The organism is Achromobacter arsenitoxydans SY8 (assembly GCF_000236785.1).
Classification (GTDB): Bacteria; Pseudomonadota; Gammaproteobacteria; order Burkholderiales; family Burkholderiaceae_B; genus Achromobacter; species Achromobacter arsenitoxydans.
Map to the genome: position 1 here is coordinate 1 of NZ_AGUF01000090.1, position 57,671 is coordinate 57,671.

Sequence of the window (57,671 nt, forward strand, 5' to 3'; positions counted from 1 at the left end):
GGATGGGCTGCTTGCCGGGGACGCGCCGGTGGGCGCGGGGGTGGCGGTTGCGCTGGCGCCCGCATCGGCGCTTGCCGTGGCGCCCGCGTTTGTGCTTGCGGTTGCGCTTGCGGTTGCGGTTGCGCTTGCGCTTGCGTTTGGCCCCGTTGCGGCGGACGCGCCAGCTCCGGCGCTGGCGTCAGCTCCCGCGGCTGCATCCACGCGGGTGTCAGCGCTTGCGCCGGCATTCGCATTTTGTCCGGCAGGCGCGGATGCGCTGACTCCTGCGGTCGCTCCTGTCGCTGCGCCTGAACCTGCGTCGGCGCTTGTGGTTGCCACACCGGCGGAGCTTGCCGCCGGGTCCGAGACAACACGGGCGTCAGCGCCCGGCGCCGTCGCGGCGCCCGGCCCGGAGGCCACGGCTGGCGCGCTAGCCGCCGCCGCGCCGCTGTTTGATGTTGAGGCGCCGACGGCGGCGTCCGTGCCAACGCCCGCGCCCGCGATGCCGGCGCCAGCCCCGGACTGCATGCTGGGCAGGCCGGCGCCTTGCGCCACGCCAGCCGACCCGGAGCCCGGCACGAAGCCGGGCGTTTGCGCGGACACCTGCCCCAGGGATGGCGTGGTGTTGAGCGCGGCATCGGATGCCGGCAGCGTCGGCGCACCGTTCGGCAAAGTGCCGGATCCGGTGAGCGGCGGCGCGCCGTTCAAGACTGCGTCCGATCCCGAGATCGCTGGCGCAGCGCTCAATACGGGGTCTGATGCGGAGATCGCGGGACCGCCCTGCAGCGCGGCGTCCGGTCCCGGCACTGATGCTGTAGCGGGCATCGCGTCAGACGTTGCCAATGCGGAAGACGTGCCGCCCGGCATGATGGCCGACGCGGAAGCGGGCGGGGCGCTCTGCGCATACGCACCGGATGCGGAGAACGCGGCGTCGGTCCCCCCGTGCGCCGGGGCGGCGGCGACTGCCGAAAAGTCGCCGCTCGCGACGCCGGGCGCGGTCGCGACGGAAGGCGAGGCGATAGATGGCATCTCGGCCAGGAAGGGCGAGCCGCCGTCCGCTGGGGTTGCGGCGGAAACCAGCCGTCCGGCATCGCTGGCCGCCGATGCCGTGGCGCTGAGCAGGCTGCCCGCGCCCGCGGCAATCGTTGCGAGCAATGCCGCATTCGGCAGCGCGGCCGGGGCGGACGTGGCGGTATCGCTGCCCGATCCGTGTTGCGCGTTGCCGCCTGTCGAAGCCGGGGGAGGAAGCGTGGAGCGGCTGAGGCCGTCGAAGGCCGGTTTGCCGGAGGAAGGCAAGGAGGTCGCGGTCGAATGGTCAGAGCGGCCGGCGGCGAACAGCCCCGCCGCGGCTTGCGCGGTCTGCTCGGCCTCAGCCGCTGCGGGTCGCGAATTGTCCATGGCAGGCGCGGCATCGGCGTGCATCGTTGTGCCGGCTGCCGCGGGGCTCGCATAGAGGGTAGAGGCGCTGGGCATAGCGTCGCGCGGCGCGTCAGCGCCCGGCGCATCGGCGCCCGGCGCACCGGCGCTCGACGCATCGGCGCCCGAAGCATCAGCGCGGCGGCCGTCGTCGTCGACATGGGATCGCGCGGACTCGGCCGCCGTCATCGCGCCGGCAACGGCCGCCAGCATGCCTGTCGTCACGGCCGATCCGCCTGTACGTCCCGCATCCAGCCACGAGGCGTCTGCGGCGCGGCTTTCGAGGGACGGCGAGGCTTGTAGGGGAGAGGCGGAGACCGCTGGCGCAGCGGAGCGTTCCATGGCTGTAGAGGCGGCGGTGAGCGTGGCGCTCGCCGGATCCATGGCGGCCTTCGCGGCGTCGGGCGAAACCGCTTGCGAATCCCGAGCGTGCGCCGAAGCCGGGTTACGGGCTGACTCCGAACTTTGGCCGCGCGCGGTCTGGGGCGCATCGCCAGGGGCAGCGGTGCGTGCTGCATCCTGCGCGGTATTCAAGATGGCGGCGGACGGCAAGGCGCCGGCGCGGCTTTGCGCCAAGGCTCCCGTGGCGGCGATGCCTGCGCCCATATGGGCGCCCGCGGAGCTGGCAGCCAGGCCTGCGCCCACGATGGCGTCCGGGGCGCTTGCTGCCAGTCCCGTCGCATTGCTGGCGTCTGTTGCCGTTGCGGTCAGGTCCGAACCGCGGCTGGCGCCCGTTGCGTCAGCGAGCAGGCCCGTTTCCGTGTTGACTCCCGCTTCTGCTGCGGTCAGGCCGGCGCCGGCCGTTGCGTTCATCGCTCCAGGTGCAAGCGCTGCGGCGGCGCTGGCCCCGGCTGCGTCGGCGGCAAGGCCTGCGCCAGCGGACGCGCTGGAAGTTCCAGCGGAGAGACTTGCGGCGGCGCTCGCGCCTGTCGCGTCCGCGGCGAAGCCCGGGCCCGCCGTCACGCCCATGGCGCCGGAGGCGACGCCTGCCGCTGCGCCTGCGTCCATGGCCTGCGCGGAGAGACTCGGGGCAGCGCCCGCGACGTCACCTGCTGAGGTAAAGCCTGCGACCGCGCCTGCACCTGCCGCGCTGGCCGCCACCCCCGCGCCGGCGGTTGCCGGCATGGCGCTGGCGGCGACACCGGCCGCCGCTCCCGAGGACGCGAGCGAAGATGCGCCAGTGGTCGCGGCGGCGCCGCTGAAGGCGCTGCCCGCCACTGCTTCCGAGGCCGGGGAGGCTGCAGCCGACGTTGTGGCGGCTTGCATTGGCGCTGCGCCGGCGGACGGCGCGGACGCCACGGAAGTTTCGGACGTCGCGGACGTCGCCGCGCTGGCCGAAGGCGTTGCGGATGCCGTTGGCGCCGCAGTTCCGGGCGCAGATGCCGACGCGGGGGCGGAGACCGAACCCGGCGCCGCAGCGGCGTCCGCCGTCATGGTCGTGTTCGCAGCGGCGTCCGCCGTCATGGTCGTGTTCGTGGCGGCTGGCGGTGTCGCTGCGGACTGCGTTGCGGGTTGCGTTGCGTGTGCGGCCGTCGCGGCGCCTTGCGCGCCGTCCGTTCCGGTTCCGGTTCCGGCGCCGGCCGCGTGCATCGCCGGCGCGGCCGATGCAGGGCTGGCAGCGTCCGGGGCCGGGGCTGCCTGCGCGGCCGCTCCCGACGCGGCCGGTCCCGAGGCCGCTGCGCCACCGGCTGCGGCCGTTGCGCCTGCGCCGCCGGCAACGCCTGCGGCCGCCGTTGCGCCATCGGCTTCGCCGGCAGCCGCGGTCGCGTTGGCGCCGACCGCCGCGCCATCTGTCGCGCTGGCGGCTGCGGCAGAGCTGGCTCCCAAGTTCGCGCCCGCGTCGGCGCCGGCTCCCAAGCCCGCGCCGGCGTCGGCGGTCCCTGCTCCGATCCCCGCCAGTCCCGCCGCGCTGCTGATCATCCCGGACGCGCCTTCGGGCGCGACCGATGCCAGCATGTCTGTGGCGGCGGGCAGGGCGGACATCGGGTTCTTGATGAGGTCGGCCGCCTTGGAGACCGCGCCCGCAGCGGACGCGGCGCCGTCCAGCATGCCGCCTGCGCCAGGCGCCACCGCGCCCAGCAGGCCCTTGGCGGCCGGCAGCGCCGACATGGGGTTCGCAACCATCGCCTGCGCTTGCGACACCAGGCCCATGGTGTTCTTGGCCGTGTTCAGCAGGCCGCCCACGGCGGGGCTCGCGCTGCCCAGCAGGCCCGGGGCGGCGGACAGCGCGCTCATCGGATTCTTCGCCATGCTGGCCAGCGAACTCGCCTGGCCGGCAAGCTGCGACAGTTTCCCGGCCGCGCCGGCGGCGGTCTTGCCCAGCTCGCTCAAGCCGCCAGGCATGATGTCGCCCATTGCGCCCAGGCCCGCGCCCGCGCCGCTGGCGCCCGTCGCGCCGCCAAAGCCCGCCATCAGGCTGGCCCCGGCCTTCTTCGCGGCCGTGGCGAAGGCGCCGTCCTTGTGCACCAGCTCCGCGCTCACGATCAGCGGATCATCGACGGTCGTGCTGGGCAAGGCGGGCAGGCTGGCGGCGTCGCTGCCGGGCCCGACGAAGTTGTGCGTGGCGCCCTTCACCGAAAACAGGCCAGGACCCTTGAACACGATGTCCGCGCCATCGAGGGTGACGCTGCCGCCCGCCGCTTGCAGGGTGACGCGCTGGTTGCCCAGGATTTCGATGCCTTCGGCCGACGAGGTCACGGTGATGTCCTGCCCCGCCAGCGCTTCCAGGATGTCGGTGTGGGCATGCAGGGATACGGGCGCCTGCGCAGAGATCGCGCGGATCGGACCTTGCTGCGCGAACACGCTCGCGGACCGGGCCGAGACGGCGGCGTACGTCTGCGTGGCGGCCACATGCGCATCGGATTGCGCGGTGGCATGCAGATGTTCGCCCGCGTGCAGCACGGCGCTGGCCGGCGTGGCGAGGTTCAGCGTATTGGGCGCATCGACCAGCAGGTGCGGGCCATTGATGCGTTCGATATGGGCGTCGGCCGTGCGTAGTCCGTTGACGGCCTTGCCTGCGGACTGCCCATTGACCTGAGTTGGGTAGCGGCCGTCCTGCTCCGGGTCCAGCGCCTTGATCAGTTCGTCATAGCCTTCGGCCGCCGCCAGGGGGCGCGCCTGATGCTGGCTGGCGCTGTCGTTGAGCCGGCGCGAGGCGTCCTGCGCGCCGCGCAGCAGCAGCAGCGCCTCCTGGGCGTCAGCCTGCGTCGACTTGCCTTGTTCGCGCGCCGTGGCCGACACCAGCATGCCCTGGCCCGAGCGCACCACGGCCCAGGCGTCCGAGCGCAGCTCGAAACCCGTGCCGCGCCATTGACCCCGGCTGGCGTCGTCCAGGCCTTGTTCCACGAGATGACCCAGGCCCAGCTGTGTGGCCGCGGTGGAACTGGCCAGCCGCGTGCGCAGCTTGCCCTTGGTGTCGTCAAAGAGCCACTGGTTGCGGCCCGCGCCGTCCAGCCCCTGGCTATGCCAGCCGCTCAGCACGCCCGCGTGATTGGCGTCGCCGTTCTCTCCCGCGGACCACGGCGGCAGGTCTGCGTCGTTGTAGAGCTGGCCCGCCACGACAGGCTGGTCGATATCGCCATCAATAAATTCGACGATGACTTCGGTGCCGCCGCGCGGCAGATGATGGGCGCCCCAGTTCGGCCCCGCCTGGGCGCTGGCCACGCGCAGCCAGGTGCCGGACCGGTCGTCGCCGGGCGCGTTGCCGCTGGCGTCGCCATGGGTGCGATGCGGCAGGCCGCCCGTCAGCGGCTTCTCGCCGCGTTGCCACGGAAACTGCACCTTGACGCGCAGGTCGCGGTCGGACGTGACGGGCGCATCGTTGGCGCTGACCACCACGGCGGCCAGGCCTTCGGGCGCCGTGGGCCGGGCGCGCCAGGCAGGCATCAGCGCCGCCGCCTCGGGCTGCGCGCTGAACCGGTTGCGATAGGTGCCGCGCTCCATGTCCGGCGTGTTCAGGACCTGCGCGGCCTGGCCGCCCAGATTGTTGGTGGCTTCGTGGGTGACGTCCACCAGTACGTATCGGTTGCCGGCAAGCTCGTCGATGGCCTGCCCGCCGCCGCCCTGGGCGTAGCGGTCGTGCTGGCTCAACGCGAAGATCCGGCCCGGGGCCAACGAGCGGGCCGTGCCGGCGCCGTCGAACCGGACCAGCCGCGACTCGTGCGCGCGCAGCGAACGCGCTACGCCCTGTTCGGCGGCGTCGTCATCGGCATAGCGGCCATGGCCCGCGTAGTCGTAGTCCTCCAGCACGGGCAATGCTTCGACCCGGGCCTGCGATTGCGATTGGGCGGCATGCGCCGTCAACGAGCGTTCGTTCCAGGCCGCGCGGGCCACGCTGCTCGGGCGCACGGACTGCGCGGCGGCAAAGCGCGTAATGCTGTCGCTGGTTTCCGTGGCGTCGCTGCGATGAAAGCGCAGCGGCGACGACGGGTCTTCCGGGCGCGCCGCGTCGGCGTCGAAGATCACCACGCGATGCCGCGCGCCGCCTCCGGCGCTCTGGCCATCATCCTGCTGGTGCTCGAAGCGGTAGCACAGGCCGGCTTCCGCCAGGATGCGCTGCACGAATTCCAGGTCCGATTCCCGGTACTGCGTGCACAGGGGACGAGGCTTGGGCGCATCGGTAAGCTCGAAGGCGAACGCCGCCTGGGGATAATCCGAAAACACCTCGCTGACGATGTCTTGCACCGACAGGTCCTGGTAAACGAAGCTGTCGCGGCGCAGGGCCAGCGCAGCCATCCACGGTGCTGCATGCAGACGATAGCGGGCCAGGCCGCCATCGGCCCCCAGCGCATCCACGCCTTCCACCACGGCGTGCCAGCGCCGCATCGAGCCGTCGGCCTGAAGCAGGCTGACGCTGATCTCCTTGCCCAGCAAGGCCGCCACGTCCAGTTCGGCGCTGGCCGCCAGGCAATCCAGCGTCAGCGAGAACAGGCGAGAGACGCCTTCGCGCAGGCTCATGTGCTCGACCACCAGTTCGGCGTCCAGCTCCGTGGTCAGGCGCAGCAGGCGCGCCTGTTGCGACAGGGTGGCGATGTTCAGCGTAGAGTAGGCCGGGGCGTTGGAAGGCAAGGCGTTCATAGGGCTGGGCGGTGTTCGATCGGCGGGGCCGAAGGCGCGCGCGGGGCGCCGGAAGGGACGGGGGCTTGCGTGCGCGGCCCGCGCAAAATGCTGCTTTTCACGTGTCGCGCGGGTGGCGCGACGGGCGTGCGTGGGCCGTGCGGGTTCTGCCTGCTGCCGCTAGGGCAGCGAAATCGTCAAATGCGCCGCGCGCGGGCCCAGTTTGACGATGTCGTGATAGGGCGCCATTGCGGTCTGCATTTCGGTGTTCAGGAAGTGGCCCATGCCCAGGAAAGCAAGCAGGCCCAGCAACGCGAACAGCGCCATGACCGACCACAGCGGCACGTCGCGCTTGAGTGTGTGCGCCACCTTGTCGGGCAGCGGCCAGTGCGGCGCGAAGCCGGTGCGCTTGCCGCGCAACAGCGCGATTTCGTCGCCCAGCCGCGCCGTCAGATAGCCCAGCTTTTCCTGGCCTTCTATCAGGTACTTGCCCTGGAAACCCAGCAGCAGGCACATGTAGTAGATCTCCAGCGATTGCAGGCGCGGCGCGCCCTGCGCGCGCAGGTCTTCGAGCCGGGCGAAGAAGTTCTCGCCCGCCAGTTGTTCGCCGAACAGCGTGAGCTGCAAAGGCTGGAGCATCCAGGCATCGCGAATCGCGAAGCGGGAATTCAGCACGGTCTCGTCCACGGCGGCGCAGAACGCGTACTTGGTGGCGTATACGTCCTCGGCGGCAATGTCCATCTTCTTGGCGGCGCGCTCGTAGTCCGCCAGGAATTGCTGCACGCGCGCGGAGAAGGCGGCCGCGTCGGTGGGCTCCTGTCCGCTCTTGAGCAGGAACAGCATCAGGAAGCCGTCATACAGCAGATCCAGCAATGACTTGGCGGGGCGGCTTGCGTGAAATTCAGCCGCGCGCGGCGGCAGCGTTGCGCCAGGCATCAGGGAAGGGGCGTCAGCGGTCATGGCGGTGTGGTTCCTGTCAGCGGGTCACTGCGATCAAATCCAGCTTGAGTTCGGGAATGCCGGCGGGGGCGTAGATGGCGATGCTGCGCGCCTGCAGCATGCGGTCATACAGCGAGCCGCGCGTCTGCAAGGCGAAATAGACGGCGCCCGGCTTGACGGGCACGGCGGGGGGCACCTGAGGCGTGTAGGCGAGCGGCACGCCCGGCATGGCTGACAGCACCAGCTTGTCCACGTCTTCGGGCGCGCCCACCTTGAAGCGCATGGGCACGCTTTCCGACAGCTCGGCGGCTGGCATCGCCGCCTGCACCGCGAGGTACAGCGAGGTGGTGTCGTCCAGTTTTTCCGAGTCGAGCCGGCCCATGTGGAACGAGGGGCGCAGCTCTTCGAGCACGATGGAGAAGTAACGCGTCGAGATCACGGTTTCCAGCAGGTCGCGCAGGATCTCGTCCATGCGGGCGAACGCCGGTCCGGGCGCGTCGTGGCGATACACGGGCAGGTCCGCCAGCGTGTGCACCTTGGAAAACGTCATCAGCGCGCCCGCCAGCCGCGCCAGTTCCTGGAACAGGCGCTCGGGATGCAGCTGGGGGTGATGGAACAGGTGAGACAGCGTGGCATAGGCTTCGTTGGCGGTGTGCAGCAGCCAGAACGAGGCGACGTCGCCCGAGCGGAACTCGATGATGTTCTTGCTGGGTTCGCGATGAAAGCCGTAGAGCGCGTTGACCTTGGCCTGCAGGGCGTCCAGCAGCCGGCGCAACTGCTCGTGCAGCGCGCCCGAGGCCGTCAGCGACAGGCTGGGCGCGATGAATGTGGCGTCCAGTTCGTAGCCCGCGCTGGCGGTGCGCCGTACGCGCGCGACGGGAATCGCCAGCAGTTCGTCGCGCGGCTCGAACTCGGAAATCAGCCGCACGTCCTTGCGCAGGAATGCAAGCTCCGCGGTGGTGGCGCCGGTATAGAGATCGGGCGCGGGCGTGTTGTTGTGCGTGTAGCGCGTGTCGAAGCCGCCCGTCGCCTGCGCGTCGCGGTAGTTGCCGCCTATCGCCTTCAGGGGATGGATCGCCAGGTAGAACACGGCTTCACTCACGCCATCCAGCGCCGTCAGGGCAACGGGCGGCGGCAGCTCGTCGCCATGCGGCGCGCTATAGAGTTCGCCATCCGGAAACACCGCGCTCATTTCGGTGGCGCGCAGCATGCCGTTGGCGAGCGCCGAAGCATCGAAGCGCGCGGAACGCAGGCCCCATGCATAGGGGTGCAGCGCCCGGGCCATCTCGGCCAGCCGGTCTTCGTGATATGCGTCCTGCCGCTGGAAATGCTGCGGGCGCAGGAACAAACCTTCGCCCCAGAGGACTTTGGCTGAGTAACTCAAAATTGGCGCTCCCTCTTTCGTCTTTCTTGGTGTCTATATCGCTATATAGATAGAAGGTTGGATGGACGGCGGGCGGCGATGCGCGTCAACCTGGACACTGCACGCCGGACAGGCGTGACGGATCGTAGGTGGGTATGCCCGCCGGCAACGTGGGTTTGCCCGTGGCCACCGTCAGCGCGCATGCATGCGCGCCCAGGACGATGCCGGTGTCTTCCGCGTCTTCGACCTTGAATACGTACTTCCAACGCATCGGCGCAGGGGCATAAAACAGCCCGGCGACGGCGATGTAATCCGCCAGCTTGGGGACTTTTTCGACGGTTTCGTAACGCTGTCCCGGCGTAAGCGTGAGCTCGCGCGAACCCAGCAACGATTCCCCCAGCGCCGCTTTCTCCCCGGCAGTGTCTATCAATTGCGTGAGCGGCGCACGCTGGAATTGCTCAGGATTCTTCAGGTAGTATATTTTTGTAACTACAGCCATCGACTGGCCGCTGCCGGCATTCAAATTTTCTCCGGCATGAATCGCCAAATTCACCTCCACGGGCGCGTTTTCGGGCTTTTTCAGGCCCGCCATTTCCATCGCGTTACCCGTCAAACCTGCAACCGCGCCAATGGCCGAAACGGCCGCACATCCAGTAACGGCGGTGCTTGCGAGCGCGCACGTCAAGACTGCGAACAAACGTGATAAATGGATAAGTTTGGACATGGCCCTTTATACCGGAACTGTGTGAAGCAATACAGATCGCAGCATGATGCGTGCAGATTCGACGCAAGTAACATGAAGACACTCGCTGTAGCGCTGCGCTAACAAAAGGTTGTTGAAATACGGCCCCTAGTTACAACCTTGCTAGGTGCTTAAAAATGGCCTTCCCCCGCCTCGTTGTTATTGCAGGTGTCGTTGCATTAATGGCCGGCTGCGCGTCCGTCAAACCGCAGTCGGAAGCTGAATACAAACAATCCATGGCTGCAGCGGAAAAGACGCTGGAGCAGAAGGACGCCGACCAGGCCGCCGCGCAGTTTGAAGAGATCGCGCAGCGCAATCCGTCCAAGGGCGCGCCGTGGTCCTACATCGCGAAGATCCGGTTTGACCAACAGAAGTACGGCCAGGCGATCGTGGCCGCCGATGAAACCCTGAACCGCGATCCGGACGACTTCGTGGCGAAGTCGGTGCGCGCTGTCGGCGGCCTGCGAGTGGCCATGCAGTCGCTGGCCGATCTGCGCGCGGACGCGCTGCTGGCCGGCAACGCCCGGGCGGACGCCGTCGCGCTGGCCGCGTCGATGCGCGAAACGCTGGGCCAGGACGTGCTGTTCCCCGAGGGCCGCCGTCCGCCGCCGCGTCCGCGCCCGCCGCGCAAGGCTGATCCGGCCACGCCTTCCGCCTCCGTGCCGGCCGCCGGTTCGGCTGCCGCCGCGCAGTCGGCGACGGCGCCCGCTACCCCGCCGGCCGCCTCGACCGCACGTACGCCCGCGGCTTCGCCGTCCACGCAGCAACCCGCCAACCCGCCTGCCCAGCAGCCCAACCGCGCGCCGAATCCGTTCGGCGACCTGCTTACCAAGTGATTCGCCGGGGAGCGCGCCGCCCCTTGCGGCGCGCCCCTGACCGACCGACAAGATCCTTTGCACGGAGCCTTCCATGGCCAAGAAAGAAAGCGTTCAGAAACGATTGCAGAAAGTCCGTCCGCCGCGCGTTCAGCTCACGTATGACGTGGAGAAGGGCGACGCCATCGAACAGAAGGAGCTTCCCTTCGTGGTCGGCGTGGTGGGCGACTTTTCGGCGCAGTCCGAAGCCGAGCTGCCCCGCCTGAAGGACCGCAAGTTCGTCAACATTGATGTCGATAATTTCGACGATGTGATGCGCGGGCTGGAGCCGCGCGCGGCGTACCGGGTAAAGAACCGCCTGACCGACGAGGGCGGCACGTTCGGCGTCGACATGAAGTTCCGTTCCATCGAGGACTTCCGTCCGGAGGCCGTGGTGCAGCAGGTGGACCCGCTGCGCGAGCTGCTGGACATCCGCACCAAGCTGGCCGATCTGCGCAACAAGCTGGCCGGCAACGACAAGCTTGAAGACCTGCTGGGCGAAGTCCTGACCAGTACCGAAAAGCTGCAACAGCTGACCAGCGAGACCGACAAGGGAGGCCGCAATGAGTAATTCCGCCGCCGCGCAAAACACCGCCGCCGCCGCCGCCGAAGCGCAGGGCGGGCTGCTGGACCAGATCGTCGAGCAAAGCCGCGTCGCCAAGTCCACCGCCGAACACGATCGCGCCAAGGACATCATTGGCGAGCTGGTGCGTGAAGTCATGAAGGGCACCGTGGTGGTGTCCGACAACCTGTCGGCGATGCTGGACGCGCGCGTCGCCGAGCTGGACCGCCTGATCTCGGCCCAGCTCAGCGAAGTGATGCACGCGCCCGAGTTCCAGAACCTGGAAAGCACCTGGCGCGGCCTGCACTACCTGTGCCAGGAGACCGACACCAGCCCGATGCTGAAGATCAAGGTGCTGAACGCCACCAAGCGCGACCTGGTCCGCGACTTCCAGACCGCGATCGACTTTGATCAGAGCCTGATGTTCAAGAAAGTGTACGAAGAGGAATTCGGCACATTCGGCGGGGCTCCGTTCGGCGCGCTGCTGGGCAATTTCGAGATCACGCGCCAGCCCGAGGACATGTACTTCATCGAGCAGATGTCGCACGTGGCCGCCGCTTCGCACGCGCCGTTCATCGCCTCGGCTTCGCCCGAGCTGCTGGGGCTGGACAGCTTCGCCGACCTGGGCCGCCCGCGCGACCTGGCCAAGGTGTTCGACACCGTGGAATACACCAAGTGGCGCAGCTTCCGCGACTCGGAAGACTCGCGCTATGTCGGTCTGACCATGCCGCGCTTTCTGGGCCGCCTGCCGTACGACCCGGTAGAGGGCACCACGGTCGAAGGCTTCAACTTTGTCGAGGACGTGGATGGCACCGACCATTCCAAGTACCTCTGGTGCAACGCGGCGTGGGCCTTTGGCGCACGCCTGACGGCGGCATTCGCCGACTTTGGCTGGTGCGCGGCGATCCGCGGCGTGGAAGGCGGCGGGCTGGTGGAGAACCTGCCCACGCATACCTTCAAGACGGACGACGGCGAAATCGCGCTCAAGTGCCCGACCGAAATCGCCATCACCGACCGGCGTGAAAAAGAGCTGAGCGACCAGGGGCTGATCCCGCTGGTGCACTGCAAGAACTCGGATTACGCGGCCTTCTTCGGCGCCCAGTCGGTGCAGAAGGCCAAGAAGTACAACACGGACAGCGCCAACGCCAATGCGGTGTTGTCGGCGCAGCTGCAATACATCTTCTCGGTATCGCGCGTGGCGCACTACCTGAAGGCGATGATGCGCGACAAGATCGGCAGCTTCGCGTCGGCGCAGTCCGTAGAGAGTTTCCTGAATCGCTGGGTGTCGCAGTATGTGCTGCTGGACGACAACGCGACGCAGGAACAAAAGGCGCAGTTCCCGCTGCGCGAAGCTTCGGTGCAAGTGGCCGAGGTGCCCGGCCGTCCTGGCGTCTTCCGCGCCGTGGCGTTCCTGCGGCCGCATTTCCAGCTTGACGAACTCTCGATTTCCTTGCGCCTGGTTGCCGAACTGCCGGCCCAGGCCCAGAAATCCTGAGCGTCATTGCACTGACAACTCATCCATTAAAAGAGGTTATCAACAATGAAGGACATCTACGTCAAGTTCGGCAATCCGGCGCTCAAGGGCGAGTCGCAAGACAAGGACCACCCGGACTGGATCGAAGTCAGCTCGTGGCGCCACGAGATCATCCAGCCGCGTTCGGCCACCGCTTCGACCTCGGGCGGCCACACCGCCGAGCGCACCGAACATGGGGAAATGGTCTTCACCAAGGACCTGGACGTCGTCAGCCCGCTGCTGTATCAGCACGCGTCGGGCGGCACCACCTTCGACGAAGTCACCATCGACTTCCTGCGCGCGGACGGCGAGGGCAACCGCGTCAAGTACCTCGAGATCAAGCTGAAGTACGTGATCATCGCCCGCGTGGCGCCGGAAGTGGTGGCCGAAGGCCTGCCGCACGAGTCGTTCTCGCTGAAGTACGCCGCCGTGCAGTGGAAGTACACGCAGCAGAAGGTGGGCGGCAATCAGGGCGGCAACGCCCAGGGCGCCTGGAGCCTGACCAAGAACGACAAGACCTACTCGGTCTGATCGCGGCAAGGCAGTTAGGAAGACCGCGGCCCGGCCGGGTCGCAGTCTTTTTTATTTGAGGCCCCGATGAAAGGATTCGAACCGAGTCTCTTCGACAAGCTGTTCGAAGCAGAGGGCCAGTCGCCCTACGCCTTGCGCCGCTTGTCGATCGAGGAAATGAAAGAGACGGTGGCGCGAGATATCGAGGCCCTGCTGAACACCCGCATGGTGTTCACCGAGGAGGATCTCAGGCGCTACCCGCACTGCCAGCGCTCGCTGCTGACGTACGGGCTGTCGGATTTCTCCGGGCTGAGCCTGGCAAGCCATTACGACCGCGAATTCATCTGCCGTTCGCTGGAACAGGCGATTGCGCGGCACGAGCCCCGGCTGACGCATGTGCGGGTCATGCTGCAAGTCGATGGCCGGGCGACCTCGGTGCTGTACTTCGCGATTACGGCCATGCTGGACGTGGGGCCCGCCCACGAGCCCGTGACCTTCGACGCGACGTTGCAGCCGTCGACCCTGCAGTACTCCGTGACCAAGGGCTGGGCCAAAAGCCCGGCCACGGTCTGACGCCTCAAGCCGTGGTGCAGGTGCGCTGACGCGCCGGACAGGAAGACATCAATGGAAGAATTGCTGCCCTATTACGAGCGGGAACTGGGCTTTCTGCGCACCTCGTCGCGCGACTTCGCCGAGCGCTATCCGAAGATCGCCGCCCGGCTGGGGCTGTCGGGCGAGACTTGCGAAGATCCGCACGTCGAACGCATGATCGAGTCGTTCGCCTTGCTGAGTGCCCGTATCAACAAGAAGCTGGACGACGACTACCCGGAATTCACCGAGGCGCTGTTCGAGGTGATGTACCCGCATTACCTGCGGCCGTTTCCCTCGTGCAGCGTGGCCCAGTTCGACCTGGGCGGCGCGGGCGCCCAACTGACCGCGCCGGTGCGCATCGGCCGGGGCACGGAACTGAAATCCCACCCGGTGCGCGGCGTGGCGTGCCGTTTTCGGACGGCTTATGAGGTCACGCTGGCGCCCATCGAGGTGCAACGCGCCGCGTTTGTGTCCAGCGCCAATGCGCCGGCGACGGCCAAGCTGCCGGCCGGCGTCACCGGCCGCTTTTCGGTCACGCTGGGATGCATGGGCGAGAACCAGCACTTTGGCATGCCGGGCATCGACCGCCTGCGCGTCTATCTGCATGGCGAGCCGTCGTTTGTGGCGGCGCTGCGCGACGCCCTGTTCCTGCGCGCGGCGGCGGCCTATGTCGAGCTGCAACCCGGGCGCTGGGACCGCCTGCCCACGATCCCGCTGGCGCAGGTGGGGCTGGCCGAGGAAGATGCGCTGATCGACTTTCCGGCCAGTTCGCATCCGGCTTATCGCCTGCTGGCCGAATACTTCGTTTTTTCCGAGAAATTCAATTTCGTCGATATCGACCTGGCCGCGCTGCGCCCCTATCTGGGCACCGTGCGGCAATTTACGCTGCACCTGCCGGTGAGCGGGCTGCGCGCCGATTCCAACACGGCGCGGCTGCTGGAGTCGACGTCGTCGGACAACCTGCGCCTGGGCTGCACGCCGGTGGTGAATCTGTTCAGCCAGCGCGCCGATCCCATCCGCGTGACGCATGCGGCGTCGTCATATCCCGTGGTGGCCGATGCGCGGCGCGCTTTTGGATATGAGGTTTACTCCATAGACCGGGTGCGGCAGGTGCGCCAGAACGCCCAGGGCGATTCGGTGGTGGACTTCCGTCCCTTCTATTCGCTGCATCACGGCGAGTCGCCGGAGTCCGCCGGTCATTACTGGACCATGCGGCGCGACGCCTCGATGGCGCAGCGCAGCCCCGGGTATGAAACCGAGATCTCGATTGTCGATATCGACTTTGATCCGTCGGTGCCGCAGACCGAAACGCTGAGCCTGGACCTGACCTGCACCAATCGCGACCTGCCGGCGCAGATCGCGGTGGGCCAGTCTGGGGGCGACCTGTTCCTGGAAGGCGGCACCGTCGCGCGCGCCATCCGTATGCTGCGCCGCCCGACCCACACGCACCGCTTCCAGCAGGGGCGCGCGGCGCACTGGCGCCTGATTTCGCACCTGGCGCTGAATCATCTTTCCCTGGTGCAAAGCGGTCTGCCCGCCTTGAAGGAAACGCTGCGCCTGTACGACCTGTCGGGGTCGGCGGTGGCGGCGCGCCAGATCGAAGGCCTGGTCGGCCTGGACTACAAGCCCGCCACGCACTGGATGCCCGGGGAACCCTTCGCCACGTTTGTGCGCGGCATCGAGATCCGGCTGACCGTCAACGAAGACCATTTCGTGGGCACGAGCCTGCATACCTTCGTGGCCGTCATCAACCGGTTCTTTGGCCTGTACGTGCACGCCAACAGTTTCGTGCAGTTGGTCGTGTTGTCGCGCCGCGGCGCAGAGGAATTACTACGATGCCCCCCATGCAACGGCGACGCCATCCTAGCGTGATGGACGCGCTGCTGGCTGAGCCGCAGCGCTTCAAGTTTTTCCAGGCGGTGCGCCTGCTGGAGCAGTGCTTTGCGCGGCAGGAGCGCGGCGCGACTCGCCACACGGTGCCAGTGCATCTGCGCTTTCCCAATGCGCCCGGGCTGGGCTTTCCGCCCAGCGAAATCGTCGACGCCGTGGCGTACGACAAGAACGGCGAAGTGCTGGCCGACGAAGCGGCGCGCCAGGCCGCCGTGGCCGAAGGCCGGCTGGGCCGCGTGGACGTCACGCCGGCGTTCTTCGGGCTGCTGGGCGGGCAGGGCGCGTTGCCGCTGCATTATTCCGAGATGCTGGCGCATCGCGAGAGCCTGCGGCGCGACCGGGGCGCGCGCGCCTTCTTCGACATTTTTTCGAACCGGGCGGCGGCGCTGTTCTACACCGCGTGGAAGAAGTACCGCATGCCGCTGCGGCACGAAGGCGAGCAGGACCATCATTACCTGCCGCTGTTGCTGGCGCTGGGCGGCATCGGCCACCCGGCGCTGCGCGACCGGCTGCACAACGGCGCGGGCCGGGTGTTTGACGAGTCAGTAGCCCACTATGCCGCGGCCGCGCGCCAGCGGCCGGTGTCGGCGCCGTTTCTGCAGCGCGTGCTGCAGGATTACTTCGGCGTGCCGCTGCGGGTGGAACAGTTCGTGGGCCGCTGGTACGACGTGCCGCCGCAGAACCGTACGCGGCTGGGAGAGCCAGGCGCCGTGCTGGGCGTGTCCGCGCTGGCGGGCGATCGAATCTGGCAGCGCGACCTGCGCATCCGGCTGTGGATCGGCCCGTTGTCGCGCCAGGCCTATACCGACTTCCTGCCGGGCGGCGAGCGCGCGCAGGCGCTGGAGAAGCTGTTGACGATGTTCGGCGGCATGACCTTCGAATACGAGGTGCGGCTGGTGCTGGCGCGCGAGAGCGTCGCGCCCGCCCAGCTGGGCGAAGGCGGCGAGGCGCGGCTGGGCTGGAATTCGTTCCTGTGCTCCGGGCCGGCGACCGAGGACCGCGACGACGCCAGCTACGAATTGCACACCATTCATTGACCCCATAACAACATAGACACTCATGGCCACACCGCTGAAGACCTTGATCGGGAAGTTGAACCAGACCTGCCGCCAGGCCGCCGAACGCGCGGCGAGCCTGTGCATGGCGCAAGGCCACTACGAGGTGGACCTGGAGCATCTGTTCCTGGCGCTTCTGGAAAAGCCCGCCAGCGACGTGAGCATCATTGCGCGGCGCTGCCACATTCATACCGATGCGCTGGAAGCCGATTTGAAGGCCGAGATCGGCCGGTTCAAGAACGGCAACACGCGCACGCCCGTGTTTTCGGCGCATTTGCCCAAGTTGTTCGAGCATGCGTGGCTGATCGCGTCGCTGGATACGCAGACGACCCGCATCCGCTCGGGGCACCTGCTGCTGGCGCTGTTGACGGAGCCGGACCTGGCGCAGCTGGCGCGCCGGGGCTCGCCGCTGTTCGAGTCGTTCCGGCTTGACGAGCTCAAGCATGATTTCGCCGCGCTGACGCAGGGATCGGAGGAGGCGGGGCAGGCAGTGGGTTTCGCCGATGGTCCGGCGGCGCAAGGCGATGCCGGCCAGCCCGCGCCCGCGCTGTCGCAGACGCCAGCGCTTGACCAATTCACCACCAACCTGACCGAGCGTGCGCGCGAGGGCGGGATCGACCCGGTGATAGGCCGCGACGCCGAGATCCGCCAGATGATCGACATTCTGACGCGGCGCCGGCAGAACAATCCCATCCTGACCGGCGAGGCGGGCGTGGGCAAGACCGCGGTGGTCGAGGGGCTGGCGCTGCGCATTGTGGCGGGCGACGTGCCGCCGGCCCTGGCCGACGTGACGCTGCGGGTATTGGACATGGGTCTGCTGCAGGCGGGCGCCAGCGTCAAGGGCGAGTTCGAGAACCGCTTGAAGAATGTGATCGACGAGGTCAAGAAGAGTCCGTCGCCCATCATCCTGTTCATCGACGAGGCGCATACGATGATCGGCGCGGGCGGGCAGGCGGGCCAGAACGATGCCGCCAATCTGCTCAAGCCGGCCCTGGCGCGCGGAGAACTGCGCACCATCGCGGCCACCACCTGGAGCGAATACAAGAAGTACTTCGAGAAAGACGCCGCGCTTGCGCGCCGCTTCCAGGTCGTCAAGGTCGAGGAACCGGACGAGGCGCTGGCGGCGTCGATGCTGCGCGGCATGGCGCCGCTGATGGAGCGCCATTTCGGCGTGCGCATCCTGGACGAAGCCATCGTTGCGGCATCGCGGCTGTCGCATCGCTACATCACCGGGCGTCAGCTGCCCGACAAGGCCGTCAGCGTCCTGGATACGGCTTGCGCGCGCGTGGCGCTGGGCCGCAGCGCCACGCCGGCGATGATCGACGATGCGCGCCATCGCTTGACGCGCCTGCGCACCGAGCAGGAAGCGCTGCGCCGCGAAGCCGCCACCGGCGCGCCGCAGGCCCGGCTGGTGGAGCTGAGCGCGGAAATCGCGCAGGGGGAAGCGACGCTGGCCGACGCGGAAGGCCGGCACGCGGCCGAGACTGACCTGGTGGAAAGGATTCATGCCCTGCGCGCCGAACTGGAAGCGGCGGGCGCGGATGAGCCGGGTCAGGATGCGTCCGCCGCACCGGCACCCGCGCCCGCGGCGGGCCGGCGCAAGGCGGCGCCCGCGCCGCTCACGCCCGGGCAGCAGCGCCTGGCCGGCCTGATGGAGGAACTGCGCGCCCTGCAGGGCGAGCAGCCGCTGGTGCCCGCGTGCGTGGACGCGCAGATCGTTGCGGAAATCATTTCGGCGTGGACCGGCATTCCGCTCGGCCGCATGGTGAACGACGAGATCCGCACCGTGCTGCAGCTGCAGCCCATGCTGGCCGAGCGCGTCATCGGCCAGGACCACGCGCTGCACGCCATTGCCCAGCGCGTGCGCACGGCCCGCGCCGGCCTGGAAGATCCGGACAAGCCCAAGGGCGTGTTCTTGTTCGTGGGGCCGTCCGGCGTCGGCAAGACCGAGACGGCGCTGGCGCTGGCCGACATTCTTTACGGCGGCGAGCGCAAGCTGGTCACTATCAATATGAGCGAATACCAGGAGGCCCACAGCATTTCGGGCCTGAAGGGATCGCCGCCCGGCTACGTGGGCTATGGCGAGGGGGGCGTGCTGACCGAGGCGGTGCGCCGCCAGCCCTACAGCGTGGTGCTGCTGGATGAAATCGAAAAGGCTCATCCCGATGTGCTGGAGCTGTTCTTCCAGGTGTTCGATAAGGGCGTGATGGATGATGCCGAGGGACGCGAGATCGACTTTCGCAACACGCTGATCATCCTGACGTCGAACGTGGGGTCCAGCGCCATCATGCAGGCCTGCCTGAACAAGCCGGCCGAAGAGCGCCCGTCGCCCGAGCAATTGTCGGAGCTGCTGGCGCCGCAGCTGTACAAGGCGTTCAAGCCCGCGTTCCTGGGGCGCATGAAGACCATTCCTTATTTCCCGGTGGACGACGACGCGCTGGCGCACATCATCGGCCTGAAGCTCGGGCGCATCGCCCGCCGTGTCCAGGCCACGCATCGCGCAGTGTTCGACTGGGACGAGGCGCTGGTGGAAGCCGTGCTGGCGCGCTGCACCGAGGTGGATACGGGCGCGCGCAACGTGGATCACATTTTGAACGGAACGCTGCTGCCGGAGATCGCCGAACAGGTGCTCAGCCGCATGGCGCAGGGTGAGGGCATCGCCAGGATCCGCGTGAGCGCGGGCAAGAATGGCGAGTTCCGGTTCCGGATGAGCTGACGAGAGGAGACGCCGACATGGCCCTTGAACTCGCCGCCGCCAGCCTGTTGGGCGCGGGCTTTACGCAGGCCGACCGCCTGCTGGACCTGACGACGCCGCTGGGGCAGGACAAACTGCTGGCCGAGCGGCTGCAAGGCAGGGAGCAGCTGAGCGACGGCGGCTTCGTCCTGCATGTGGACGCGCTGTCCGACGATGCGCACATACCGCTGAAGTCGCTGATCGGCCAGGCCGCGCAGCTGAAACTGCAGACCGCCTTGGGGCGCGACGAGCACCGCGTCTGGTGCGGTCTGGTGACCGAGGCGCGGTTTGAGGGGGCCAATGGCGGCTTTGCGCGCTACCGTCTGCGCATCGAACCGTGGCTGGCGCTGCTGCGCCAGCGGCGCGACAGCTACGCGTTCCAGGATCTGTCGGTGATCGACATCGTGGACAGCGTATTTGGCGACTACAAGGGCCAGGGCGCGCTGGCGCCCCAGTGGCGCTGGGAAGTGAAGGATCGCGACGCCTATGCCAAGCGCAGCCTGACGATCCAGTACCGCGAGACCGACTTCGCCTTCGTGGAGCGCCTGCTGGCTGAAGAGGGGCTGTTCTACTGGGTCGAGCATGAAGCCGGCGAGGGCGAGCCCGGCGCCCACACGATTGTCATTGCGGATCACAATGGCGCATTCGAAGCGGGTCCGCAGGACAGCATTCCGTTTCAGCGCGCCGACGCCACCGAGGAGCAGGATTCCATCCAGGTCTGGCGCCAGAGCCGCGCGTGGCGCACCAATGCCGTGCGCCTGGCCACCTGGGACTATCGGGCCATGCAGGCGCGCAAGGTCAGCGCCCAGGTCGAAGACAAGTTCGCCAACGCCATGGAGCTGGCGGATTCGGATTATCCCGGACAGTATCTGTTCGAGGACGGGGCGCAAGGCGAGCGCCTGGCGCACAACGCGCTGGCGGCGCAGCGCGTGCGCCAGTCCCTGTACGAGGGCGAAGGCACCGCGCGCACGTTGGCGCCGGGTCAGCGATTTACGCTGACGGGCCACTGGGGGCCGTCGCAGGGCGCGGGCGCCGATTTCGTGGTGATCGGCATTGGCCACGAGGCGCGCAACAATTTCGACGAAAGCCTGGGACGAGCCGTGGCGCAGGCCCTGGGCGCGGCAGGCGGACAGGCGGACGGCGAGGCGGACTTCTACCGCAACCGTTTCGAGGCCATCGCCGCCACGCTGGAATACCGGCCCAGCACGCGGGACGGCCATGGCGCACGGCTGCATCCGCGCCCCACGGTGCATGGCGCGCAGACGGCGCTGGTGGTGGGCGCCGGCGATCCGGTCCACACCGACCGCGACCACCGTATCAAGATCCAGTTCCATTGGCAGCGCGGCAGCGCGTCGAGCAACCGCCAGGATCATCCGGCGGGCGACGACAACGCGCCGGCCAGCGAGGCCCTGGGCACATGGGTGCGCGTGGCCGAACCGGTGGCAGGGTCGGACTGGGGCGGGCATTTCGTTCCGCGCCTGGGACAGGAGGTGCTGGTGCAGTTCCTGCATGGCGATATCGACCGGCCGGTCGTGGTGGGCGCGCTGTATAACGGCGCGGGCGCCGAGAACGCCGCGAACAACCAGGTGCAGGGCGGGGCGGCCAAGGCCACGGGCAATGCGCCCGCCTGGTTCGCGGGCAGCGAGGGCGGGCACGCGCACAATGTGGTGATGTCGGGCTTCAAGACCCAGGCGCTGGCCGCAAGCGGGCAGGGCATGGGCGGCTACAACCAATTGGTCCAGGACGATACGCCGGGCCAGTCGCGCCTGACGGCGTCGACCACGCAGGCCGAGACGCGCCTGAATCTGGGGCATCTGAAGCAGCAGCGCGATAACGAGCGGCTGTCGGACCTGGGCCATGGCGCCGAGCTTGCGACCGGCGAAGCGCTGGCGTTGCGGGCGGGCGAAGGCCTGCTGATCAGCGCCGACAGGCGCGAGGACGCGGCGGGCGGCCTCCTGGATAGCGAAGAGGCCATCCGACAGATGGAAAAGTCCATCGGGCAGGCCGTTGAACTGTCCGCGACCGCCGGCCGCCAGGAAGCGCTGCTGCCCGGCGATGGGGACAAGCCGCGCGCGTTGAGCGAGCTGGATGCGGTGCGCGAGATCATCGAAGGCGCCAAGGCCGAGGAGGATGTCCGCGTGCCCGCCTACACCACGCCGCACATCCAGGTGAGCGCGCCCAAGGGGATCGGCCAGTACACGCCCCACAACGCGTACACGGTCGCCGGCGCCACGTTGTGCCAGGTCGCCCCTGACGTGAACTGGGCGGCGGGCGCGAACCTGTCGATCTGCGTGGCGCAGGGCGTCGCGCTGTTTACCAAGGGCCTGGGCGGCAGCGGCCGGGCGGTGGACGAGCAGGGCATCCGCCTGCACGCGGCGGGCGGAAAGCTGCGGCTGCAAAGCCAGAAGGCGCGCATGCGGCTGGCGGCTGAGAAGGCGGTGACGCTGGTCTCGGCGCAGGGCGCGGTGGACGTGAATGCGTCCAAGAAAGTGCTGGCGACGGCGGCGGGCGCCTATATGCGTATCGAGGGAGGCGGCATCCAGCTGCATGCGCCCGGCAAGGTGGAACTGAAGGCCGGCGTGCATAACTGGGTGGGGCCGCAAAGCGGCGCCGGCCCCGCGCAGCCTCCACAGGGCGATCTGGAAGGCTGCGCCGCGGCGCTGGAAGACGCGGCCGGCAGCGGCGCATTGGCGGCATGACGATGGACCTGACGCCCCGCCACCCCGAGTACTGGACGGCCAGCGCAGAAGCCAGCGTCGAGCGCGCGATCGCGGGCCTGCGCGCGGTGCTGGACGGGCGCGCCAACCGGCGCGTGCTGCTGTTGTGCGATTCGACGCTGGCCGATCCGCTGGCGGAGGAGATCGCGTCCGCCGGCCTGGCGCGCCGCGAGGTCGACCTGATTTCACAAGGCGCGACCGCGCCGCCCTTGTACCTGGCCGAAGTGCCGGATGAAGTGCGGCACGAGCGCCTGGTCAACGCCAGCTTGCGGCTGGCGGTGGACGAAGCCGTGCGCCCGGCGCCGGCCGCCAGGCGGGCGCGCTCGATGTCGGCGTGGCTGGCGACGGATCTGCCGCTGACGGAGGTCGCGCAGCGCCTGATTCAGCGTGCGCGTCTGCGCGATGCGCAGGGGCGCGTGCGCATCCTGCGCTTCTGGGACCCGCGCACCACCCAGTTCCAGAGCGAGCTGTACGCGGGCACGGCGCCTGCCTCGTGGATTCCGGGCGCAACGTGGATGAGCCTGGACGGGTTCGGGCGGTGGCAGACGCTGCCGGATGCGCGCGGTCCGATGCAAGCGGTGACGCCGGATTGGCCGCGGCTGGCGCGGCTGGGCCGCGTCAATGCCGTGCTGCAGCGGCTGAATGCGGAGGGCTTGCGTTATGGGCCGCAGGCGCTGGAGGCGGTGCGGCGCGCGCTGGACGCCGGGGCCGCATGCGGCATCGACGATGACGAGGACGTGGCGCTGTTTGCCGCCTGGCGGGTGCGCCTGGCCGCGCCGCTAGAGCGTGCGCCCTCGTTCATGGCGCTGTTGCGCGAAGTGCGCGAGGAAGGCGGCCGCCTGTATCGCGCCGCCGAGGACATGGACGACGAGGATTGGCAGGTGTTTGCGCAAGAGGCGCAGGCACGGGAGGATCTGCAAGCATGACGACTGACTACGACGCGCTGCCCTGCAAGGGCAAGTTCTGCGGCCGGCCGGGGCTGCCCATTCTGCCCATGCGGATCGCCTACGTGCCGGGCGGCAGGAACGACCTGCCCGACGGCGTGTACATGGACCCGGAGCTGTATTACGAGACGATGCGTCAGGGCGCTTACATGCTGCGCGCGATCACGGCCGGGTACGTCTACATCTGGGATCCGCGCCGCAGCTACGGCTGGCGCGCATTCGCGGCGACGGCGACGGGGCAGATGAAGGAAGTGCAGGTCGACGACGAAAATCGCCCGACCGATCAGCCCACCTTCACCTGCACGCGCGAAGGGCACGGCCTGGAATCCACGCTGATCAACGTCGAGGCGCCCGCCAACGCGTCGCGCACGGTGTGGGTGGGTTATTCAAGGGTGTGGTGGACGCGGGACATCCGCCGCGACCTGGCGCGCGACGAGCGCTGGCGCAAGAAGATCATGGTGGAGCTGGACGCCAAGGCGGTGTGGGGAGGCGGCCATCCCAAGCCCGAGACCGGCTATCGCGTGGCGGAAGACGGCGCCAACCTGGCCCGGCACTCGGTCGAGTTTCGCGATGCGGCGGGCGCCGCCACCCTGTTCGGCAACACGCTGACGCCGGCCGTGAGCGTGTTTGGCGGGCAGGGCGCGGCCGTGGCGGCGAAGATGCGGCAGATGACGCCCAAGGGCGGCATCGTCCTGGCGCTGCGTGATCCGGTGGGCATCCTGGCGGATGTGGCGACCTGGCGCAATAAATGCATGGGCGAGCTGGCCGAACACCATCTGGAACCCACGCGCATGCGCGAAGTCGGGGTGGCGCAGATCATTGATGGTTTGCAGAAGCAGATGGCGAACACGGGCGACGAGATCAGGCGCCTGCGCGAACGCGTCGATACCGGCAAGGTCGCCAAGACGCTCAGCGACAACAAGGCCGCGATCGACCGCATGCGCGAGAAGATCGAAGGGGCAGGCAAGGACTGGGCCTGGTGGTATGGCCGCGAGGCGTTCTGGCTGGCGCTCAAGGCGTACTCGTCCAAGGACGCCGCTGCGGGCGAACGGCTGGAAGAAGACATGGCGCTGTGCGTGGATGGCGCCGGCGCGATCGAGAGCGAACATAAGGCCATCGACGATTCGCTGAAGGACGAGGACGGCTCGAGCACCTACGCGGCGATCTGGCGCGCGCTGGCGGCGAACGACGGCGAGCTGTTGGCGTTTCTGGACCGCGAGGCCAAGGGCAAGGTCATCTCCAAGCAGGTCTCCAATGTCCGCAGGATGATCAAGAACTACAACGATTGGATCAAGGCGCGGGCGGCGAAGGGCCAGCTGCCGCCGATGCGGGTGGCGAGCGCGGCGATCGGCCGCTTCATGGCGACGCAATTGCTGCGCCTGACCCTGGCGGGCGATCCCATCGCCGAGCGCGTCGCGGCGCGCGTCACGTTGACGATGTCGGCGCGCATGAACATCGTGATGGCGGTGCGCACGCACACCACCACCTTGCCGCGGATGATCGCGGACATGCACCAGATCGTCTGGGAGCCCAACCCGGTGGCGGTGACAGTGGGCGGCGGCGCCGGCATCTATGCGACAAAGCAGATGCAGTCCGGCTGGATGGGCACGCAGGCCGAGCGCTCCACCCCGGTCACGCTCAACTACATCATTCCCGAGGAAGTCGATGCGCAGCTGAACGCTGCTGCGGCGGCGCCACCGCGGCCCGGCGGCGGCGGAGCCCCAGCGCTGGCGCTCCCCGCGCCTGCACCGGTGCTGGCCTTGCCCGCGCCGACCATGTCGCCGCTGGCGGGCTTGGTCAAATGGGCAAGGACCAAGGACGGCGCGAATGCGGGGGCGACAGGCGTGATGACGCTGGTGGCGCTTTATGCGTCGGTCTCGGATCTGCGCAAGGCGCAGGTCGTCCAGGACGCCAAGGCCGCGCGCAAGGCGTGGTTCGGCATCACGTCGGGAGTGCTGGGCGTGGGCAGCGTGGCGATCGAAGTGACGGCGGGCGCGATCGGCGCGCGCGTGGGCGCCAACACGGCCTTCACGATGAACCTGAAATTGAACATGCGCCTGACGGCCGTGCGGACGGCGGGCGCCGTGTTCGCGGCGGCGGCCACGTTTGTGGACGGGGCCAACAATGCGCTCAATGCCATCGACCAGTACGACGTGAAGAACTACGAGGCCGGCAGCGCCTATGCCACCTCATCCGTGTTCCTGCTGTTGTCCGGGCTGACCGGCGTGGCCACCGCACTGGTTTCGCTGGGCGGGGCATTCAGCACGGCCGGGGTGGTGGCGGGTGCAGGCGGCTTTGGCAGTGCGATGGTCGGCCTGACCAGCGGCGGCACCGTGCTGCTGGGTATTCCCGTGTGGGGCTGGATTGCGCTGGGCCTGTGCCTTCTGGCCGCCGGGCTGTACTTCAAGTTCTGGGGCGACAGCGCCAAGGACAGCGAGCTGGAGACCTGGTTCACCTGCTGCTGCATGCGCTCCGCGCAATTCGCGGACGTGGAGGAGCGTATGCTCTACGCGACGCGCGAAGAGGAGCTGGATGCGTTCAACCGGGCCGTGTTCGGTGTGCGCGTGAAGCTGGAATGGATGGGATTCTGGCAGGGCGAGGTTTTCGGCCGGGATCGCCTGGTGCTGGACGTGGTAATGCCAGGCTATTCCGAACACAGCGATTACGCGTATATCCTAAAGCTCGTTGGGGACGGCGTCAGCGCTGTCGTGGCGAGCAAGGGCTCCCCGCGCGCGACCGACCCGGACTTGCTGCCGCGCGGGCCGTCCAATGCGCAGTGGGTGCAGGGGCGCCCGCGCGAGGAAACCTGGGCCGACCGCGTGGACAACTACGTAGACAATTTGAGTTCCCGTCCGGGTTGGGCGGATGGCTGGCGCTGGATCCGCAAGGACCGAAGCCAGTCCATTGAGTTCACCGCCAAGCCTTGGGACGAGTCGGTGCAGTTCAATGTCAGCAGCGGTTGCGGGATCCTGCGCACGGAAGTGCTGGTCGATGACGATATCTTCCACGAAGCGATCCTCAAGGTCGAATACTGGCCCGATCCGGATCGCATGCCCGACATCCGCTCGGTGCCGATGGGCGCCCGTGGTTCAAATCTTGTAAAAGCGAATAACTGACAAGGCGCACGCATGAATAGCAACGAAGGGATCCCGGTGTCGGTCTATACCCGATGGCACCAGTTATCGGTGCCCTTGGCGTTCGCCCTGGCGGTGGGAAGTTTCATGCTGGTGGTGTTCAACCGCGGGCCGATCGGCCTGGCGGCCGTGCTGGCGGTGCTGGGACTGCTCGTGCCGCCGCTGGTGGCGTTCCGGGGCTTTCCCACGCGCAATGCCGTCAAGGTGACGGCGGACGGGCTGGAGTTTTCGCGCCGGTCCTCCATCGCCTTCGCCGACCTGTCCAGTTGGGGCACGGACGACTATCTCAAACTGGTTCGTCCCGGCCTGCCGACGCTGCTGGTCAGCGCGGCGGACCTGCCCAGCCGCGAAAGGCTGCTGCGCGAGTTCGAGCAGGCGCTGACGGTATGGCAGAAGCGTCAGCCGGCCGGCACGCAGGCGGCGCGCCGCACGCATTTCTACGGGTCCACGGGCGGGCGCCTGGTGGGCTTGCTGATCACCGCGCTGGGGACCGGGGCGGCCATCATGGCGCTGAATCTGCGCGAGCCGTCGATATCGCTTGCTATCGTCGGCGGCCTGGGAGCCTTGTTCGGATTGGCGATGCTGTTCGGCCGGCGGGGCTGAATAGGGGGCATGGCAGGCGCGTCCAGGGTACAAAATGTTGCCCGGCGGCCTACTTCCGCTTGCTAGCATGATCCACGCCGGAATGATCCGGCATTCGGATGGACAGTGGAGGTTGCCATGAATTCAAGAAGAACACTCAACCGGATCGCCGTGCTCGCGGCGGCGGGCGCGCTGCTGGCGGGTTGCGCGACGCAGCAGCAAACCAACACCGCGGTGGGGACGGGGGCGGGCGCGGCGCTGGGCGCCGGCATCGGCGCACTCATCGGACATGGCAAGGGCGCGGCTATCGGGGCCGGCATTGGCGCGGTCGCGGGCGGCCTGGTCGGCTACAACTGGAAGGTGGTCAAGGACGACGTGCAGAAGTCAGGCGCTTCGTCGCTGGGCATCGACGTGGTGGAAATGCCGGACGGCAGCCTGAAGGTCAATATTCCCAGCGGCGTGTCGTTCGACACGGACAAGACGCAGCTCAAGCCGGCGCTGCTGCCGGTCCTGGACAGCGTGGCGCGTTCGCTCAACCAGCACCCGGAACTGCGGGCCAAGGTGGTCGGCCATACCGACAGCACCGGCTCGCTGGCGCATAACCAGACCCTGTCGGTGAACCGCGCGAAGAGCGTCACGAATTACCTGTCCGGCCAGGGCGTGGCGGCTAGCCGCCTGACGGTGGAGGGCCGGGGCCCGAACGATCCTATCGGCGACAATGCGACTGCCGAAGGGCGCGCGCTGAACCGGCGCGTCGAAATCTACCTGTACGCGGTCCGGCAGTAAGCGCGGGCGCGTCGCTTGTTTCAGGGCGGCCGGCGCGATGCGCCGCCGCCCTTTATTTCTGGAGTCCGCCATGAGCATGTTTCCTCCCGCCCGCATCGGCACCGACACCGCCGTCGCCGCGCTTACCGGATGGCAAGCGGTGGCCATGCGGGACGCCATCGAAAAACGGTTCCGCTTCCCCAATTTCAACGCCGCCTTCGGTTTCATGGCGCGCGTGGCCATGTTCGCGGAAAAGCTGAACCACCATCCCGAATGGACCAACGTTTACAACCGCGTGGACGTGATCCTGACCACCCATGACGCGGGCGGCGTGACCGAACTGGATGTGCGCATGGCGCAATTCATGGACGAGGCCGCCGCGCAGGCGGGGGCGACGGCGCCCAAGGGCTGAACGCCAGGGCGTTCAATCGTCGGTATCGTCCGCGCTGGCGTGCAGATGGCCGATCAGGCGGTCCAGCATGTCGCCCAATTGGCGCTGCTCCTGGGCGCTGAGGCAGCCGAAGATTTCGTCGTTGCGGCGCGCGATCAGGTCGATGATGCGCCGGTATTGCGCGAGGCCCGCATCGGTGGGCGCCAGCACCACGCCGCGTCCGTCGGACGCGGACACTTTTTTTTCAACCAGACCGCGGTCGACCAGCGCCTGGGCCGAGCGGCTGGCCTGGCCCTTGTTCAGGTTGGCCGCCCGGGCCAGGTCGTTGACCGACAGCGGCGCGTAGCGGCCGATGGCCGCCAGGCAGCGCGCCTCGCCCAGGGGGATGTCGCAGTCTTTCAGGTAGGCGCGATTCGTGTCCCGGTCCGTGATCTTGTTGAGCACGTGCAGGCGGTAGGTCAGGAAGCGTTCCAGGGCGGGCGTGTTCACGTCGGGCGGGCAGGGGTGGGGGCCGGATAGTTTGCCATAGGGGCGTCGGACAGGCTGGCTGCCTCGGCCTGCGCCAGCAGCGCGAGGGCGTCCGCCGCGCTGGCCTGGCGGCTGAGCAGCGACAGCCCGAGTATCGAGAGGAACAGCGGCGCGCGGGATTCCCCGACGCGGGTCAGCGCCTGCGCCATGCTGGTGTAGACCTGGTCCAGTTCATCGTTGTTCATGCTTGGCCTTTCGTCGGGGCGCCCAGGGTGAGCGAGGGGTAGTAGGGCGCCAGCGCGGCGCGCAATGCCGCGGGGGCGGGGGCCTGCCAGCGGCCCAGCACATAGCCGTCGGGACGCAGCAGGTAGACGGTTCCGGCATCGCCGCCGTAGCGCTGGCGCAATTGGCCATGCTCGTCCCGCAGGCCGTCTGCGCCGGCGCGCAGCACCCGCAGCGGATGGGGGGCGCCTTGCGTTGCGGCGGCCAGGACGTCCAGTTCGGCCGACAGGCCTGCGTCGGGGGACAGCGCCAGCGCCACGAAGCCGGCGCCGAAATTCGCGCTGAGGTAATGGGGCGTGCCGCCATCCTGCAGCAGGACGTCGGGCGCGGGCTGTCCGGGCGCGGCGGCCTGACCGGCCCGCGGCAGGCCGTCCGTCAGGTTCAGCGGCGAGGCATCGTACGAAATGGGCGCCGACTGCCGCGGGTTGATCAATGGCCGGACGGACTCGTCCGCCAGGGCGAGGCGCAGGGCGGCCTCGCGCATGAGGCGAAAGCCAAAATCCGGCGGCGCCATGAATTCGGTGCTCTTGGCGCCGTAGGCTAGGTTCTGGCGGGTGGCGTGGACGCGCTCGACGCTGTAGCTGTCCAGCAGGCTGTCGGGCGCCTGGCCCTTGAGCACCCAGGCCAGCTTCCAGGCAAGGTTGCCCGCGTCGTCCAGTCCCGAGTTCAGGCCGCGCACGCCGAAGATGGGGACAAGATGGCCGGCGTCGCCGGCGAACAGCACGCGCCCGTGGCGGTAGCTGTCCAGCGTGAGGCACTTGGCGTTGTAGATGGAAATCCAAAGCGGCTTCCAGGGCGCGGTTTCGCCGATCATGTCCAGGTGGCTCTGCACGCGCGGCAGCACGTTCTCAGGCTTTACGGCTTCTTCGGGGTCTTCGTCGTCGCGGATCTGATAGTCGACGCGCCACACGTTGCCGGGCTGGCGGTGCATGAGCAGGGTGGAGCCAGGATTGGACGGGGGGTCGAACCATGCCAGGCGTTCCACCGGGCGCTGCGATTCCTGTTCGATGTCGACGATGACGTAGCGGCCTTCGTACTGCATGCCTTCGAGCTTCAGGCCCATGGCTTCCCTAACGGCGCTGCGGCCGCCGTCGCAGGCGATCAGCCAGTCCGCGCGCACGGTGTGGCGTTCGCCGCCGGTCTCCACTTCCACCGAGACGCCGTCCGGGCCAGCCTGCAGGCCGGCCACCCGGCTGGACCACTGCAGCGAGGCCAGGCCGGGATGGCGCTGCATGGCCTGGTGTGCGTATTCCTCGACGTAGTACTGCTGGATGTTGACCATGGGCGCGTAGCGCTGCAGGGGATCGTGCGGCATTTCGAAATGCAGGACTTCGCGATCGCGAAAGTAGCTGCGGCCGCCGGTCCAGGCCAGGCCGGTGGCAATCAGCGGCTGGTCCGCGCCGATCCATCCCAGGATTTCCTGCGAGCGGCGCGACATGCAGATGGCCCGGCTGCCGCTGCAATAGCTGTCGTCGGCCTCGACGGTGAGGGAGGCGATGCCGTATTCGGCCAGCAGGGCGGCCAGCGTCAGGCCGACCGGGCCGCCGCCGGCGATCAGCACGGGAACGTGGGAAGGGAGCGTCATGCTGTCTCCATGATTTGGTTGTTTGCGCAACTATATGCCGAGTATGTTGCGGGCGCAACTATTTTTGGAGGACGTAAAAAAACCCGCCGGATGGGCGGGTTTCGAGGGCGGCGCGCGTTCAGTTGCGCACGTAATAGATGCGCATCGCCTGCTGCTTCTGGGCGCCGTCCATGACGCGCAGCACCACCACCTTGGGGTTGAAACCGTCGGGCAGCTTGAGCTGGCCCAGCGCGTAGTCGTAGCGGTCGACGGTGAGGGCAGGCCCTTCCGGCGTGATCGTCGCGGCGCGGCCATTGGGGTAGGCGCCTTCGATGGCGAAGGTCAGGGTGCCCTTGAAGGGGGCGCCCTGGCGGTCTTCACGCATGACCAGGACCTGGTAGTCGAGCTGGCCGGGGGCGCGCTTGAACGAGGCCGAGCGGATGCCCAGGTTGCCGCCGCGCGGGTCGGGCGGCATTGCGTCCTGGAACAGCACCAGTTCTTTGTCCAGGGTTTCGTTGCGGGCGCGCGCTTCGGCCAGGTCGCTGGTCAGCTTTTCGTGGCCGGCCTTGTTGGCGTCGCGCTGTTTGGTGGCCTCTTCCAGCTGGGTCTGCAGGCGCTGGCGTTCGAGGTTCGAGGCGCTGAGCTCGCTGTGCAGCTGTTCGGACTGTTCAACGGTCAGGCGCTGCGGGCCGTAGTTGGTTTGCAGGAAGAGCACGCCGCCCGCGCCAAGGGCAATGCCAACCAGCAGCAACACAAGCCAGCGCGGCATGCGGCGCGTGCGTTGGCCCGGCTGGTATACGGAGGGCTTGAACACGGCCCGTTGCGATCTTCCAAACATCCCCATTCCTAGAAAACTTCCTGTGTGTGTGCCTGTGGGCATGCTGCGGGCGCATGCCAAAGCGTCAGAGAATACCCCGTTAGCCGGGGGCGTTGCGTGCGCAGACAAGCCTGGTTGCGCACCTTGATATTGTGAAATATGTGGGCGTCAGCGGGCCGTGCCGGCGAGTTCCGCATCGAGATCAGCCAGCCGCTGCGGGGTCCCGACATCCGTCCATCTTCCGGCATGGCGTGCGCCGCGGGCAAGCTCCCGGCCCATGGCCTGCCTGAGCAGGGGCGCCAGGGGCGCGGCCGCGCCGCGCGGGACGTCCGCGAACAACGAAGGATGGTAGACGCCGACGCCGGCAAAGGTCAAACGGGGTTCTCCCTGCGCGTGGACGCGGCCGTCCGCCGCAAGGAAGAAATCGCCGTCGGGATGGTGCGCGGGATTGTCCACCAGCAGCAGCCAGGCGCCCGCCCGGGCCACGTGCGGCACGACGTCGCGGGCCGCCGCGGGATCCCAGTCGCACCAGATGTCGCCGTTGATGACCAGGAAGGGATCGTCGCCCAAGAGGGGCAGGGCCTGAGCGATGCCGCCGGCGGTTTCCAGGGCGGACGGCTCGGGCGAATAGCGGATCCGCACGCCGTGGCTAGCGCCGTCGCCCAGCGCGCGCTCGATTTCGTGGCCCAGCCAGGCGTGGTTGATGACGATGTCCCGGATGCCCGCCGCGGCCAGCCGTTCCAGGTGCCAGACGATCAGCGGCTTGCCGGCCACCGGCAGCATGGGCTTGGGCAGGCGGTCGGTGAGCGGCCGCATGCGTTCGCCGCGTCCCGCGGCCAGAATCATGGCCCGCATCAGAACGTGTATCCGACGCTGACCTGGCGGTCGTCCAGGCGGTCCAGCAGCCGCAGCAGCGGCGTGAAGACGCCGTAGCGCTGGGCCACCTGGCGGACATAGCCGTTCACGCGGGGCATGTGGGCCAGGTAGTGAGCCTTGCCGTCGCGGTGGTTCAGGCGGGCGAATACGCCCAGGATGCGCAAGTTGCGCTGCAGGCCCATCCATTCGTAGGCGCGGTGGAAGTCGGCGAAATCGGCGTCGACCGGCAGGCCGGCGGCCCGCGCCATTTCCCAGTAGCGGATGGCCCAGTCCAATTGCTGGGGTTCTTCCCAGGTGGTTCTGGCGTCGGTCACCAGCGACGCCAGGTCGTAGGTAATGGGGCCGGCCAATGCGTCCTGGAAATCAATGACGCCGGGATTGGGGCCGTACTGCGGCTGGTCGCAGACCATCAGGTTGGGCGAGTGGAAGTCGCGATGCACCAGCACCTGGGGCTGTCCGCCATTGCTGGCCGACAACAGCGCGAAGATCTTTTCCAGGGCATTGGCGGTCTTGTCGTCCAGCGTGGCGCCATGGTGCTTTTGCACGTACCACTCGGGGAACAGCTTGAGTTCGTCGGCGAGGCGGGCGCTGTCGTAGACGCCAAGTCCGGCAGTCGAGGCCTGCTGCAGCTTGACCAGGGCGGCCAGCGCCTCGCGGTACAGCGCCTGGAGCTGACGGTCGTCCAGTCCGTCCTGGATCCGCTGATAGTAGGTTTGCTCGCCCAGGTCCGACAGCAGCAGCAGGCCCTGGTCCAGGTCCTGCGCCAGCACCTGCGGCACGTTCAGGCCGGCGTCGGCCAGCAGCTTGTCCACGTGCAGGAACGGGCGGCAGTCTTCGTGCTGGGGAGGGGCGTCCATGACAATCAGGCTGCGCTGCCCCGCGTCCAGCCTGAAGTAGCGGCGGAAACTGGCGTCGGCGGAGGCGGGGCGCAGCGTGTCGATGGCCAGATTCAGGGCGGGAGGCAGGCCTTCCAGCCAGGCGCGGACTTGCGCCAAGCGGGGGTCGTGATCGTTTTTCAAGGAAGATCCGTGTCAGAAGGGCAATATTGCTGAAAATTTGGTTCCGCGAACTTAAGGCTGGGCGTTGTTCGCGGCTTCTCTATAATACCGGCTCGTTTCCGCTAGCATTGGCCCCGCCCGGGCGCCTTTGTCCGGCTCTCCCATGGTCAAAAAGGGCTGTTTTCATTCGTGCGCAAGGTTCCGTGGTTGATCCTCTCCGTTGTCAGCGTCGCCGCCGGAGCCGCCCAGGCTCAAGGTAGCCCGGGCGCCGCTGCTACCGCGCCGTCGGCCACGTCGACCCCGCAATTGCGTACTTCCCCCGGCCTGCGTATGCACCGGTTGCCGGACGACAGCATCCCCGCTTATATGGAAGCGGACAGCATTTCGGGCGATCCCGACTCCGAACTCAACCTGACCGGCAGCGCGCAGGTGCGCCGCATCGACGGGGTGATCAAGGGCGACGAGATCAACTACCGCAAGGATACCGGCGAAGTCGACGTCCGGGGCAACGCGCGCATGATGCGCGACGGCACCCTGGTAACGGGACCGAACGCCAAGTTCAACGTGGACAAGTATTCGGGCCAGGTCGAAAAACCGAATTTCTGGCTGGGCTCCACGGGCGGTTTCGCCGTTGCCGAGCACGCGGACATTTTCAGCAAGTCGCAGATGCGGCTGCATACGGTCACGTACAGCGGGTGTCCGTGCCCGGAGCCCTCCTGGTACATCAAGGCCAATTCGGTCGATATTGATTTCGACGAGAACGAAGGGGTGGCGCGGGGCGGCGTGCTGTACTTCAAGGATGTGCCCATTCTGGCCTCGCCCTACATGACCTTTCCGGTCAAGCGTGAGCGCAAGTCGGGCTTCCTGCTTCCGACCTACGGCACGACCAGCCAGGGCGGTTTCGATGTGTCGATTCCGTATTATTTCAATCTGGCGCCGAATTACGACTTGACGGTGCAGCCGCGCTACTTTTCCAAGCGCGGCACGCAGCTGGGTGGCGAATTCCGCTACCTGGGGTCCAGCTACCTGGGCACGATCGACGGCACCTACCTCCCGAATGACAATGTCACCGGCGAGGACCGCTGGATGTACTGGTGGCGGCACCAGCAGACGTTCTCTCATGGCTTCTATGCCGATTGGGACATCGCCAAGGTGTCCGACGACAATTACTACCGGGATATTTCCCAACTGGGCCTGAACCAGGCGTCCACCACCTATCTGCCGCAGCGCGGCCGCGTGGGTTGGGCTTCCCAGTACTGGAGCGCATACGCCCAGGTCTACAAGTACCAGACGCTGCAGGATCCTGACGCGCCGCTGGTGCCTCCCTATGACAAGGAACCGGAGCTCTACCTGCGCGGCGCCCGCTACGACTGGGGCGGCTTCGACGTGGACTGGACCTCGACCGCCGTGCGTTTCAGCATGCCGGAATTCGGCGCCGCGGTGCGCAGGCCCGATGGCGACCGGTTTCAGACTTATCCGACCGTTTCATATCCCATCGTCCGTCCGGGCTGGTTTGTCATCCCCAAGGTGGGCGTCAACTACACCCAATATCAGACCAAATGGTATGGGGTTGATGCGCTTGGCCTGAACGGCGGTTCGGCGGACGGGCTGCCGCGCTCGCAATCGCGCACGGTGCCGATCATGTCGCTGGATGCGGGGCTGATCTTCGAGCGCGAGACCTCGCTGTTCGGCAAGTCGTCGATACAGACGCTGGAGCCGCGGCTGTATTACCTGAACGTGCCCTACCGCGACCAGTCCAAGCTGCCCGTGTTCGACACTTCCCTGGCCGATTTCAGCTTCTCGCAGGCCTTCGAGGAAAACATCTACACCGGCGGCTGGGACCGCATCGCGAACGCCAACCAATTGACCGCAGCGCTGACGACGCGCTGGCTGGATGCGGATACCGGTTTTGAACGCATGTCGTTGGGCGTGGCGCAACGGCTGTACTTCGAGGACCAGAAGGTCACGCTGCCATTGGAAACCCCGCGCACGGACGTGCGTTCCGATTTTCTGGTTGGCGCCAGCGCGGCCCTCACCGATACCCTTAGCACCGACATCGCGGCGCAGTACAACCCCTACGACAACAATTGGTCGCGCGGGCTTGTCAGCGCCCGCTGGTCGCCGCAGCGCCTGACGACCGTCGCCCTGGCGTATCGTTATCAGCGCGATCCCCAGCCGGGGGTGTTTTACCAGCCCCAAGGCCAGAACCAGGTCAGCCTGGCGGTCCAATGGCCGTTCAGCAAGCGCTGGTACGGCGTGGGCCGGGTGGATTATTCTTTGCGTTCAGGACCCTCCAGCACGGTGGCCAACACGATGGAATCGCCGCGCGTGACGCAGGCTATCGCCGGCCTGGAGTACAAAGGCGACTGCTGCTGGGTGGGCCGCATGGTCTACCAGCGCTATGCCGTATCGGCGGCGGACACCAATTCCGCGCTGTTCTTCCAGCTTGAGCTGACGGGCCTGGGTTCCCTGGGAACCGACCCGATGAACCTGCTGAACAGAAGCATCCCTGGCTACACGCGCGTGACTCCGCCCGTGCCCGCCGGGACCACATTTGAAAGGTATGAATGATGCGTAGGTTGCACTCTTTGCGCCGCCTCTCCGGCAATGCGCTGTTGTTGGCGCTGTGCGCCGGCTTGCCCGCCGCGCACGCGGCCGAGCAAACTGCCCGCGGCGCGAACAGTGGCGCCAAGGCCGCGCCCGCCGCGCAGAGCAATGCCGCTGCCGCCCCGAAGGGCGAACAATTCGTTGACGGCATCGCCGCGATCGTCGACAAGGACGTGATCACGCTGCGCGAACTGCGCGACGCCTCCGTGCGCGTCGCCGGTGAACTGAAGGCCCGCGGCATCCAGGTGCCGGACGATCAGTCCCTGCAGCACCAGGTGCTGCAGCGCCTGATCATGGAACGCGTGCAGCGCCACGAAGCCGACCGCCTGGGCATCCGGGTGGACGACGCGCAGGTCGACCAGGCCATCCAGACCATCGCCAGCCGCAACAAGATCACCCCGGCGCAACTGCGCCAGGAACTCGAAAAGTCCGGCACTTCCTGGGACGCCTACCGCAAGTCGCTGCGCGACGAGATCCGAACGGACCGCCTGCGCCAGCGCGCGGTGGACTCCACCATCGTCATTTCCGATGCGGAAGTCGACGCCTTTCTGAAGGACCAGCAGCGCAATCCGGCATTCGGCGCGTCTGCGCAGGCCGCCCAGCAGCAGCCCCAGGCGCAGGCGCAACCCGCACCGGAGCAAGCTGCCGCGCCCACCGGCCCGATGCTGTACGCGCTGGCCCAGATCCTGGTGCGCGTGCCCGAAGGTTCGTCGCCCGAGCAACTGGCGCTGCTGCGCAAGAAGGCGGAAGGCCTGCTGGCGCAAGCCAAGCGCGGCGACGATTTCGCCAGCCTGGCCGCGGCGTCGTCCGACGGTCCGGAAGCCCTGCAGGGCGGCGTCATGGGCGTGCGTCCGCTGGACGGCTGGCCCGACCTGTTCGTCAAGGCGGTCGGCAATCTGCAGAAGGGCCAGGTCAGCCAGCTGATCCAGAGCGGCAACGGGTTCCACATCATCAAGGTGATGGACCGCGGCATGGCCCAACCCGCGCCGGCACGCACCGCCCGCGCGCCCGCTCCGCAGCCCGCGCCGCAGCCGGCCCCGCAGGCGCAGGCGCAAGCGCAGCAAGGCCCCACGCAGGTGATTCAGACGCGTGCGCGCCACATCCTGATCAAGACGTCCACCGTCATGAGCGACGAGCTTGCGCGCCAGCGCCTGGAGCAGGTGCGGCAGCGCCTGGTGAACGGCGGCGCCAAGTTCGAAGAAATGGCGCGCCAGTATTCGCAGGATGCGACCGCGCCGCAGGGCGGCGAACTGGGATGGCTGAATCCGGGTGAAACCGTGCCGACTTTCGAGGCCGCCATGAATGCGCTGCAGCCGGGTGAAATCAGCCAGCCGGTGCAGACGCCTTTCGGCTGGCACATCATCCAGGTCGAAGAGCGCCGCCAGCACGACGCGTCCGACGATCTGGCACGCATGCGCGCCCGCCAGACCTTGTTCGAGCGCCGTGCCCAGCCTGCCTTTGAAGACTGGCTCGAACAGCTGCGCGCCCAGGCGTACGTGGACAACCGTCTCGAAAAGCAGCAGCAGATCCAGCAGAACAACCGCTAAACGCATTACGGGCTTTTCATGTCTCAACACCAGGCGCGCAAGCGCTTTGGCCAGAACTTCCTGACCGACGAGAGCGTTGTCGAGTCCATCGTCCGGGCTGTTGCACCCGCCCGCGACGATACCGTGGTCGAGATCGGCCCGGGCCTGTCTGCGCTGACGCGGCCGCTGCTCGAACGCATCGACCATCTGACCGCGGTGGAAATCGACCGGGATCTGGCGGCGCGCCTGCGCAAGCAGTTCGAGGCCTCCCGCCTGACCGTGGTCGAGGCCGATGCGCTGACCGTGGACTTTTCACAGTTCGGCGATGCGCTGCGCGTGGTGGGCAACCTGCCCTACAACATCTCCAGCCCGCTGCTGTTTCACCTGATGACCTGGGCCGACCACGTCCGCGACCAGCATTTCATGTTGCAGCGCGAAGTGATCGACCGCATGGTGGCCAAGCCCGGTTCGGGCGATTTCAGCCGCCTGTCCGTGATGCTGCAATCGCGCTATCGCATGCACAAGTTGTTCGACGTGCCGCCCGAGGCCTTCGATCCGCCGCCCAAGGTGGTGTCGGCGATCGTGCGCATGGTGCCCTTGCCGGCGGACCGCTTGCGGCCGGTCAGCGAGCGCGCCTTCGAAACGGTGGTGGCGCGCGCGTTTTCGCAGCGGCGCAAGATGCTGCGCCGCGTGCTGGCGGACTGGGCGCCCGTGGTGCCCTGGGAAGCCCTGGACATCGCGCCGACCGCGCGTGCCGAGGACATTTCCGTGGACCGGTACATCCGGCTATCGGATGCGCTGGTCGAAGCTGGCGCGCTGCAGCGGGATTGACGACTGACCGCGTAGATGAAAAAAAGGCCCCTTGGGGCCTTTTTGCGTTTCAGCGTGCGTGGCTTGCGGGATGCGGCCTACGCCCGCGCGATGGTCGCGCTGCGCGCGGATTCACAGCATGCGTTTCTGCGCCGCCATCCAGAGCTGCATGACGTCGCGCGCGCGCTCGGTTAGCAGGCGTTCGGCGTCCGCCAAGGCCTGCTGCAGCGTGATGGGGCCGGGAGCCAGGCTGAAGGCGGCGCTGATGCCGCAGGCATGCAGGGCTTCGTAGCCCTGGCCCAGCGACCCGGCCAGCGCCACGACGGGGACGCCCGCGCGCTGCGCTATTTTGGCCACGCCTGCCGGCGTCTTGCCGCGCAGGGTCTGCGCATCCATGCGGCCCTCGCCGGTGAAAACGAGCGTGGCGCCCTCGACCGCCTGCGCCAGTCCGCCCAGTTCGGCCACGATTTCGACGCCGGGCCGGAAATGGGCATCGAGAAACGCCTTGGCGGCGAATCCCAGGCCGCCCGCCGCGCCCGCGCCGGGTTCGTCGCGGTGATCGGCGCCCAGGTGCCGCGCGCACACGTCGGCGAAGTTGGCGAGCATCCGGTCCAGCGTTTGCACCTGTTCCGGCGTCGCGCCCTTTTGCGGGCCGAACACATGCGAGGCGCCCTGCGGGCCGCATAGGGGATTGTCGACGTCGGACGCGATGTCGATGCGGATTCCGGACAGGCGCGGGTCCAGGCCGCGTGTGTCGATGCTGGCAAGCTGCCCCAGCGCGCCGCCGCCCGGGGGCAGGCTGTGGCCGCCCGCGTCCAGCAGTCGCACGCCCAGCGCCGTCAGCATGCCGGCGCCCGCATCGTTGGTGGCCGAGCCGCCCAGTCCGAGAATGATGCGCTTGGCGCCCGCATTCAGGGCGGCCAGCATCAGTTCGCCCACGCCGTGGCTGCTGGCGCGCAGGGGATCGCGCTTGGAAGGGGAGATCAGTTCCAGGCCGGCGGCGGCGGCCATTTCGATCACGGCCGTGCCATCGTCCAGCAGGCCCCACACGGCGTCGACCTTGTGGCCCAGCGCATCGTTCACGGTGACCTGCAGCTCCTTGCCGCCCGTTGCCGCCAGCACGGCCTCGACGGTGCCTTCGCCGCCGTCGGCCATGGGCACGCACACCGTGTGCGCGCCGGGGAAGGCTGCCTTGACGCCGCGCGCGATGGCTGCCGCTGCGTCGGGCGCGGAAACGCTTTCTTTGAAAGAGTCGGGAGCGATGACGATTTTCACGGGATTCGATGGGCTCGTTGAAGGTTGGCGTGATGCCCATGATACCCGTGCGGACGCGGCCGGCGTACCATAGCGCTTTCGTTGATTTTGCGAGAGTGGACCGCCATGCCTGTATTGCGCCGCACAAAAATTGTCGCCACCCTGGGACCCTCGACGTCATCGCCCGAACGCATCGAAGCGCTCATCCGCGCGGGCCTGGACGTGGCGCGCCTGAACTTCTCGCACGGCAGCGCGGACGACCATCGCGAACGCGCGCGGCTGGTGCGCGAGATCGCCGCCAGGCAAGGCCGCTTCGTCGCGATCATGGGCGATCTGCAGGGCCCCAAGATCCGCATTGCGCGCTTCACCGAAAAGCTGGTGCAACTGCAGGTCGGCCAGCCCTTCACGCTGTCGCGCGCGCATCCCAAGGATGCCGGCACCGCCAGCATCGTGGGCATCGACTACCCTGAGCTCGTGACCGACTGCCGCGTGGGCGACGAGCTGCTGCTCGATGACGGCCGCGTCGTGCTGGTGGTGGACCGCGTCGAAGGCGACGAAGTCCGCACCACCGTCACGGTGGGCGGACCGCTGTCGAACAACAAGGGCATCAACCGCCGCGGCGGCGGCCTGTCCGCGCCCAGCCTCACCGACAAGGACCGCGTCGACGTCAAGCTGGCCGCCGAAATGGAACTGGACTACGTGGCCGTGTCGTTCCCGCGCTATGGCAGCGACATCGACGAGGCGCGCACGCTGCTTGCCGCCGCCGGCAGCCAGGCCTGGATCATCGCCAAGATCGAACGCGCGGAAGCCGTTGCCGACGATGAAGCCCTGGATGCGCTGATCCGCGCCAGCGACGGCGTCATGGTGGCGCGCGGCGACCTGGGCGTGGAAGTGGGCGACGCCGAACTGGTGGGCATCCAGAAGCGCATCATCCAGCACGCGCGCACCCTGAACAAGGTCGTCATCACCGCGACGCAGATGATGGAGTCGATGATCTCCAGCCCCATGCCGACCCGCGCCGAAGTGTCCGACGTGGCCAACGCGGTGCTGGACTACACCGACGCGGTCATGCTGTCGGCCGAAAGCGCATCGGGCCAGTACCCGGTCGAAACCGTGCAGGCCATGGCGCGCGTCTGCCTGGGCGCGGAAAAGCACCCGACCACGACGAAGTCCCACCACCGCATGGGCGAGACCTTCACGCGCTGCGACGAGACCATTGCGCTGGCGGCCATGTACGCAGCCAATCATTTCCCCGGCGTGAAGGCCATCATCGCGCTCACGGAAAGCGGGCACACGCCGCTGATCATGTCGCGCATCCGCTCGGGCGTGCCAATCTACTGCTACAGCCCGCACAGCTTGACGCAGAACCGCGTGGCGATGTTCCGCGGCGTGTACACGATTCCGTTCTCGCCGTCGGACTACGATCCCGCCGACCTGAGCAACGCCGCCATCGAGGAACTGCGCAAGCGCAACCTGGTGCAGACTGGCGACTGGGTGATCCTGACCAAGGGCGACTTCTACCGCGACAGCGGCGGCACCAACGGGATGAAGATCCTGCTGGTGGATTGACGTGTAGAACCCCGGCGCCCGACGCGGTACAGATCGCGGGGCGCCGCAGGGCGGTTCAACCGAAGAACCAGTAGCACACGCCGATCGCGGCCAGCACGCCGGCCAGGTCGGCGATCAGCGCGCAGCTTACCGCGTGGCGCGCGCGCAGGATGCCGACCGACCCGAAGTAAACGGCCAGCACATAGAAGGTGGTCTCGGTGCTGCCCTGCATGACTGCCGCGAGCAGCGCGGGAAAGCTGTCCACCCCGAAGTGCGTCATGGTTTCGAGCATCATCGCGCGCGCCGCGCTGCCCGAGAACGGCTTGACCAGGGCGGTGGGCAGCGCGTCTACAAAGCGTGTGTCCCAGCTGGCCTGCTGCGCCAGCCAGCGGATGCCGTCCAGAAGGAAATCCAGCGCGCCGGACGCCCGCAGCACGCCCACGGCGCACAGCATCGCCACCAGATAAGGCAGGAGGTTCTTGGCGATGTCGAACCCTTCCTTGGCGCCTTCGATGAAGGCCTCGTAGACGGGCACCTTCTTCCAGGCTCCCACGACCAGGAACCCCAGCAGGATCCCGAACAGCGCCAGGTTGCCCATCAGCGACGACAGCGTCGCGATGGCGGCCGCCGACATGCTGGCCAGCAGCGCCATGAATCCGCCCAGCGCCAGGGCCGCGCCGCCCAGCCAGAGCATGATGACCGGGTCGGCCAGGCGCAGCCGCTGGCACGCCGCCACCGCCAGAAAGCCCGCCAGCGTCGACGCGCTGGTGGCGAGCAGGATGGGCAGGAACACCAAGGTGGGATCGGGCGCGCCCTGCTGCGCGCGGAACATGAACAGGGTGACGGGCAGCAGGGTCAGCGACGACGCGTTGAGCACCAGGAACAGGATCTGCGCGTTGCTGGCGGTTTCCGGCGTGGGGTTCAGGGACTGCAGCTCGCGCATTGCGCGCAGGCCGATGGGCGTGGCGGCATTGTCCAGGCCCAGGCCGTTGGCGGCGAAATTCAGCGTGATCAGGCCGATGGCCGGATGGTTGCGCGGCACCTCGGGCATCAGGCGGGCAAACAGCGGACCCAGCAGGTGCGCCAGCTTTTCGACCAGGCCGGCGCCTTCAGCGATGCGCAGAAAACCCAGCCACAGGGTGAGCGTGCCGAAAAGCAGCACCATCACATCCACGGACACCCGCGCCATGTCGAACAGGCTGGCGACCATCTGGCGGAAGACCTCGGCATCCCCGATGGCCAGCCAGCGGTACAGCGCGGCCGCGGCGGCGGTGAGGAAGAAGCCCAGCCAGAGTTTGTTCAGCATGCGGTCGTGCCCGGACAGCGGTTGAATGCGCATCAGCGCGGCGACGCCCATTGTCGCAGAGTCGGCAAGCCGCGGCTTGGCCCGGGGCCGCCAATTCTGGTACTTTGCCCTGATACGTCTTGTAGCCATAACAGGGGGGATTCATGGATTTCAACGCCTGGCGCCGGCGCCGCATTTCGGAACCCGCGTACCGCTGGGCGCGCGACGCGGTGCCAGCCATGTCGGCCACCGAGCGCGAAGCCATCGAGGCCGGCGACACCTGGTGGGATGCTGACCTGTTCACGGGCAATCCCGACTGGCGCAAGCTGCTGAACGTGCCGGCCGCCACGCTGACGCCCGACGAACAGCGCTTCATCGAGGGGCCGGTGGCTGAACTGTGCGCCATGCTGGACGAATGGGACATCGCCTGGAACCGGCGCGACCTGCCGCCGCAGGTCTGGGCGTTCCTCATGGAAAAGCGCTTTTTCGGCATGATCATTCCGCGCCGCTACGGCGGGCTGGGTTTCTCGCCCTACGCGCATTCCGAGGTGGTGCGCCGCATTTCGGCGTACTCCATCACAGCCGGCGTCACGGTCATGGTTCCGAATTCGCTGGGGCCGGGCGAGCTGCTGATGCAGTTCGGCACGCCCGCGCAGCGCGACTACTGGCTGCCCCGGCTGGCGGACGGGCGCGAGATCCCTTGCTTCGGCCTGACCAGTCCCGAAGCCGGCTCGGACGCGGCATCCATGGTGGACACCGGCGTGGTCTGCCGCCAGGTGGTGGACGGCCGCGAACTCATCGGCATCCGCCTGAACTGGCATAAGCGCTACATCACGCTGGGGCCCGTTGCCACGGTGCTGGGCCTGGCATTCAAGATGTCGGATCCCGAAGGCATACTCGGCGGCCCCAAGGACATCGGCATTTCCGTGGCCCTGGTGCCCACCGAGGCGCCCGGCGTCGAGATCGGCCGGCGCCATCTGCCGGCCATGCAGGTCTTCCAGAATGGGCCCAACAAGGGGCGGGACGTGTTCGTGCCGCTGGATGCGCTGATCGGCGGCGCCGATCGCGCCGGGCACGGCTGGCAGATGCTGATGAGCGCGCTGGCGGCGGGGCGGGGCATTTCATTGCCGTCGCTGTCGGCCGCGGCCGCCGCGATGTGCGCGCACACGACGGGCATGTACTCCCGGGTGCGGGAACAGTTCGGCATTCCCATCGGCAAGTTCGAGGGCGTGCAGGAAAGGCTGGCCAGCCTGGCGGGCAACGCCTATCTGGTGGAGGCCGCCCGTCGCCTGACGTGCGCCGCGCTCAACCAGGGAGTCAAGCCTGCGGTCGTGTCGGGCATCATGAAATACCACGCCACCGAGCGCATGCGGGTTTCCGTCAACGACGCGATGGACGTGCACGCCGGCCGCGCCGTCATCGACGGCCCCAGCAATTACCTGGGGTCGCTGTATCGTGCCGTGCCCATCGCCATCACGGTCGAGGGCGCCAACATCCTGACGCGCAACCTGATCATCTTCGGGCAGGGCGCCATCCGCGCCCATCCCTACCTGATGCCGGAAATCCTTGCGCTGGGCAATCCCGACGAAGAACGCGGCATCGAGGTCTTCCACGACGTGTTCTGGCGCCATCTGCGCCACACCGGGCTCAACACCCTGCGCGCCATCGGCCGCGCCTGGACGGGCGGCATGCTGGCGCCCGCGCCGTCATCGGGGCCGGTTGCCGGGCACTACCGGCGGCTGGGCCGCTATTCCTCGGGCTTCGCGCTGCTGGCCGACGCCGCGCTGGCGCAGTTGGGCGGCGGCCTGAAGCGGCGCGAGATGATTTCCGCGCGCCTGGGCGACATTCTGTCCGAGCTGTACTTGCTGTCCGCCGTGCTCAAGCGCTGGGAGGACGAAGGCCGCAAGCACGATGACCTGCCGCTCGTGCGGTGGTGCATGGAACAGGGATATGCCGGCATCGAGAAAAGCATGGACCAGGTGCTGCGCAGCCTTCCGGTCAGGGTGCTGTCCTGGGGCCTGCGCGCCGCCATCCTGCCGCTGCGGCTGGCCAAGGGGCCGAGCGACGCGCTTACCCGCGAATGCGCCGAACTGCTGCTCAAGCCGTCGCCCACCCATGCGCGCCTGGCGGCCGACCTGCAGCGCGAGCCCGGCGAAGATCCGCTGGGCCTCCTGACCCGCGCATTCGCGCTGGTCGACGCCGTGCAGCCCATCCGCGACCGCCTGCGCCAGTCGGGCGTGCGGGATTGGCGCGAGGCCCATCGGGGCGGGGCCATCACGGATGCGCAGGCCGCGCAGCTGGAGGCGGCCGAAGCCGTCGTGGCGCGGGTCCTGCAGGTGGATGATTTCGCGCCGGAAGAGTTGTCGCCGCAAGCCGCCGAAACGGCTGCGACGGCGGATTCCGGCCAGACCGTCCCTTAATCGTCCTGGTTGGGATCCATGTCCGGGAACAGGATTTCCGTGAAGCCGAACTTCGAGAAATCCTGGATGCGCGACGGGTAGAGGCGGCCAATCAGGTGGTCGCACTCGTGCTGCACCACCCGCGCATGAAAGCCTTCGGCTTCCCGTTCGATCAGCTGGCCGTAGGGGTCGCGGCCGCTGTAGCGGATGCGGCGGTAGCGCGGCACCATGCCGCGCAGGCCCGGCACAGACAGGCAGCCTTCCCAGCCGTCTTCCATCTCGTCCGACAGCGGCGTGATGACGGGGTTGCAGAGGATGGTCTGCGGCACCGGGGGCGCGTCGGGATAGCGCTCGTTGCGGTCGAAGCCGAAGATCACCAATTGCAGATCCACGCCGATCTGCGGCGCGGCCAGCCCGACCCCCTGCGCGGCCGCCATGGTCTCGAACATGTCGTCGATCAGGGCGTGCAGTTCAGGGGTGTCGAAGCGCTCGACGGGCGCCGCCACGCGCAGCAGCCGCGGGTCGCCCATTTTCAGTATCGGGTGGATCATGGGGGCGGTCCGATTCAGTCTTGGCGGTCTTTCTTCTGGATGAATTCGATCTTGTAGCCGTCGGGGTCTTCCACGAAAGCGATGACCGTCTTGCCGTGCTTCATCGGGCCGGCCTCGCGGGTGACCTTGCCGCCGCGTTCCTTGACCTTGTCACAGGCTTCGTAGGCGTTGTCGACTTCCAGGGCGATGTGGCCATAGCCGTTGCCCAGGTCGTACTTGTCGGTGTCCCAATTGTGGGTCAGCTCGATGACGGCGCCCTCGGATTCATCCTGGTAGCCGACGAAGGCCAGCGTGAACTTGCCGTCGGGATAATCATTGCGGCGCAGCAGGCGCATGCCCAGGACGTTGGTGTAGAAGTCGATGGACTTGTCGAGGTTGCCGACTCGCAGCATGGTGTGGAGCAAACGCATAGAGGAATTCCTTAGGCGGTGAGGGGTTGGGGAATGAACCGGGACAGTCCGGCGCGTTCCCGGGTGATTCCGATGTCGCGCAGCGCGGCGCCCATGGCGTCGACCGCCTGCCGCATCTGATCCGCGCCAAAAGCGCCGATGCAGCCGACCCGGAACGTGGGTTCTTCGGTGTTGTAGAAGTTGCTGAGCACGTAGCCGCGCTGCTTGAGCGCGTCCACGAACAGCTGCAGATGCCAGGTCGGGGCATCCGGCGCATGGACGTTGACGACGATGGGGCCCTGCAACTGCGGGGGCAGGTAGGGCGTCAGGCCCAATCCGATCACGCCATCGTACAGCGTGCGCATATTGGCCGTGTAGCGCGCCAGGCGGGCTTCACGGCCTTCTTCCCGGTAGAGTTCCAGCGCCACGGCCAGCGCAGCCAGCGCAGGCGCGGCGGGCGTGAAGCGCGGGCCGGCATTGGGGGCCAGCGTGTGCTGATAGATGTCCGCCAGGTCCAGCGACCAACTGCCCGCGTTGCCGCGGGCGGCTTCCAGGCTGTCCCGGCGCGCCACCGCGAAGGCGGCGCCGGGCAGGCCTTCCAGGCATTTGTTGGCGGTCAGCACCACGGCGTCGACCGCCGGCAGGGCTCGCAGTTCCAGCGGCAGCGCGCCAAAGGCGGACACGGCATCCACGATGACGCGGCGGCCCAGCGCATGGGCGATGCGCGCCAGTTCGGGCACGTCGTGGCAGATGCCGCTGCCGGTCTCGCTGTAGACCAGCGCCAGGTGCGTCAGCGACGGGTCCCGTTCCAGCGCGGCGGCCACGGCCTGCGGGTCCACGCGTTCGGTGGCGCCCACGTGCAGCGGCACGGCGACACGGCCCGCGTCGCCGGCCAGCTTCTGCAGGCGGGCGGCGTAAGCGCCGGTGGACGGCGCCAGCAGGCGCCCGCCGGGCGGCACGAAGGTGCGGATCGCGGCTTCCACCGCGAAATGGCCGCAGCCGGGCAGGGCCAGCGCGACATGTTCTTCAGGCTCCGCCTGCGCGATCGCCAGCACGCCTTCGCAGACCTGCCGGTACAACTGGCGGAAATCGTTGTCCCAGGGCGCGTAGTCCTGCGCCCCGGCGGCCTTCACCCGCGCATCGGTCGTGACCGGGCCCGGAATCAGCAGCAACATTTCGAATCTCCTTTTGATCGCAACAGGCGCGGGTGTTCCCGGGGCCTCAGAACTGGGGCAGGGAAGCGGGATCGTGACGCCGCAGGATGTTCTTGGCGTCTTCGAAGTCTGGCAGGATCTGGCCCACTTCACGCCAGAAATCCTGGCTGTGGTTCATTTCGCGCAGGTGGGCGAGTTCGTGCGCGATGACGTAGTCGATGATGGCGGGCGCGAAATGGATCAGCCGCCAGTTCAGCATGATGTTGCCGTCGCTGGTGCAGGAGCCCCAGCGCGTGGCGGCCGAAGACAGGCGCCAGCGGCGGATCTTCAGCCCGCTGACCTGCAGGAAGTGCGCCAGGCGGGCGCCGAACCAGGCGCCTGCCCGCTGCTGCAGCCAGGCCTGCGCGGAATCGCGGATGCGGCCCTGGTCGGCGTTGGACGGCAGGGCCAGCCACAGCGTGTCGCCGTCCTGGGGCGCCTCGGCGTCGCCGGACAGCCAGGCTTGGCGGCTGTCGCCGCCCACGCCGATGATGATGCGCCGGCCCAGGTACGGCAGTTCGCCGCCCGCCTGCCAACGCGTATGCGCCATGGCCAGCTGCTGCTTGCGGGCGTGCCACTCGCGCAGCTTGGTCAGGATCCAGCGGGATTTTTCGCGCACGGCGTCGTCGATCTGCGTCAGCGTCACCCAGTTGGGCGCGGTGACGCGCAGGCCGTCGTCGGTGATCACGAAGCCGATGCTGCGGCGCCGCGAACGCAGCAGCACGAAGCCGATCGGCTGCTGTTCGGTGGGGACCTCGCGCCAGCGCGCGCCCGGCGGCAGCGGGTCGGGGCAGGGTGTGGGCACGCGGGCCGCGGTGTTGGGCGACAGCGTCAGCAGCGGTTCGCCCGCGGCAGCGGGACTGCCGGCGGCGTCGGGAAAGAGATTCGCGGGCGCGGCCGGCTTGGGGGCTTGCGGCGGAGAAGCCGGCGGCTTGGGCGCGGCGGGCCGCGGCGCGGCAAAAGGCGCGGGCGCAGCGATCAGCGGCGGCGCGCCCGGGGGCGCGTCGTCTTCCTGCGTGTCGAACAGGAGTTCGAGCTGATCAGTGCTGGGCATACCTTTCAGGGTTGAGTCGCCGCATTTCCCCTTCGATCCAGTCCTGGACCTTCTGGTTCAGTTCCTCGGGGGAAAGACCCTTGGATTCTATCGCGGGACCGATCGACAGGGTGACCAGGCCGGGCTGCTTCACGAAGGCGTTGCGCCGCCAGCATTCGCCGGCGTTGTGCGCCACGGGAATGACGACGGCGCCGGTGCGCGAGGCCAGCAGGGCGCCGCCCATCTTGAAACGGCCGGTCTTGCCCGGCGCGACGCGGGTGCCCTCGGGGAACAGCAGGGGCCAACGGCCTTCGTCCAGGCGGGTCTGACCCTGCTTGACCACTTGCTCGAAGGCGTCGCGGCCTTTGGAGCGGTCGATCGCGATCATGCGCAGGAGCGCCAGGCCCCAGCCGAAGAACGGCACCATGTGCAGTTCTTTCTTGTAGACGAAGCAGACCTCGCGCGGCATGTAAGCCGGGAAGAACAGGGTTTCCCAGGCCGACTGGTGCTTGGACAGGAGGACCGCGGGGCCGTCGGGCAGGTTTTCCCAGCCCTTGACCTGCCAGCGGATTCCGCAGATGACCTTGGCGCCCCAGATGGCCAGCCGCGGCCAGCCGACGGTCAGCTTGTAGCGCCAGTGCAGCGGCAGCGGCGCCCACAGGATGCAGGCGAAGGCGTAAGGGATGACCGTGACGGACAGGAACAGGAAGTACAGCAGCGAGCGTAGCCGGGCCATCGGATCAGGCGTCCTGCAGCAGGGCGTCGACCACGGCCGACAGGTTGTCGCACACGCGCGTGTTGTCGGGCAGGCCGCCCTTGGCCAGCGTCTTCGCGCCGTTGCCGGTCAGCACCAGCCAGGGCGAGCAGCCTGCGGCCGCCGAGGCCTGCAGGTCGCGCAGCGAATCGCCGACGGCCGGCACGCCGGCCAGGTCGATGTCGTAGCGGTGGCCGATCTGCTCGAACATGCCGGGGCGCGGCTTGCGGCAGGTGCAGTCGTCATCCGGGCCGTGGGGGCACATGAAGACGGCATCGACGCTGCCGCCCGCCGCGGCCAGTTCGCGGCGCATCTTGGTGTGGATGGCCGTGAGCGTGTCCATGTCGAACAGGCCGCGCGCAAGGCCCGACTGGTTGGTGGCGATCACCACCTTCCAGCCCGCCTGCGTCAGGCGCGCGATCGCCTGCAGGCTGCCGGGCAGGGCGATCCATTCGTCAGGCGTCTTGACGAATGCATCGCTGTCCTGATTGATGACGCCGTCGCGGTCGAGGATGATCAGTTTCACTGTGCGAGCCTGGAAATGTCGGCCACCTGATTCATCAGGCCATGGAGCCGGCTCAGCAGAGCCAGACGGTTGGCGCGCACGGCCGGGTCTTCGGCCATGACCATGACATCCGCAAAGAAGGCGTCCACGGGTTCGCGCGCCTGGGCCAGCGTGGACAGGCTGCCGGCGAAGTCGCCCGCTGCCAGCTGCGCTTCGGCCTTGGGGCGCAGCGTGGCCACCGCGGCGGCCAGCGCCTTTTCCGCGGGTTCTACCAGCGCGCTGTCGTTCACGGCGCCGATCTCGCCTTCGGCCTTCTTGAGCAGATTGCCGATGCGCTTGTTGGCGGCGGCCAGGCTGGCGGCCTCGGGCAGCTGCGCGAAGGCGGCGGCCGCGCGCACGCGCTCGGCCACCTGGTGCAGCGGCGGGGTCAGCGCGATGACGGCCTCGACCGCATTGCGGTCGGAGTCGTTGATGAGCTGGTTGCGATAGCGTTCGTAGATGAAGGCGCGCACCTCGGTCAGCGTGTCGGCCGGAATCTTGCCGGCCGGGAACGTGCCCGCGGCCAGTTCCAGCAGGCCGTCCAGGGACAGCGGGCCGTCCTGGCTGATCTTGAGCCAGCCGCCGGCGGCCAGCTGCTCGAAGGCGCTGATCAGGCCCAGCGCGGCGCGGCGCAGGCCGAAGGGGTCGCGTTCGCCGGTGGGGGCCAGGCCGATGGCCCATATGCCGACCAGCGTTTCGACGCGTTCGGCGATGAACAGCGTGGCGGCGGTGAGCGTGTCCTGCGTCACCGGCGAGTCGTAGCGGTTGCGGTACTGGCTGCGCAGGGCCTCGACGACGCTGTCGGGCTCGCCGTCGCCGGCCGCGTAGTACGCGCCCATGATGCCTTGCAGCTCAGGGAATTCGCCCACCATGTTCGAGCCCAGGTCGGCCTTGGCGAGCAGGGCGGCGCGGTCGGCGGCGGCAACGTCGCCGCCCAGCAGGCCGGCTACGCCGCGGGCGATCGCGCGCACGCGCTCCACGCGTTCAAGCTGGGTGCCCAGCTTGTTGTGATAGACGATGGAACCCAGCTGTTCGACGCGCGCGGCCAGCGGCGTCTTGCGGTCGGTTTCGAAGAAGAACTGCGCGTCGGCCAGGCGCGGGCGCACCACGCGCTGGTTGCCTTCGACGATGTTCACCGGGTTTTCGGTGTGCATGTTGCTCACGATGAGGAAGCGGTGCGTGAGGCGGCCGGTGGCCGGATCGAACAGCGGGAAGTATTTCTGGTTCAGCCGCATGGTCAGGATCAGGCATTCCTGCGGCACTTGCAGGAATTGCTCTTCGAACTGGCCCACGTAGACGGTGGGATGTTCGACCAGCGCGGTCACTTCGTCCAGCAGCGCGGCCACTTCGGGGGCGTCCCCCAGGGTGGCCGACAGGCGGCCGGCCTGGTCCAGCAACTGGCGCTGGATTTCGGCGCGGCGCTCCTCGAACGAGGCCACGACGCGGCCTTTTTCGGCCAGGGCGGCGGCGTAGGCGTCCGCGTCGGCGATCGACACGGCGCCCTCGCTCATGAAGCGATGGCCCAGCGTCTCGCGGCCGGCCGCCAGACCCAGCGCCGAAACCGGCACCACGTCGGCGCCGTACAGGGCGATCAGGCCGTGCGCCGGGCGCACGAACTTGACGGTGGTGACGCCGTCGGCCAACTGGTAGCGCATGACCTTGGGGATGGGCAGGCCGTCGATCGCGGCATCAATGCCTTCCTGCAGGCCGGCGGCCAGCTTGGCGCCGGCGGCGGTGCCGCGCGCAACCAGGTAATCCTGCTTGCCGTCGGATTCGCGGTCCAGCGTGGACACGTCGATGTTTTCCAGGCCCTTGGCGGCCAGCTTCTTTTGCAGCGCGGGCGTGGCCTTGCCGTCTTCGGTCAGGCCGATCTTCACGGGCATCAGCTTTTCGGCGTAGGCCTGGTCGGGCGCCTGCTCCAGCACGGCGGACAGGCGCACGGCCAGGCGGCGGGGCGTGGAATACGCGGTCACGGCGCAGCCGTCGGCCAGAAGGCCGTGGCGCGCCAGCGTGGCGCGCACGCCTTCGGCAAAGGCCTGGCCCAGCTTCTGCAGGGCCTTGGGCGGGAGTTCTTCGGTCAGCAGTTCGACCAGCAGCGGGCGGATGTTCGTCGTCATTTATGCTGCCTCCCCGGCGGCCTTGTCGCGGCCCAGCATGGGAAAGCCCAGTCGTTCGCGGGAATCGTAGTAGGCCTGCGCGACGGCGCGCGACAGGTTGCGGATGCGGCCGATGTAGGCGGCGCGCTCGGTGACGCTGATCGCGCCGCGCGCGTCCAGCATGTTGAAGGTGTGCGCGGCCTTCAGGGCGGCCTCGTAGGCCGGCAGCGCCAGCGGCACGTCCATCAGGCGCTTGGCTTCGGCTTCGTAGTCGTTGAAATGCGCGAACAGCATGTCGGCGGACGAATGCTCGAAGTTGTACGTGGATTGCTCGACTTCGTTCTGGTGGAAGACGTCGCGGTACAGCACGCGGTTGCCGTTGGCGCCTTCGGTCCAGACCAGGTCGTAGACGCTCTGCACGTCCTGCAGGTACATGGCCAGGCGTTCCAGGCCGTAGGTGATTTCGCCGGTGGTCGGCGTGCAGTCCAGGCCGCCAACCTGCTGGAAGTACGTGAACTGGGTGACTTCCATGCCGTTCAGCCAGACTTCCCAGCCCAGGCCCCAGGCGCCGAGCGTGGGGTTTTCCCAGTCGTCTTCGACGAAGCGGATGTCGTGCTGCGTGGGATCAATGCCCAGCGCCTTGAGCGAACCGATGTACAGGTCCAGGATTTCCGGGGGCGCGGGCTTGAGCACGACCTGGTACTGGTAATAGTGCTGCAGACGGTTGGGGTTTTCGCCGTAGCGGCCGTCTTTCGGGCGGCGCGAGGGCTGCACGTAGGCGGCGCGCCAGGGTTCCGGGCCGATCGCGCGCAGGAACGTGGCCGTATGCGAGGTGCCGGCGCCGACTTCCATGTCGTAGGGCTGCAGCAGGGCGCAACCCTGCTTGTCCCAGTATTCCTGGAGCGTAAGGATGATTTGCTGAAAGGTGAGCATAGGATTCTTGGAATTCGGCCGCCGGGCAAGGGGCGCCCTGGGCGTGGGAAACCCGGCATTTTAACTGGCCCGGGGCCGGGGCGGTCCGGGACGGCGGCATTCCGGTTACATATGCGCCCGGAAAGTGTCCCCGAATGTGCCCCAGGTGGACACGCGCGGGGCCCGCGCCTGCGTCGGCAAACCAATGGTCGTATGATTCCAGGTTGAGCCTGAGTCTTATATAAAACCCGGAACCCGATTCCGAGAATTCCCGAAAAAAGGAGCAGTCCCATGTCTGACCTGATCACGGTGGAAGTCACCGACGGCATCCAGATCATCACGATCAACCGTCCCGAGGCCAAGAACGCCATCAACCTGGAAACCGCCGTGGCCATGGCCGCCGCGCTGGACCAGCTGGACAGCCGTGACGATGTGCGCATCGGCATCCTGACGGGTGGCGGCGGCACGTTCTCGTCGGGCATGGACCTGAAGGCATTCGCCGCGTCGGGCCAGCGCCCGTATGTGGATGGCCGCGGCTTTGCCGGGCTGAACGAACGGCCGCCCAAGAAGCCGCTGATCGCCGCGGTCGAGGGCTACGCGCTGGCCGGGGGCTGCGAAATGGCGCTGGCCTCGGACCTGATCGTGGCCGCCAGCAACGCCAAGTTCGGCCTGCCCGAGGTCAAGCGCGGCCTGGTGGCCGGCGCCGGCGGCCTGCTGCGTCTGCCGCGCCGCCTGCCGTACCACATCGCCATGGAGGTCATCCTGACCGGGGAAATGCTCAGCGCCGAGCGCGCGCATGCGTTTGGCCTGGTCAACCGCCTGACCGAGCCGGGCGGCGCCCTGGCCGGCGCGCTGGAACTGGCCCGCGCCATCGTCGAAAACGGCCCGCTGGCCGTGCAGACCGCCAAGAGCATCGTTGCGCAGTCCGGCGACTGGGAGCAGGAAGGCATGTTCGACCGCCAGCGCCCGCTGATCGCCCACATTTTCACGTCGGCCGACGCCAAGGAAGGCGCTACCGCCTTTGCCGAAAAGCGCAAGCCCGTGTGGCAAGGCAAATAAATGGCTGGCCCCCACGCCGCGCACGCTTCGCGCGCTTGCTGCCCCCCAAGGGGGCGCATTTTGCCTTGGGGCGGCCCGGCGGCAAAATAGTTCTTTTCTACTGTGGTTGACCATGGGGTCAGCCGCGTTTTCACGTTTTCCATCCAGACCTGCAAATCGCCATGTCCGTCATCATTAAAGAAGAAGACTTCATCCAGTCGATAGCCGATGGCATCCAGTTCATCAGCTATTACCATCCCGTCGATTACATCCGCCACCTGGCGCGCGCCTACGAGCGCGAGGAAAGCCCGGCCGCGCGCGACGCGATGGCGCAGATCCTGACCAACTCGCGCATGTGCGCCGAAGGCAAGCGTCCGCTGTGCCAGGACACCGGCATCGTCAACGTCTTCCTGAAGATCGGCATGAGCGTGCGCTTCGACACCAAGCGCACCCTGCAGGAACTCGCTGACGAAGGCGTGCGCCGCGGCTATCTGAACCCCGACAATCCGCTGCGAGCCTCCGTGCTGGACGATCCGCTGTTCGCGCGCAAGAACACGCGCGACAACACGCCCTGTATCCTGCACGTCGAACTTGTCCAGGGCGACAAGGTCGACGTGCAGATCGCTTCGAAGGGCGGCGGTTCCGAAAACAAGACCAAATTTGCCATGTTGAACCCCAGCGATTCGCTGGTGGACTGGGTGCTGAAGACCGTTCCGTCGATGGGCGCCGGCTGGTGCCCGCCGGGCATGCTGGGCATCGGCGTCGGCGGCACGGCCGAAAAGGCCATGCTGATGGCCAAGCAGTCGCTGATGGAAGACATCGACATGTACGAACTGCTGGCCCGCGGCCCGCAGAACAAGCTGGAAGAGTTGCGTATCGAGCTCTACGAAAAGGTCAACGCGCTGGGCATCGGCGCGCAGGGCCTGGGCGGCCTGACGACCGTGCTGGACGTCAAGATCAACACCTTCCCGACGCATGCGGCCTCCAAGCCCGTCGCGATGATCCCGAACTGTGCGGCCACCCGTCACGCCCACTTCGAGCTGGACGGCTCCGGCCCCGCGCGCCTGGATCCGCCGTCGCTGTCCGAGTGGCCGGAAGTGCACTGGGCGCCGGACTACAACAAGTCCAAGCAGGTCGACCTGAACACGCTGACCAAGGAAGAAGTCGCCAGCTGGAAGCCGGGCCAGACCCTGCTGCTGTCGGGCAAGATGCTCACCGGCCGCGACGCCGCGCACAAGCGCATTCAAGACATGCTGGCCAAGGGCGAGCCGCTGCCCGTGGACTTCACCAACCGCGTGATCTATTACGTGGGCCCGGTGGACCCGGTGGGCGACGAAGTGGTCGGCCCCGCCGGCCCCACCACCGCCACCCGCATGGACAAGTTCACCGACATGATGCTCGAGAAGACCGGCCTGATCTCGATGATCGGCAAGTCCGAGCGCGGTCCGGTCGCCATCGAGGCCATCAAGAAGCACGGCTCGGCCTACCTGATGGCCGTGGGCGGCGCGGCCTACCTGGTGTCCAAGGCGATTCGCGGCGCCAAGGTGCTGGGCTTTGCCGACCTGGGCATGGAAGCCATCTATGAGTTCGACGTGAAGGACATGCCGGTGACCGTGGCGGTGGACGCCCAGGGCACGTCGGTTCACACGACCGGACCCAAGGAATGGCAGGCCAAAATCGGGAAGATCCCGGTTGCCGTCGCCTGAACGTCAATGACCTGGTGAAAATCAATCAGCCGCTGGCAACAGCGGCTGATTTTTTTTACGCAACGCCGGCGCATCAAGCCGCCATAGGCTGCAGCACGAGGCCGGCTGAACGGGTTGCGGCGCCGGCGGCGTTCTACTTCCTGAACGCCGCGATCGCCTGGGGCGATTTTCCCAGCACGTCGCGCAGCACTTCCTCGGTATGTTCCCCCAGCAGCGGCGGCGCGCGCCGGTACACCACGGGCGAACCCGAGAAGCGCAGGGGGCTGGCCGTGACCGGCGCGACGCCGCCCGCCGGATGCGGCAGGTCTCGACGCAGCTGGCGCGCTTGCGCCTGCGGATGCGCGAACGCCTGGGCGATGTTGTTGATGGGCCCGCAGGGCACGCCGACGGCTTCCAGTTTGGCGATCCAGTCGTCACGGCGGCCATCCCGCATGATCGCCGCCAGGATGCCGACCAACTCTTCGCGGTTGGCGACGCGGAGCCGGTTGGTGGCGAACCGCGCGTCGTCGCCCAGTTCCGGCACGCCGATGGCGCGGCAATAGGCGCGGTACTGGGACTCGTTGCCCGTGGCCACGATCAGATGGCCGTCGCTGGCGGCGAACACCTGGTAGGGCACCACGTTCTGGTGCGCGTTGCCGGCGCGCGTGGGTGCGACGCCCGAATTGAAGTAGTTTGAATTCTGGTTGGCCAGCAGGGCCACATGGCTGTCCAGCAGGGCGATGTCCAGGTGCTGGCCCAGGCCGCTGCGGTGGCGCTCCTGCAGGGCCGCCAGCACCGCCACGGTGGCGTACATGCCGGTGACGATGTCGGTGACGGCCACGCCGGCCTTCTGCGGCCCGCCGCCGGGCAGGTCGTCGCGTTCGCCCGTGATGCTCATCAGGCCGCCCATGCCCTGGATCATGAAGTCGTAGCCGGGGCGCTGCGCGAACGGCCCGTCCTGGCCGAAGCCGGTGACCGAGCAATAGATGAGGCGCGGATTGATGTCCTTCACGCTCTGGTAGTCCAGCCCGTACTTGGCCAGTCCGCCCACCTTGAAGTTCTCGACGAGGATGTCGCTGACCGCGGCCAGTTCACGGATCAGCGCCGCGCCCTCGGGCGTGGCCATGTCGGCCTCGACCGAGCGCTTGTTGCGGTTGGCGCTGAGGTAGTAGGCGGATTCGTTGGTGTCCTGGCCGTCGCCATCCTTCAGGAACGGCGGACCCCAGGCGCGCGTGTCGTCGCCCACCTTGGGGCGTTCGATCTTGATGACGTCGGCGCCCAGGTCGGCCAGGTTCTGCGTGCACCACGGGCCCGCCAGGATGCGCGACAGGTCCAGCACGCGGATGCCGTCCAGCGGAGGCGGCCGCGTCATGATTGCACCGTCGCGGTGCCGTTGCTCATGACCACGACGCCGCGTTCTTTGGCGCGCGCAATGAAGCGGATCTGGCCGTCAGGCATGCGCCACATGTCGCACTGCAGGGTCTCGCCGGGATATACGGGCGCCGAGAAGCGGGTGTTCAGGCTGGTGAGGCGCGTTGCGTCATAGTCGCAGCAGGTCTTGACGATGGCGTGCGCCGCGACGCCGTAGGAGCACAACCCGTGCAGGATGGGCCGCGGGTAGCCGGCCTGGCGCGCGATGTCGGGATCGGCGTGCAGGGGATTGCGGTCTGCGTTCAGCCGGTACAGCAGCGCCGCGCTGGCCGGTATGCGCAGCTCGCAGCGCAGTTCGGGGTCTCCGCCGGGCGCGGCGGGCAGGGCGTCGGGGCTGTCGTCGCCTTGCCCGAAGCCGCCATCGCCGCGGCAGAACGTGCTTTGCTGCAAGGTCGCCAGATGCGTGCCGTCTTCGGCGTGCAGGGTGCGTTCGCTGACGATGATGGCGCCCTTGTCCGCGCCCTTGTCGATCACGTGGGTGTTGCGGGTTCTGCCGGTGACGACGCCTTCGGCCGGCAGCGGCGCATGCAGCGTCAGGCGCTGTTCGCCATGCACCACCTTCACCCAGTCGACGGTGGAGCGCGGATCGCTGACCCAAAAGCCGGGATAGCCCAGGATCACGCTCATGGTCGGAAACGCGCGCAGGTTCTTTTCGTAGACGTAGCGAAGCTGGTCCGTGTCTTCGGGATCCTGCCCCAGGCCGATGCCCAGCGCATACAGCATGGTGTCTTTCTGGTCATAGCGCTGGCGCACGTCGTCGAAACGCCAGCCTTTCACGGTTGCATAGTCCAACGGCATGTGGCGGCCTCAGATGGGATCCCAGTCGATCACGTCGGGCGAACGCTCCAACGCGTAGAAGTGCTTGCGCATGGCGGGCGCGGCGATCTCGGCGATGCGCTCGGGCGTCCAGCCTTCGCCGTGGTGCACGGTGCGCAGGGGGCGCGGCTGGCTCATCAGCATGATCTCGTTGGCGCGCACGGCGAAGATCTGTGCGGTGATCTCGCTGGCGGCGTCGCTGGCCAGGAACACCGCCATGGGCGCGACCTTGCCGGCCTCCATCTTCTTGAGCTTTTCGACGCGGGCCTTCTCTTCGTCAGTCTCCGCGGGGATAGAGCTGGTCATGCGGCTCCAGGCGAAGGGCGCGATGCAGTTGGACCGCACGTTGTAGCGGGCCATGTCCAGCGCAATGGACTTGGACAAGGCCACGATGCCCAGCTTGGCGGCCGCGTAGTTCGCCTGGCCGAAGTTGCCGATCAGTCCGGACGTGGACGTCATGTGCACAAAGGCGCCGGATTCCTGTTCGCGGAAGTAGGGCGCCGCCGCGCGGCTCATGAAAAACGAGCCGTTCAGGTGCACGTCGATCACCTGGCGCCATTCTTCTTCGCTCATCTTGTGGAAAACCCGGTCGCGCAGGTTGCCCGCGTTGTTGATGACGGCATCGACCCGCCCGAATGCGTCGATGGCGGTCTGCACGACGCGGCTGGCGCTGTCGTAGGCGGCCACGCTGTCGGTGTTGGCCACCGCGATGCCGCCGGCATCCGCGATTTCCTGGACCACGGCTTGCGCAGGGCCTTGTGTGCCGCCTTCGCCCGTGAGCGAGACGCCGATGTCGTTCACCACGACCTTGGCGCCCGCCTGGGCCATTGCCAACGCGACGCCGCGGCCGATTCCGCCGCCTGCGCCCGTCACGATCACTACCTTTCCGGAAACTATGCCGCTCATTGAAGCTGACTCCTGTGCTGCGGCGCGCACGCCGTGTGTGGAAAACAGTTCCGCATCAACCCGTCTGGTTTACAGGGTTGCCCCATGGTAGATTCGACACGGCATTCACAGAATTCAAAATTAGAAATGCCCCCCTTCTGCGTGGTGGAACAT

The 57,671-nt window shown here is 67.8% G+C and carries 45 protein-coding genes (1 of these 45 running past the window's edge); 22 read left to right on the top strand and 23 right to left on the bottom strand.

The genetic code is table 11. The features are described from left to right. From tssI to tssJ, 4 genes are all read right to left on the bottom strand, one after another. The coding region (gene tssI / locus KYC_RS28510; protein ID WP_008168601.1) for a type VI secretion system tip protein TssI/VgrG at nucleotides 1–6,471 on the bottom strand (6,471 nt) is incomplete at its 3' end. A gap of 159 nt (nucleotides 6,472–6,630) precedes the next feature. Further along, nucleotides 6,631–7,410, bottom strand: a complete 780-nt coding sequence (gene icmH / locus KYC_RS27165) for a type IVB secretion system protein IcmH/DotU (protein WP_008168603.1) — start codon at nucleotides 7,408–7,410, stop codon at nucleotides 6,631–6,633. Between the two features lie 16 nt (nucleotides 7,411–7,426). Continuing rightward, nucleotides 7,427–8,773 carry a type VI secretion system baseplate subunit TssK gene (gene tssK / locus KYC_RS27170; protein WP_008168605.1) on the bottom strand — a complete coding sequence of 449 codons (1,347 nt, stop codon included), beginning with the start codon at nucleotides 8,771–8,773 and terminating at the stop codon, nucleotides 7,427–7,429. An 85-nt stretch (nucleotides 8,774–8,858) separates the two neighbouring features. Further along, entirely contained in the window at nucleotides 8,859–9,476 is a 618-nt protein-coding gene (gene tssJ / locus KYC_RS27175) for a type VI secretion system lipoprotein TssJ (protein WP_081478124.1), read from the bottom strand. Nucleotides 9,477–9,730: 254 nt separating this feature from the next. Here tssJ and KYC_RS27180 point away from each other — a divergent pair, with 254 nt between their 5' ends. The 14 genes from KYC_RS27180 (at nucleotide 9,731) to KYC_RS27245 (ending at nucleotide 27,757) form a co-directional block, all read left to right on the top strand. Beyond that, nucleotides 9,731–10,330, top strand: coding sequence for a tetratricopeptide repeat protein (locus KYC_RS27180; RefSeq protein WP_238532003.1), 600 nt, complete (start codon nucleotides 9,731–9,733; stop codon nucleotides 10,328–10,330). A gap of 73 nt (nucleotides 10,331–10,403) precedes the next feature. Next, on the top strand, nucleotides 10,404–10,919 hold the full coding sequence (gene tssB / locus KYC_RS27185) for a type VI secretion system contractile sheath small subunit (RefSeq protein WP_008168611.1): 516 nt from the start codon (nucleotides 10,404–10,406) through the stop codon (nucleotides 10,917–10,919). Then, entirely contained in the window at nucleotides 10,912–12,405 is a 1,494-nt protein-coding gene (gene tssC, locus KYC_RS27190; protein WP_008168614.1) for a type VI secretion system contractile sheath large subunit, read from the top strand. Before tssB ends, tssC begins: the two co-directional genes overlap by 8 nt. 45 nt (nucleotides 12,406–12,450) lie before the next feature. Continuing rightward, nucleotides 12,451–12,954 carry an Hcp family type VI secretion system effector gene (locus KYC_RS27195; protein WP_006226591.1) on the top strand — a complete coding sequence of 168 codons (504 nt, stop codon included), beginning with the start codon at nucleotides 12,451–12,453 and terminating at the stop codon, nucleotides 12,952–12,954. Between the two features lie 66 nt (nucleotides 12,955–13,020). After that, a complete protein-coding gene (tssE, locus tag KYC_RS27200) occupies nucleotides 13,021–13,506 on the top strand; it encodes a type VI secretion system baseplate subunit TssE (RefSeq protein WP_008168619.1) in 486 nt (161 codons plus the stop codon). Nucleotides 13,507–13,557: 51 nt separating this feature from the next. Next, complete coding sequence (tssF, locus tag KYC_RS27205) at nucleotides 13,558–15,396, top strand: type VI secretion system baseplate subunit TssF (protein WP_008168621.1); 1,839 nt, start codon at nucleotides 13,558–13,560, stop codon at nucleotides 15,394–15,396. After that, nucleotides 15,360–16,451 carry a type VI secretion system baseplate subunit TssG gene (gene tssG, locus KYC_RS27210; protein ID WP_043519398.1) on the top strand — a complete coding sequence of 364 codons (1,092 nt, stop codon included), beginning with the start codon at nucleotides 15,360–15,362 and terminating at the stop codon, nucleotides 16,449–16,451. The genes tssF and tssG overlap by 37 nt, the downstream gene beginning before the upstream one ends. Before the next feature lie 22 nt (nucleotides 16,452–16,473). After that, nucleotides 16,474–19,185, top strand: a complete 2,712-nt coding sequence (tssH, locus tag KYC_RS27215; RefSeq protein ID WP_008168623.1) for a type VI secretion system ATPase TssH — start codon at nucleotides 16,474–16,476, stop codon at nucleotides 19,183–19,185. Between the two features lie 17 nt (nucleotides 19,186–19,202). Beyond that, nucleotides 19,203–21,902 (top strand): type VI secretion system Vgr family protein, encoded by a 2,700-nt coding sequence (locus KYC_RS27220; protein ID WP_008168624.1) that lies wholly within the window; start codon nucleotides 19,203–19,205, stop codon nucleotides 21,900–21,902. Continuing rightward, the gene (locus KYC_RS27225; RefSeq protein WP_008168625.1) at nucleotides 21,899–22,846 is read left to right on the top strand and encodes a DUF4123 domain-containing protein; all 948 of its coding nucleotides are present in this window, start codon (nucleotides 21,899–21,901) and stop codon (nucleotides 22,844–22,846) included. The genes KYC_RS27220 and KYC_RS27225 overlap by 4 nt, the downstream gene beginning before the upstream one ends. Continuing rightward, a complete protein-coding gene (locus tag KYC_RS27230; protein WP_008168626.1) occupies nucleotides 22,843–25,980 on the top strand; it encodes a T6SS effector BTH_I2691 family protein in 3,138 nt (1,045 codons plus the stop codon). The genes KYC_RS27225 and KYC_RS27230 overlap by 4 nt, the downstream gene beginning before the upstream one ends. Before the next feature lie 12 nt (nucleotides 25,981–25,992). Next, nucleotides 25,993–26,601 (top strand): hypothetical protein, encoded by a 609-nt coding sequence (locus KYC_RS27235; protein WP_008168627.1) that lies wholly within the window; start codon nucleotides 25,993–25,995, stop codon nucleotides 26,599–26,601. 117 nt (nucleotides 26,602–26,718) lie between these two features. After that, the gene (locus tag KYC_RS27240) at nucleotides 26,719–27,366 is read left to right on the top strand and encodes a YiaD family glycine zipper/OmpA-like lipoprotein (RefSeq protein WP_043519392.1); all 648 of its coding nucleotides are present in this window, start codon (nucleotides 26,719–26,721) and stop codon (nucleotides 27,364–27,366) included. A gap of 70 nt (nucleotides 27,367–27,436) precedes the next feature. Beyond that, nucleotides 27,437–27,757, top strand: coding sequence for a 4a-hydroxytetrahydrobiopterin dehydratase (locus tag KYC_RS27245; protein ID WP_008168629.1), 321 nt, complete (start codon nucleotides 27,437–27,439; stop codon nucleotides 27,755–27,757). 12 nt (nucleotides 27,758–27,769) lie between these two features. Here KYC_RS27245 and KYC_RS27250 read toward each other — a convergent pair whose 3' ends face one another. The 6 genes from KYC_RS27250 to KYC_RS27275 form a co-directional block, all read right to left on the bottom strand. Next, nucleotides 27,770–28,225 carry a MarR family winged helix-turn-helix transcriptional regulator gene (locus KYC_RS27250; protein ID WP_008168631.1) on the bottom strand — a complete coding sequence of 152 codons (456 nt, stop codon included), beginning with the start codon at nucleotides 28,223–28,225 and terminating at the stop codon, nucleotides 27,770–27,772. After that, complete coding sequence (locus KYC_RS27255) at nucleotides 28,222–28,449, bottom strand: hypothetical protein (RefSeq protein ID WP_008168633.1); 228 nt, start codon at nucleotides 28,447–28,449, stop codon at nucleotides 28,222–28,224. The genes KYC_RS27250 and KYC_RS27255 overlap by 4 nt, the downstream gene beginning before the upstream one ends. Next, nucleotides 28,446–30,071, bottom strand: a complete 1,626-nt coding sequence (locus KYC_RS27260) for an FAD-dependent oxidoreductase (protein ID WP_008168635.1) — start codon at nucleotides 30,069–30,071, stop codon at nucleotides 28,446–28,448. Before KYC_RS27260 ends, KYC_RS27255 begins: the two co-directional genes overlap by 4 nt. A 118-nt stretch (nucleotides 30,072–30,189) precedes the next feature. Continuing rightward, on the bottom strand, nucleotides 30,190–30,888 hold the full coding sequence (locus tag KYC_RS27265; RefSeq protein WP_008168637.1) for a DUF6776 family protein: 699 nt from the start codon (nucleotides 30,886–30,888) through the stop codon (nucleotides 30,190–30,192). 147 nt (nucleotides 30,889–31,035) lie between these two features. After that, entirely contained in the window at nucleotides 31,036–31,722 is a 687-nt protein-coding gene (murU, locus tag KYC_RS27270) for an N-acetylmuramate alpha-1-phosphate uridylyltransferase MurU (protein WP_008168640.1), read from the bottom strand. Then, nucleotides 31,722–32,762 carry an aminoglycoside phosphotransferase family protein gene (locus KYC_RS27275; protein ID WP_043519393.1) on the bottom strand — a complete coding sequence of 347 codons (1,041 nt, stop codon included), beginning with the start codon at nucleotides 32,760–32,762 and terminating at the stop codon, nucleotides 31,722–31,724. Before KYC_RS27275 ends, murU begins: the two co-directional genes overlap by 1 nt. A gap of 168 nt (nucleotides 32,763–32,930) precedes the next feature. On the opposite strand from KYC_RS27275, the gene KYC_RS27280 reads away from it, so the two are divergent. The 3 genes from KYC_RS27280 to rsmA are packed head-to-tail and all read left to right on the top strand — an operon-like array spanning nucleotide 32,931 to nucleotide 37,705. Beyond that, nucleotides 32,931–35,312: an LPS-assembly protein LptD gene (locus tag KYC_RS27280; RefSeq protein WP_043519394.1), complete on the top strand. Its 2,382-nt coding sequence runs from the start codon at nucleotides 32,931–32,933 to the stop codon at nucleotides 35,310–35,312. Next, a complete protein-coding gene (locus KYC_RS27285) occupies nucleotides 35,309–36,895 on the top strand; it encodes a peptidylprolyl isomerase (RefSeq protein ID WP_043519395.1) in 1,587 nt (528 codons plus the stop codon). Before KYC_RS27280 ends, KYC_RS27285 begins: the two co-directional genes overlap by 4 nt. A gap of 18 nt (nucleotides 36,896–36,913) precedes the next feature. Beyond that, complete coding sequence (gene rsmA / locus KYC_RS27290) at nucleotides 36,914–37,705, top strand: 16S rRNA (adenine(1518)-N(6)/adenine(1519)-N(6))-dimethyltransferase RsmA (RefSeq protein ID WP_008168648.1); 792 nt, start codon at nucleotides 36,914–36,916, stop codon at nucleotides 37,703–37,705. A 111-nt stretch (nucleotides 37,706–37,816) separates the two neighbouring features. Here the strand turns inward: rsmA and KYC_RS27295 are convergent, their stop codons facing one another. Beyond that, entirely contained in the window at nucleotides 37,817–38,959 is a 1,143-nt protein-coding gene (locus tag KYC_RS27295; protein WP_008168649.1) for a glycerate kinase, read from the bottom strand. Between the two features lie 105 nt (nucleotides 38,960–39,064). On the opposite strand from KYC_RS27295, the gene pyk reads away from it, so the two are divergent. Then, nucleotides 39,065–40,507 (top strand): pyruvate kinase, encoded by a 1,443-nt coding sequence (gene pyk, locus KYC_RS27300; protein ID WP_008168651.1) that lies wholly within the window; start codon nucleotides 39,065–39,067, stop codon nucleotides 40,505–40,507. A gap of 55 nt (nucleotides 40,508–40,562) precedes the next feature. On the opposite strand, the gene KYC_RS27305 is transcribed toward pyk, so the two are convergent. Then, nucleotides 40,563–41,792 (bottom strand): nucleoside recognition domain-containing protein, encoded by a 1,230-nt coding sequence (locus tag KYC_RS27305; protein WP_008168653.1) that lies wholly within the window; start codon nucleotides 41,790–41,792, stop codon nucleotides 40,563–40,565. 143 nt (nucleotides 41,793–41,935) lie between these two features. Here KYC_RS27305 and KYC_RS27310 point away from each other — a divergent pair, with 143 nt between their 5' ends. Then, complete coding sequence (locus tag KYC_RS27310) at nucleotides 41,936–44,191, top strand: acyl-CoA dehydrogenase (protein ID WP_008168655.1); 2,256 nt, start codon at nucleotides 41,936–41,938, stop codon at nucleotides 44,189–44,191. Here KYC_RS27310 and def read toward each other — a convergent pair. Genes def through glyQ form a run of 8 tightly spaced genes read right to left on the bottom strand, consistent with a single transcriptional unit; the run spans nucleotide 44,188 to nucleotide 51,663 of the window. After that, nucleotides 44,188–44,721: a peptide deformylase gene (def, locus tag KYC_RS27315; protein ID WP_008168657.1), complete on the bottom strand. Its 534-nt coding sequence runs from the start codon at nucleotides 44,719–44,721 to the stop codon at nucleotides 44,188–44,190. The two genes, KYC_RS27310 and def, sit on opposite strands and share 4 nt — an antisense overlap. A gap of 14 nt (nucleotides 44,722–44,735) precedes the next feature. Beyond that, nucleotides 44,736–45,131: a lactoylglutathione lyase gene (gloA, locus tag KYC_RS27320; RefSeq protein WP_008168660.1), complete on the bottom strand. Its 396-nt coding sequence runs from the start codon at nucleotides 45,129–45,131 to the stop codon at nucleotides 44,736–44,738. Nucleotides 45,132–45,142: 11 nt separating this feature from the next. Next, a complete protein-coding gene (locus tag KYC_RS27325) occupies nucleotides 45,143–46,285 on the bottom strand; it encodes a 2-aminoethylphosphonate--pyruvate transaminase (protein WP_008168662.1) in 1,143 nt (380 codons plus the stop codon). Nucleotides 46,286–46,331: 46 nt separating this feature from the next. Next, nucleotides 46,332–47,357 carry a M48 family metallopeptidase gene (locus tag KYC_RS27330; protein ID WP_008168663.1) on the bottom strand — a complete coding sequence of 342 codons (1,026 nt, stop codon included), beginning with the start codon at nucleotides 47,355–47,357 and terminating at the stop codon, nucleotides 46,332–46,334. Then, nucleotides 47,344–48,072, bottom strand: a complete 729-nt coding sequence (locus KYC_RS27335) for a lysophospholipid acyltransferase family protein (RefSeq protein ID WP_008168664.1) — start codon at nucleotides 48,070–48,072, stop codon at nucleotides 47,344–47,346. The genes KYC_RS27330 and KYC_RS27335 overlap by 14 nt, the downstream gene beginning before the upstream one ends. A 4-nt stretch (nucleotides 48,073–48,076) precedes the next feature. Continuing rightward, nucleotides 48,077–48,616, bottom strand: a complete 540-nt coding sequence (gmhB, locus tag KYC_RS27340; RefSeq protein WP_008168665.1) for a D-glycero-beta-D-manno-heptose 1,7-bisphosphate 7-phosphatase — start codon at nucleotides 48,614–48,616, stop codon at nucleotides 48,077–48,079. Next, nucleotides 48,613–50,751: a glycine--tRNA ligase subunit beta gene (gene glyS / locus KYC_RS27345; protein WP_008168666.1), complete on the bottom strand. Its 2,139-nt coding sequence runs from the start codon at nucleotides 50,749–50,751 to the stop codon at nucleotides 48,613–48,615. The genes gmhB and glyS overlap by 4 nt, the downstream gene beginning before the upstream one ends. Next, nucleotides 50,752–51,663: a glycine--tRNA ligase subunit alpha gene (gene glyQ / locus KYC_RS27350; RefSeq protein WP_008168668.1), complete on the bottom strand. Its 912-nt coding sequence runs from the start codon at nucleotides 51,661–51,663 to the stop codon at nucleotides 50,752–50,754. Between the two features lie 270 nt (nucleotides 51,664–51,933). Between glyQ and KYC_RS27355 the strand changes: the two genes are divergently transcribed. Continuing rightward, nucleotides 51,934–52,701 (top strand): crotonase/enoyl-CoA hydratase family protein, encoded by a 768-nt coding sequence (locus tag KYC_RS27355; protein WP_008168670.1) that lies wholly within the window; start codon nucleotides 51,934–51,936, stop codon nucleotides 52,699–52,701. A 161-nt stretch (nucleotides 52,702–52,862) separates the two neighbouring features. After that, entirely contained in the window at nucleotides 52,863–54,386 is a 1,524-nt protein-coding gene (locus KYC_RS27360) for a fumarate hydratase (RefSeq protein WP_008168672.1), read from the top strand. A gap of 133 nt (nucleotides 54,387–54,519) precedes the next feature. Here the strand turns inward: KYC_RS27360 and KYC_RS27365 are convergent, their stop codons facing one another. The 3 genes from KYC_RS27365 to KYC_RS27375 are packed head-to-tail and all read right to left on the bottom strand — an operon-like array spanning nucleotide 54,520 to nucleotide 57,518. After that, nucleotides 54,520–55,737: a CaiB/BaiF CoA transferase family protein gene (locus tag KYC_RS27365; protein WP_008168674.1), complete on the bottom strand. Its 1,218-nt coding sequence runs from the start codon at nucleotides 55,735–55,737 to the stop codon at nucleotides 54,520–54,522. After that, the gene (locus tag KYC_RS27370) at nucleotides 55,734–56,594 is read right to left on the bottom strand and encodes a MaoC/PaaZ C-terminal domain-containing protein (RefSeq protein ID WP_008168678.1); all 861 of its coding nucleotides are present in this window, start codon (nucleotides 56,592–56,594) and stop codon (nucleotides 55,734–55,736) included. The genes KYC_RS27365 and KYC_RS27370 overlap by 4 nt, the downstream gene beginning before the upstream one ends. Before the next feature lie 9 nt (nucleotides 56,595–56,603). Further along, on the bottom strand, nucleotides 56,604–57,518 hold the full coding sequence (locus tag KYC_RS27375) for an SDR family NAD(P)-dependent oxidoreductase (RefSeq protein ID WP_008168680.1): 915 nt from the start codon (nucleotides 57,516–57,518) through the stop codon (nucleotides 56,604–56,606). 151 nt (nucleotides 57,519–57,669) lie between these two features. Here KYC_RS27375 and KYC_RS27380 point away from each other — a divergent pair, with 151 nt between their 5' ends. Then, nucleotides 57,670–57,671 carry a 2-nt sliver of a LysR family transcriptional regulator gene (locus KYC_RS27380; RefSeq protein ID WP_008168681.1) on the top strand. The gene runs 898 nt beyond the window's last position, so a 2-nt sliver of its 900-nt coding sequence is all that appears in the window; its start codon straddles the right edge of the window (only 2 of its three bases are visible, at nucleotides 57,670–57,671); the stop codon falls past the right edge of the window.

Coding starts and splice junctions, on each gene's coding strand:
- KYC_RS27370 (WP_008168678.1), bottom strand. CDS start 56,594: ATGCCGTTGGACTATGCAACCGTGAAAGGCTGGCGTTTCGACGACGTG.
- KYC_RS27235 (WP_008168627.1), top strand. CDS start 25,993: ATGAATAGCAACGAAGGGATCCCGGTGTCGGTCTATACCCGATGGCAC.
- glyS (WP_008168666.1), bottom strand. CDS start 50,751: ATGACGACGAACATCCGCCCGCTGCTGGTCGAACTGCTGACCGAAGAA.
- KYC_RS27330 (WP_008168663.1), bottom strand. CDS start 47,357: ATGCCCAGCACTGATCAGCTCGAACTCCTGTTCGACACGCAGGAAGAC.
- KYC_RS27325 (WP_008168662.1), bottom strand. CDS start 46,285: ATGTTGCTGCTGATTCCGGGCCCGGTCACGACCGATGCGCGGGTGAAG.
- glyQ (WP_008168668.1), bottom strand. CDS start 51,663: ATGCTCACCTTTCAGCAAATCATCCTTACGCTCCAGGAATACTGGGAC.
- KYC_RS27180 (WP_238532003.1), top strand. CDS start 9,731: ATGGCTGCAGCGGAAAAGACGCTGGAGCAGAAGGACGCCGACCAGGCC.
- KYC_RS27255 (WP_008168633.1), bottom strand. CDS start 28,449: ATGAACAACGATGAACTGGACCAGGTCTACACCAGCATGGCGCAGGCG.
- tssG (WP_043519398.1), top strand. CDS start 15,360: ATGCCCCCCATGCAACGGCGACGCCATCCTAGCGTGATGGACGCGCTG.
- KYC_RS27230 (WP_008168626.1), top strand. CDS start 22,843: ATGACGACTGACTACGACGCGCTGCCCTGCAAGGGCAAGTTCTGCGGC.
- tssF (WP_008168621.1), top strand. CDS start 13,558: ATGGAAGAATTGCTGCCCTATTACGAGCGGGAACTGGGCTTTCTGCGC.
- KYC_RS27240 (WP_043519392.1), top strand. CDS start 26,719: ATGAATTCAAGAAGAACACTCAACCGGATCGCCGTGCTCGCGGCGGCG.
- KYC_RS27220 (WP_008168624.1), top strand. CDS start 19,203: ATGGCCCTTGAACTCGCCGCCGCCAGCCTGTTGGGCGCGGGCTTTACG.
- icmH (WP_008168603.1), bottom strand. CDS start 7,410: ATGACCGCTGACGCCCCTTCCCTGATGCCTGGCGCAACGCTGCCGCCG.
- KYC_RS27375 (WP_008168680.1), bottom strand. CDS start 57,518: ATGAGCGGCATAGTTTCCGGAAAGGTAGTGATCGTGACGGGCGCAGGC.
- rsmA (WP_008168648.1), top strand. CDS start 36,914: ATGTCTCAACACCAGGCGCGCAAGCGCTTTGGCCAGAACTTCCTGACC.
- tssC (WP_008168614.1), top strand. CDS start 10,912: ATGAGTAATTCCGCCGCCGCGCAAAACACCGCCGCCGCCGCCGCCGAA.
- gloA (WP_008168660.1), bottom strand. CDS start 45,131: ATGCGTTTGCTCCACACCATGCTGCGAGTCGGCAACCTCGACAAGTCC.
- KYC_RS27365 (WP_008168674.1), bottom strand. CDS start 55,737: ATGACGCGGCCGCCTCCGCTGGACGGCATCCGCGTGCTGGACCTGTCG.
- KYC_RS27310 (WP_008168655.1), top strand. CDS start 41,936: ATGGATTTCAACGCCTGGCGCCGGCGCCGCATTTCGGAACCCGCGTAC.
- pyk (WP_008168651.1), top strand. CDS start 39,065: ATGCCTGTATTGCGCCGCACAAAAATTGTCGCCACCCTGGGACCCTCG.
- KYC_RS27260 (WP_008168635.1), bottom strand. CDS start 30,071: ATGACGCTCCCTTCCCACGTTCCCGTGCTGATCGCCGGCGGCGGCCCG.
- KYC_RS27195 (WP_006226591.1), top strand. CDS start 12,451: ATGAAGGACATCTACGTCAAGTTCGGCAATCCGGCGCTCAAGGGCGAG.
- def (WP_008168657.1), bottom strand. CDS start 44,721: ATGATCCACCCGATACTGAAAATGGGCGACCCGCGGCTGCTGCGCGTG.
- KYC_RS27305 (WP_008168653.1), bottom strand. CDS start 41,792: ATGCTGAACAAACTCTGGCTGGGCTTCTTCCTCACCGCCGCCGCGGCC.
- KYC_RS27245 (WP_008168629.1), top strand. CDS start 27,437: ATGAGCATGTTTCCTCCCGCCCGCATCGGCACCGACACCGCCGTCGCC.
- KYC_RS27265 (WP_008168637.1), bottom strand. CDS start 30,888: ATGTTTGGAAGATCGCAACGGGCCGTGTTCAAGCCCTCCGTATACCAG.
- tssB (WP_008168611.1), top strand. CDS start 10,404: ATGGCCAAGAAAGAAAGCGTTCAGAAACGATTGCAGAAAGTCCGTCCG.
- KYC_RS27225 (WP_008168625.1), top strand. CDS start 21,899: ATGACGATGGACCTGACGCCCCGCCACCCCGAGTACTGGACGGCCAGC.
- tssH (WP_008168623.1), top strand. CDS start 16,474: ATGGCCACACCGCTGAAGACCTTGATCGGGAAGTTGAACCAGACCTGC.
- KYC_RS27285 (WP_043519395.1), top strand. CDS start 35,309: ATGATGCGTAGGTTGCACTCTTTGCGCCGCCTCTCCGGCAATGCGCTG.
- KYC_RS27355 (WP_008168670.1), top strand. CDS start 51,934: ATGTCTGACCTGATCACGGTGGAAGTCACCGACGGCATCCAGATCATC.
- murU (WP_008168640.1), bottom strand. CDS start 31,722: ATGCGGGCCATGATTCTGGCCGCGGGACGCGGCGAACGCATGCGGCCG.
- tssJ (WP_081478124.1), bottom strand. CDS start 9,476: ATGTCCAAACTTATCCATTTATCACGTTTGTTCGCAGTCTTGACGTGC.
- tssE (WP_008168619.1), top strand. CDS start 13,021: ATGAAAGGATTCGAACCGAGTCTCTTCGACAAGCTGTTCGAAGCAGAG.
- KYC_RS27360 (WP_008168672.1), top strand. CDS start 52,863: ATGTCCGTCATCATTAAAGAAGAAGACTTCATCCAGTCGATAGCCGAT.
- KYC_RS27335 (WP_008168664.1), bottom strand. CDS start 48,072: ATGGCCCGGCTACGCTCGCTGCTGTACTTCCTGTTCCTGTCCGTCACG.